This window comes from Streptosporangium sp. NPDC048047, assembly GCF_040653115.1.
Lineage (GTDB): Bacteria > Actinomycetota > Actinomycetes > Streptosporangiales > Streptosporangiaceae > Streptosporangium.
Genome location: NZ_JBEZNH010000014.1, coordinates 119,907 through 177,577, shown reverse-complemented (window position 1 = coordinate 177,577; position 57,671 = coordinate 119,907). Strand labels below are relative to the sequence as shown.

Below are 57,671 nucleotides of genomic sequence, written 5' to 3'. Positions count from 1 at the left end.
GGCCTACCGGGCGCTGCCGACGCTGCCCGGCGTCCGCCCCCTGAGCGGGGTGAAGGATCCGCAGGGCAGGGCCGGCAGGGGTTTCCTCATCGAGCGCGACCACAGGGGCTCCGCGTCGGAGGTCAGGACGGTCGTCGACACCGGCGCCATGACGCTGCTCAGCGAGCACCACGAGAGCGGGGAGAGCGGCAAGCCCGCCATCAAGGACCGGACCTCGGTGATCCTCGAGGCCGGGTGGACGGACGACCGGCCCTCGGTCCCCGCCCTCCCCTGATCCCGCCCCCTCGGCCGGGCGGGTCGTGGTCCGGCGGGGGCCGATCACGGCCCGCGGGGGCCTCTCCGGGTCGTGGTCCGGCGGGGGCGATCACGGCCCGCGGGGGCCTCTCCGGGCCGTGGTCCCGCGGGGGCCGATCACGGCCCGCGAGGGCTGATCCGGTGGCCGGGCCCCGCGTGGGCCCGGCCCGGAGAGGCCGGAGACCGTCCGCCCCCGGCCGAGGCCGCTCAGGCCCCCAGGCAGGCCGGGCCGAGGAGCTGCTTCAGGTCGCCCATCAGGGCCGGGGACAGGGCGACGCGCAGGCGGTCGTCGAGTCGCATGACGGTCGTCCGGGGACCGTTGTGGACCTGCAGGTGGACCTCGGTGGTGCCCGGATGGGTGACCAGGACCTCCTTCAGCCGCCCCACCACGGGCGGGGTGCAGCGGGTGAGCGGCATGCTGACGACCAGGGGGCCGCCGCCCTCGACGGACAGATCGGGGGCGGTCACCTCCATCGCGATGATCTTGCCGACGTCCTCGCGCTTGTCCAGGCGGCCCTTGACGAAGACGATCGCGTCCTCGGCGAGGATGGTCGAGCAGAGCTGGTACGTCGAGGGGAAGACCATCACCTCGATGGCGCCCGCCAGGTCCTCCAGCATGGTCAGGACCCAGGTGTCGCCCTTCTTGGTGACCTTGCGCTGCACGCCGCTCAGGATGCCGCCGACCGTGACGATCTGCCCGTCCGGGCGGTTCTCGTCCTGGAGTGCGGCGACCGAGCAGTCCGCGCCGGAGGCGAGGATGTGCTCCACGCCGAACAGCGGGTGGTCGGAGACGTACAGGCCGAGCATCTCCCGCTCGAACGCCAGCAGGGTGGTCTTGTCCCACTCCCCCGGCGGGATCTGCACGTCGAAGGTCTGGTCCTCGGCGCCCTCGACCGCGCCGAACAGGGAGTCCTGGCCGATCGCCTCGTTCTTCTTGATGTCGATGATCGCGTCGACGGCCTGCTCGTGGACCAGGACCAGGCCCTTGCGGACGTGCCCGAAGGAGTCGAACGCGCCGGCCTTGATCAGCGACTCGATGACGCGCTTGTTGCAGACGATCGCCGGGACCTTGCGCAGGAAGTCCTTGAAGTCGGTGTAGCGGCCCTTCTCCTTGCGCGCGGCCAGGATCCCGTCGACGACGTTGCCGCCGACGTTGCGGATGGCCGACAGGCCGAAGCGGACGTCGGAGCCGCGCGGGGTGAAGTCGAAGTCGGAGTCGTTGACGTCCGGCGGGAGCACCTTGATGCCCATCCGGCGGCACTCGTTGAGGTAGAGGGCCGACTTGTCCTTGTCGTCCTTGACGGAGGTCAGCAGGGCCGCCATGTACTCGGCGGGGTAGTTGGCCTTGAGGTAGCCGGTCCAGTACGCGACGAGGCCGTAGCCGGCGGTGTGGGCCTTGTTGAAAGCGTAGTCGGAGAAGGGCAGCAGGATGTCCCACAGGGACTTGATGGCCGCGGCGGAGAAGCCGTTGTCCTTCATGCCGCGCTCGAAGAACTCGTACTGCTTGTCCAGCTCCGACTTCTTCTTCTTGCCCATCGCGCGGCGGAGCAGGTCGGCGCCTCCGAGGGAGTAGCCGGCGACCTTCTGCGCGATGGCCATGACCTGCTCCTGATAGACGATCAGGCCGTGGGTCGTGTCGAGGATCTCCCTGAGCGGCTCCTCCAGCTCCGGGTGGATCGGGATGATCTCCTGCTGGCCGTTCTTGCGCAGCGCGTAGTTGGTGTGCGAGTTGGCGCCCATCGGGCCGGGCCGGTAGAGCGCGAGGGCGGCGGAGATGTCCTCGAAGTTGTCGGGCCGCATCAGGCGCAGCAGCGAGCGCATGCCGCCGCCGTCGAGCTGGAACACGCCGAGGGTGTCGCCGCGGGCCAGCAGCTCGTAGGTCCTGCGGTCGTCCAGCGGCAGCTTGAGCAGGTCGATCATGGTGCCGGTGTTGGCCTCGATGGCCTTGAGGCAGTCGTCGATGATCGTGAGGTTGCGCAGGCCCAGGAAGTCCATCTTCAGCAGGCCGAGCGTCTCGCAGGTCGGGTAGTCGAACTGCGTGATGATCGCGCCGTCGGAGTCACGGCGCATGATCGGGATGTGGTCGGTCAGCACCTCGGACGACATGATGACGCCCGCGGCGTGCACGCCGGTCTGCCGGATCAGGCCCTCCAGGCCGCGGCCGAGGTCGACCGCCGCCTTGACGTCGACGTCCTCCTCGTACAGCTTGCGCAGCTCTCCGGCCTCGTTGTACCGGGGATGATCGGAGTCGAAGATGCCCGACAGCGGGATGTCCTTGCCCATCACCGCGGGCGGGAACGCCTTGGAGACCCGGTCGCCCAGCGCGTACGGGTATCCCAGGACGCGGGCCGCGTCCTTGATGGCGGCCTTCGCCTTGATGGTGCCGAAGGTGGCGATCATCGCGACCTTGTCGGAACCCCACTTCTCGGTCACGTAGCGGATCACGTCGCCGCGCCGGCGCTCGTCGAAGTCGATGTCGACGTCGGGCATGGAGACGCGCTCGGGGTTGAGGAACCGCTCGAAGATCAGGCCGTGCGGGATCGGGTCGAGGTCGGTGATGCCGAGGGCGTAGGCCACCAGCGAGCCCGCCGCCGAGCCACGGCCGGGGCCGACCCGGATGCCGTTGTTCTTGGCCCACATGATGAAGTCGGCGACCACGAGGAAGTAGGACGGGAAGCCCATCTGGACGATGACGCCGAGCTCCTTCTCGGCCCAGGCGCGGTGCTCCTCGTCGACCCCCTCGGGGAAGCGGCGCTCCATGCCCTCCCGGACCTGCTGCCGGAAGAACTCCTCCTCGGTCATGCCGTCGGGCACCGGGAAGGTCGGCATCAGGTTCTTGAAACCGAACATGCCGGACGGGTCGACCTTCTCGGCGACCAGCAGGGTGTTGCGGCAGCCCTCGGCCCACAGGTCGGAGGAGTCGACGGCGCGCATCTCGTCGGCGGTCTTGATGTAGTAGCCGCTGCCGTCGAAGCGGAACCGGTCGGGGTCCGACAGCTGCTTGCCCGTCTGGATGCACAGCAGGGCGTCGTGGGAGGAGGCGTCGGACTCGTAGGTGTAGTGGGAGTCGTTGGTGACCAGCGGCGGGATGCCCAGCTCCCTGGAGACGCGGGTCAGACCGTCGCGGACCCGGCGCTCGATGTCGAGCCCGTGGTCCATGATCTCCAGGTAGTAGTTGTCCTTGCCGAACAGCTCCTGGTACCTCGCCGCGGCGGCGAGGGCCTCGTCGTACTGGCCCAGGCGCAGGCGGGTCTGCACCTCGCCTGACGGGCAGCCGGTGGTGGCCATCAGGCCCTCGGAGTGCTCGGCGAGGATCTCGGCGTCCATCCGGGCCCACTTGCGGACGAAGCCCTCGGTGTAGGCCCGGGAGGAGAGCTTCATGAGGTTCTTCAGGCCGCGGTCGTTGCGCGCCCAGATCGTCATGTGGGTGTAGTAGCCGCCCGCCGAGACGTCGTCCCTCTTCTGGTGCGGCTCGCCCCACAGCACCGGCTTCTTCTGGTGCCGGGAGGCCGGGGCGACGTACGCCTCGATGCCGATGATCGGCTTGATCCCCGCCCCGGTGGCCTGCTTGTAGAAGTCGTAGGCGCCGTGCATGTTGCCGTGGTCGGTGATCGCGATGGCGGGCATGCCCAGGTCACCGACCTGCTTGAACATCTGCTTCAGACGGGCCGCTCCATCGAGCATGGAGTACTCCGTGTGAACGTGAAGATGAACAAACGAATCTGGCATGCGGCCTCGCCCTCCCCTGGTCTCCTGTCGGCGTGGGAAGCCTACGCGTTCGGGCCCTCACCGGGTGCCGCACCACCCCGTGACGGCGGCGGGACTCGGCTACTTTGAGCGATGATTCATGTGAGAAGAGTGAACGGGGGGGTCACGTGAGGACCGAAGAGGGCTACAGCCACGCGCTCGGCAACCGCCAGGTGCAGATGATCGCGATCGGCGGCGCCATCGGCGTCGGGCTGTTCCTGGGCTCCGGGGGGCGCCTTCAGGCGAGCGGGCCGGCGCTGGTGCTGTCGTACGCGGTCGCCGGGCTGGCGGCCTTCTTCGTGATGCGCGCGCTGGGCGAGCTGGTGCTCCACCGGCCCACCTCCGGCTCCTTCGTGGACTACGCCGCCGAGTTCGTCGGCCCGTGGGCGGCCTTCGCCAGCGGCTGGATGTACTGGGTCAACTGGGCCTTCACCGGCGTCGCCGAGCTGACCGCGATCTCCGTCTACGTGCACATGTGGGCGCCGGACTTCCCCCGATGGCTCACCGCGCTCGTCGCGCTGGGGTTCGTGCTGACCGTCAACCTGCTGTCGGTGCGGCTCTTCGGCGAGCTGGAGTTCTGGTTCGCGCTGCTGAAGGTGCTGGCCATCTGCGCGTTCCTGGTGGTCGGGCTGGCGGTCGTGCTGCTGGGGACGGAGGTGGGCGGGACGCCCGCGGGGGCCGGCAACCTCACCTCCCACGGCGGTTTCTTCTCCATGGGGTTCCCGCCGGTGCTGATGAGCCTGCAGTCGGTCGTCTTCGCCTACTCGGCGATCGAACTGGTCGGCATCGCCGCCGGCGAGACGAGGGACCCCGGCAAGGTCATGCCCAAGGCCATCAACAGCGTGATCTGGCGCATCGGGGTCTTCTACGTCGGCTCGGTGCTGCTGCTGTGCATGGCGCTGCCGTGGACGTCCTACGGCCCCGGCCGGTCGCCGTTCGTGACGGTCTTCGCCGCCCTCGGCGTGCCCTGGGCCGCCGACGCGATGAACCTGGTCGTGATCACCGCGGCGATGTCGTCGTGCAACTCGGGCCTGTACTCCACCGGCCGGATCCTGCGGGCCATGGCGGTCAAGGGCGAGGCGCCCGCCGTCGCGGGACGCCTCAGCTCGCGTCACGTGCCCTTCGGCGGCATCCTCATCACCGCGGGGGTGTTGCTGGCCGGGGTGGTGCTGTACTACTTCGTCCCCGAGCGCGCCTTCAACATCGCCACCGCCGTCGCGTCCCTCGGCGTGATCACCACCTGGGCCACCCTGCTCTACTGCCAGCTGCGGCTGCGCCGCGCCGCCCTGCGGGGCCTCGTCGAACGGCCGTCCTTCCGGATGCCCGGCTCGCCGTACACCAACTGGTTCACGCTGGCCCTCCTCGCTCTGGTGGTGGTGCTCATGGCGTTCGCCGACCCCGACCAGCGCGTCGCCTTCTTCTGCGTCCCGGTGCTGGCCGCGGGGATCGCCCTGGGCTGGCGCGTCGTCGGCTCACGCCGCCGCGCCGGGGCCCCGCTGGCCGACCGCATGCCCGGCTGAACCCCGCGTACGGCGGGCCCGCCGCGCCCCCGGCAGGCGGCGCGGCGCGGCGGTCAGGCCCCGTCCCGGGCACGGCGCTCCTCGGCCACGTGCAGCCCCGCCTCGATGACGGCCTTCATGATGGGTGCGAGCCGCTCCTCACCCAGCGTGGGGGCGCGGCGGGCCATCCCGGCCACCAGGCGGCGCTCGCGGTCGGGGTCGCGGCCCGCGAAGCCGCCGACCGGCTTGAGCCGCTGGATGACCCCGGCGAGCCCGACCCGGCGCTCCAGCAGGACGGCGAGGGCGGCGTCGACGCGGTCGATGGCGCCGCGGGCGGCGAGGATCGAGCCTGGCGCCTCCGGGCGGGTCAGCGCCCCGACGACCCGGGCGGCCTCCAGCGCGCCACGGACGGCCTCCTCCGGGGCACCGGGCGACAGCAGCAGGCCGTCGGCGCCGGCGGCGACCGCCGCCGCGGCCAGGCCGGCGTCCTCGCCGAGGCCCGCGACGACGGGCCGGCCGGACCGCTCCCGGGCGGCGCGCAGCAACGCCAGGTCGGGGGCCGGCTCCGCGACGCGCGCCCGGCCCCCGCTCTCACACAGCACGATCCGGTCGTTGCCCTCGGCCGCGCACTGCCCGGCCACGGCCAGCCACTCCTCCAGCGTCGCGGCGGGACCGCGATGGACCACCACGGGCAGTCCGAGCCGGGCGGCCGCGCGGACCAGCGGCAGGTCGCGCGTCCAGGCCGCGCCGACCACCACCGCGTCGGCGCCGGCGGCGATCGCCGGCAGGTCGTCCGCGGCGGACGGCTCGACGAGGAGCGGCCCCTCCCAGGAGGCGCGGACCCGGGTCAGCGCCTCGGCCGCCGGTTCCCGGCGGACCCGCAGGTCGAGCAGCCGCGCCTCGGCGCCAGGCCCGCCGATCACCACGGCGGGCCCCTCGCCCACGGTGAGCGTCCCCAGGCGCACGGCCCGGCGTTCCAAGTCTGCGGTCAGCATCACGGCTCCCTGACTGGGCCGGCACGCCCCGCGAGCCGGCGGATCGGAGAAACAAAAAAGGCAGAGATCTCAAGGTCTCTGCCTGTGGCCGGCTCCGGAAGGTCGCTACGTCACGTCGTCACGACCGGCTCCCCGGAGCCGGCCCGATAAACGCGAAGTGGCATGTCATGGCATCGACGATAGGCCATCTTCCGGCGACACGCCAGTTGGTGAGCGGATTCGTCTCATATGCCGAACACATCGCGCGCGAGAGAGTCGATCACCCCACCTGGCCTGTGAGAGTATTCGGTGGCTTAGAAAGGGGTAGGTGCGGTTGATGGCCGAAGCACAACCTGAGGGACGCCGCGTTGCCTCCCGCTACCACCTGCTCGAGCCCATCGGCCGGGGTGGCATGGGCATCGTCTGGCGGGCCCACGACGAGCTGCTCGACCGCGAGGTCGCGGTCAAGGAGGTCCGCTACGCCGACACGCTCGGCGAGGACAACCAGGAGGACTTCAACCGGCGGACCAAGCGCGAGGCCCGCGCCGCCGGGCGGCTGACGCACCCCAACGTGGTGGTCGTCCACGACGTCGTCGAGGAGGACGGCCGTCCCTGGATCGTCATGCAGCTGGTGGAGTCCCGCGCCCTCGGCAAGGTGCTGCGGCAGGACGGGCCCCTGCCGCCCGAGCGGGTCGCGGAGATAGGGCTCCAGGTTCTCGACGCGCTGCGCGCCGCGCACGCCCAGGGCGTGCTGCACCGCGACGTCAAGCCCGAGAACGTGCTGATGGCCGACGACGGCCGCGTCGTCCTCACCGACTTCGGCATCGCGACGCTGGAGTCGGAGACCGCGCTGACCATGACCGGCATCGCGGGCACGCCCGCGTTCATCGCGCCGGAGCGGATCAAGGGCGGCACCGCCCAGCGCGAGTCCGACCTGTGGTCCCTCGGGGCGACGCTGTACGCGGCCGTGGAGGGCCGTGCCCCGCACGACCGCGGCGGGGCGCTGCCGACCATGCACGCCGTGCTGAACGACGAGCCCGACCCCCCGGCGCGCGCGGGGCGGCTGGCCCCGGTGCTGGAGGGGCTGCTCCGCAAGGACCCGGCGCGTCGCCTGTCGTACGACGAGGCGGAGCGGATGCTGCGCGAGGTCGCCGAGGGCGGCCGGCGGAGCGCGCCCGCCGCCGAGCCGCGGGAGCCCGCGAGGACGGCCGTCATGCCGGTCGCCGAGGCGGCGGACGCCCCGAAGCCCCGCGAGGCGCGGGAGGCGCGGGAGTCCCCCGACGACGCGGCGGCCGCGGCGACCGACCCGCAGATCAGCCTGGAGGCCGGCGGCCCGCCGTCCACCGGGGCCAGGCTCGGCACGACCGCGCCGGCGGCGGAGGAGGACGTCCCGTCCGTCCCCGCGCCGGCTCCGCCCGCGTCCCCGGCCCCGGCCGGGCGCGCACCGTCGGCCAGGCCGGCCAAGTCGGCCAAGGCCGGGCGCGAGCCCGTCCCCCCGGTGGGACGCGCCGGGGCGGACCCCGCGCCCGCCGCCCGGCCGGAGCGGGAGCCGGAGCCGCGCGAGGCCGTTCCGGCGCCCAGGCCGGAGCCCGTCGTCCCCCCGGCGAGCCGGGAGCCCGCCGTACGGTCCCGGCCGTCCGCGCCGCCCGTCCCGTCCACCGCCTCGTCGTCCGCCCCGTCCGCGGCGGCCCCGTCCGCGGCGTCCGCGCCGCCCACCGTGCCGCCGTCCGCGGCGGGCGACGTGCTGCCCACCTCGCCCGGGAACGGCGGCGGGGGGTCCAGGTCCGTGCTGCGGTGGGCCCTGCTGATCGTGCCGGCGATCCTGCTGGTGGGGGCGCTCGCGGCATGGCTCGGAGCGCAGAGCGCCCGGAAGGACGACGGTTCGTCGGCCTCGCGGGCCGGCCGGTCGGCCGAGCCCACCGGCGACTCGAAGACCTCCGGGACGTCCCAGCAGCCCACCTCCGGCCCCACGTCCTCCGGGTCCCCCGGCACCGGCGAGAGCCCGAGCACCGCCCCCTCCCCGTCCCCCTCGGCGTCGGAGAGCGGCGAAGACGAGAAGGACGACAAGAAGGACGAGCCCGCGCTGCCCGCCGGGTGGCGCATGCACAAGGACCGCAACGGCTTCTCCATCGGGCTGCCCAAGGGGTGGAACGAGGACAAGCGGGTCGGCAAGCAGGTGTGGTTCCGCAGCCCCGACCGGGCGAGCTTCGTCTTCGTCGAGTACGTCGACAAGGCCGGGCCCGACCCCAAGAAGGACTGGGAGAACCAGGAGTCCTACAGTCGCGGCAGGTTCCCCGGCTACAAGCGGATCCGCATCGAGAACGTCGACTACATGGAGAAGGCCGCCGACTGGGAGTTCACCTGGAACACGAGCTCGGGCAAGGCCCGGGTGATCAACCGGGGGTTCGTCACCGAGGGCGGCCGGGGGTACGCGATCTACTGGCACACCCTCGCCTCGAAGTGGGACGAGAACCTGCACTACTTCAAGGGGTTCACCGAGACCTTCTCCTCGAAAAAGTGAGGTCCGCCCCGAACGGCTACGATGCCTGGGTTTGGGAGGGGCGGCGACAATGACCGAACGGAAGGTGGCGGGCCGGTACCACCTGATCGAACCCATCGGCGAGGGCGGCATGGGCGTCGTGTGGCGCGCCCACGACGAGCTCCTCGACCGGATCGTGGCGATCAAGGAGGTCCGTTACCGCGACGTCGACGATGCCGCGCGGGCGGACCTGAACCGGCGGACCATCCGCGAGGCCAGGAGCGCCGGGCGACTCGACCACCCGTCTGTGATCATCATTCACGACGTGGTGGAGGAAGACGGCCGTCCCTGGATCATCATGCAGCTGGTCCGGTCGCGGTCGCTGGGCCAGGCCGTCCGCGCCGGGGGGCCGCTCCCGCCCGGACGGGTGGCGTCCGTGGGGACGCAGGTGCTGGGCGCGCTGCTGGCGGCGCACGCCGCCGGGGTGCTGCACCGCGACGTCAAGCCCGAGAACGTGCTGCTGGCCGACGACGGCCGCGTCGTCCTCACCGACTTCGGCATCGCCTCGATGGCGCAGGAGACGGGGATCACCCGGACCGGCGGGGTCGTCGGCACCCCGGCGTTCCTGCCGCCCGAGCGGCTCCACGGGCTGCCCGCCACCCCCGCGTCGGACCTGTGGTCGCTCGGGGCGACGCTGTACGCGGCCGTGGAGGGCCGTCCGCCGTTCGAGCGCGCCACGGCCGCGGCGACGATGATGGCCGTCCTGCACGGCGAGCCCGCGCCCATGGCGCACACCGGGCCGCTCGCCACCGTGATCCTGGGGCTGATGGCCAGGGAGCCCGCGGAGCGGATGCCGGCCGAGCACGCCATGGCGCTGCTCACCCGGGCGTCCTCCGCGCCGTCCGGCGCGAACGAGACGGGCACGACGGGCACGACGGGCATCGCAGGCGCGGCGGGCGTCCTCCCGCCGGGCACACTCCCCGCGGCGGGCACCGGGGATCCCGCCGGGCTCACCGGGCCGCCGACGCGGCACTCCGGCCGCGGCTCCCGGACGGCCCGCTCCGGAGAACGCTCCGGGGAACGCTCCCGGCCCGCCGAGACCGCGCCGCCGGGGTCGCCGCAGGGGTCCCACGCGCGGTACGGGCCGGGCGAGGGGACATGGCACGGCCTCCCGGGACAGCCGGAGCGGCACGCGTTCCCCGAGAGCCCGGCCGCCGTACCCGGGCACGTGTTCCCGGACGACCCGCGGCGGGCCCTCCACGAGGGCCCCGGGCACGGGGGGCGGCCCGGCCGCCCCGACGAGCCGCCGTACCGGGACGAGGCACCGTACCGGGACCGGTCGCCGTACGGGGACGAGCCGCCGCACAGGGAGGAGCCGCCGTACGGGGGCCTTCCGCCGTACGGCGACAGCCGGGACCCGAACGGGCCGCCGCGGTCCGGGACGCCGTACCGGGAGGTCCAGGCGCATCGGGAGGCCCCGCCGTACCAGGGCGGTCCGGCGTACCAGGGCGGTCCGGTGCCCGGCGGGCGCCCGTCGCACGGCGGCGACCCGGAGCTCCCCGCCTACCGGAGCGCTCCGACCCGGGCGGGGCACGGGGGACACCCGGACGCTCCGCCGCAGATGGGCCATCGGGCGCACCAGGACGCTCCCCCGCGGGCGGAACACCGGGCCTACCCGGATGCGCCCACGCAGGCCGGGCACCGGGCGCGTCCGGACGCCTCGCCGTACCCGGACGCCTCGCCGTACCCGGGCGAACGGCCGGGCCGCAGGCGGGCCGCCGGGGACGACGCGCCCGGGGAACGGCGGTTCCCGGTGGCGCAGACCGCGCTGGCGGCGGGGGCCGCCGCGCTCGCCGTGCTGCTCGGCATCGGCGGCTGGCTGGTGTTCCAGGACTGGAAGCCCTCGACCGGGACGGCCAGGGAGACGGCCGCCCCGTCCGGTGAGACGACCGCCTCCCCCCGGCCCTCCGGGACGTCCCGCCCGACCGCCACCCCGTCGGCGGGCACGGACCGGACGCCGCCCAGGGGCTGGCGGACCCACCTCGACCGGCTGGGTTTCAGGGTCGACGTGCCGCGCGGCTGGACCGCCCGGCGGTTCCCCGACCGGGACCGCGTGGAGTTCCGGGCCCCGGGGTCGAAGACGTTCCTGTGGATCGAGTCGACCGAGGACCCGGAGAAGGACCCGGTCCGGCACTGGCTGAAGGTGGAGCGGAGCGGGCGGGCCAGGAACCTGTGGCCCGGCTACCGCCGCGTCGGCATCAGCGCGCGGACGTACCTCACCCGGAGCGCCGCCGACTGGGAGTTCACCTACCTCAGGAACGGGGTCCGCACGCACGTCCTCGACCGGGGGTTCCGCACGGCCGCCGGCCGCCCGTACGCGATCTACATGGAGAGTCCCGAGTCCGACTGGGACCGGACCCTGTTCGACAGTGTCGCCAGGAGCTTCCGGCCCTGACCGGCGCCCCGGCCGGCCACCGGACGGGGCGCCGTCCGAACCCTATTCGTTACGATCCAGCGGATACGGCGCTGGAATTCCGCGAATGTGATGGTAAATCCTGGGTATTCGGCACCCCATGACCGATTCTCAGGTGATCATCAGCTCCCGATACCGGCTGTTGGAGCAGATCGGCCGGGGAGGCATGGGCACGGTCTGGCGGGCGCGGGACGAGGTGCTCGGCCGGGACGTCGCGGTCAAGGAGGTCGTCCCCTCCCCCGACCTCTCCAGTCTGGAGCGTGAGATCTTCACCCTGCGGACGCTGAGAGAGGCCCGCGCCGCCGGGAGAATCGGTCATCCGGGCGTCGCGACGGTCTACGACGTCATCGAGGAGAACGGCCGTCCCTGGATCGTCATGCAGCTCGTGGACTCCAGGACACTGGGGGCCGTGGTGCGCGAGGACGGCCCGCTCCCGCCCAGGCGGGTGGCGGAGATCGCGCTCGACGTGCTCGGGGCGCTGGTCGCCGCCCACCGGGTGGGCGTGCTGCACCGCGACGTCAAACCCGACAACGTCCTGATCGCCAGGAACGGGCGGGCCGTGCTGACGGACTTCGGCATCGCGATGCTGGAGGGCGACTCGTCGGTCACCCGGACCGGGGCGCTCATCGGCACCCCGGCGTTCATCGCGCCCGAGCGGGCGAGCGGGGGACCGGCCGAGTTCGCCTCCGACATGTGGTCGCTCGGCGTGACGATGTACATGGCCGTCGAGGGCCGCTCCCCCTTCGAGCGCGCGCATCCGCTGGCGACGCTCAGCGCCGTCATGCACCAGGACCCGCCGCCGATGCTGTCCGCCGGACCGCTCGCGCCGGCCGTCTTCGCCCTGCTCCACAAGGACCCGGCGCAGCGCATGACCGCCGAGGAGCTCCAGATCCACCTGCAGGCGATCCTGAGCGGAGCCGAACCGCAGTCCACCGCGCCCGTCGCGCTCCCCGCGGGCACGGTCCCGCAGCCCCGGAGCGAGTCCGGCGTCCTGCCCGTCGCGGCGGCCGCGGCCGTCCCGGGAGCGGAGGCCACTCCGTCGCCGGAGTCCCTCGGCGAACCCCCGGGCCACGCCGCGGGCGGCCCGCCGCGGCGGAGGCTGTCAGGCGGCGTCCTGGTGGCCGCGGCACTCGCCGCGACCCTGGCCTCCGGCGCCTTCGCCTGGGTGAACGTCGCCGGCCCCGGGTCGGACACCGTACGGCAGACCATCCCGGCGAGCGTCCCCGTCAAGAAGAAGGCCCCGGAGAAGGCGAAGCCGTCCGAGAGCCCCGCCGCGAAGGAGCCCGCCAGGACCGACGGCGGCGTCCGCGACGGCGGCGGGACCGGGCGCTCCGCCACGCCGCCTTCGGCGTGGCCCCGGCAGGGCGGCGACGCCCGGCGGGACGGCAAGGACGGCAAGGACCGCGCCGAGGACACCCCCGCCCCCGAGCCGGACGGCAAGCCGTCGAAGGATCCCGGGAAGGGGGCGGATAAGGCGGGGGAGAAGCCGGAGAAGAACTCCGGCGAGAAGCCGAAGGACCAGGGAAAAGCACCGGAGGACTCCGGCGAGGGCACCAGCCCGGAGTCCGACGGGGGAACGGCGGAGGAGGACACGCGAAACCAGGGGGAGAACCAGGGCGGGGAATCGGTCGATCCGTACAGCGAGCCGAACGCGTCGGGGGGAAAGGCGCCGCGAACGGCAAAGGACACGGGAAACATCACGGTCCTGGCGGACGGTAGCGTCTGACCCCGCCCGGGAGGACCCCGCCCGGGAGAGGTCACGGACCCGGCGGGCGGCGCCCTCCGGCCCGTGGGCCCGCGGGCGGGCCCGGAGCCGTCAGAAGTCCGCGCCGACGAGTTCCAGCGCGCGCGCCAGGTCCTCGGGGTAGTCGGTGGTGAACGTCATCCACTCCCCCGTCACCGGGTGCTCGAAGGCCAGCGAGACCGCGTGCAGCCACTGCCGGGTCACGCCCAGCCGCGCGGCCAGCTTGGGGTCGGCGCCGTACAGCATGTCGCCGACGCACGGGTGACGCAGCGCCGACATGTGGACCCGGATCTGGTGGGTCCGGCCCGTCTCCAGCTTGATGTCCAGCAGCGACGCGGCGCGGAACGCCTCGATCGTGTCGTAGTGGGTGACCGAGTCCTTGCCGCCCGCCACCACCGCGAAACGGCCGTCGCCGACCGGGTGGCGGTCGATGGGCGCGTCCACCGTGCCGCGCAGCGGGTCGGGATGGCCCTGGACCAGCGCGTGGTAGCGCTTGTCGACGGTGCGTTCCTTGAAGGCCCGCTTCAGGCGGGAGTAGGCGGTCTCGCTCTTGGCCACGACCATGGCGCCGGTGGTGTTGGCGTCGAGACGGTGCACGATGCCCTGCCGCTCGGCGGCGCCGCTGGTCGCCACCCGGTGCCCGGTGCCGAGCAGGCCGCCGATCACGGTGGGCCCGGTCCAGCCGACGGTGGGGTGGGCGGCCACGCCGACCGGCTTGTTGACGACGATGACGTCGTCGTCCTCGTAGACGATCGTCATGCCGGGGACCGGCTCGGCGACCGGCATCGGCGCGGTGGGCGGGGGCGGCAGCGTGACGTCCAGCCACGCGCCCGCGTGGACCCGGTCGGACTTGGCCGCGGGCGAGCCGTCCACCAGCACGTCGCCGGAGGCGACCAGCTCGGCCGCGCGGGTGCGGGACAGCCCGAACAGCCGGGACAGCGCCGCGTCGAGGCGCTCGCCCTCCAGGCCGTCGGGAACGGGGAGACTCCGCTGGTCGGCCATCACTTCTCTGCTCTTCCGGTGTCGCGGGTGCCATCGATCTGGTAGCCCCTCCAGGCGAGGAAGACGGCCAGGATCCCGCCGCAGACGATCGCCGAGTCGGCGACGTTGAAGACCGGGAAGTGGCCGGGGAAGGTCTCGACGAAGTCGACCACGTGCCCCTGGAACGGTGAGGGCCGGCCGAAGCCCGAGGGCCAGCGCAGGAGGCGGTCGGTCAGGTTGCCGAGCGCCCCGCCGAGCATCAGCGCGAGCGTGACCGCCCACGGCAGGCTGCGCAGGTGCCGCGCGGTGCGCAGGATGGCGACCACCACGGCGGCGGCGACGAACGTGAAGACGATCGTCATGCCGGTGCCGATGCTGAACGCGGCCCCCGAGTTGAAGATCACCCGGAACTGGAGGAGATCGGGGATGATGACGAAGGGGTCGCGGCCCTCCAGGGTCTTCAGCACGAGCGTCTTGGTGAGCAGGTCGAGACCGTAGACGATCGGGACGATCGTGGTGAGCACGGCGATCCTCCGCCTGCCCGGCGGGGCGGCCGTCACCGCCCCCTCCGCCGGGCCGCCCGTCAGCGGCGCTCCTCCCGCTGCTTGCAGGCCACGCACAGCGTCGCCCTCGGGAACGCCAGCAGACGTTCCTTGCCGATCTGCTTGTGGCACGATTCGCACACTCCATAGGTACCCGCGTCGATCCGGGCGATCGCTCGCTCATTCTGCGCGACCAGGTCGCGTGAATTCAGGGTAAGGGCGATCTCACGTTCTCGTTCATACGTCCGTGCCCCGGCGTCCGCCTGGTCGTCCCCCGCCCCGTCGGTCACGTCACGGGCGGCGATCTCGCTCTCCGCCTTGACGATCTCCTTGGTGAGCTCTTCGATCTCCCCGGCCAGTCGTTCGCGGACCTCAGCCAGTTCCTCGGCCGACCAGGTGGCGGGACCGTCCTGCGACGGCCCCGTGGCGCTCTCGTCTGCGCGCACAGTCGCGGCCATGCCGGCCTCCTCGTTCTGTCGGACCGTACCGATGCGGTAAACGGTGCGGGCAGCATAGGTCCGCGATAACAGAACGGCAAACGACCCGCCCATATGTTTACCGATCCCGTACGATCCGGCCCCGCGCCTCCCCTCCCGCCGTCCCGCGCGTGGACGGCACCGCCGCGCCCCTTCCCCCGTTCCGTGCGCGGACGATATCCGGGAAGATTCCGGCGGGCGGGTGCGTTATCGTGGGAGTTCGCAAAGGCGTTGACGGGGACGAGTACGTCCGGGGCCCCTCGCGCGAGCGACCCGGGGACGGTGTGAGCCCGGGGCGAGGACCCGGGCGGAAATCACCCCCGAGCCGCCGGAGGAACGGCCCGCGACGGGCTCAGTAGAACCGGCAGCGAACCGAAGGAAGAGGGCCTCCCACCGCCGTTCCCGGCGGCAGGGGGTCAAGGAGGGTGGTACCGCGGGACCGCGAGGTCTCGTCCCTCCACGCCACTGCCAGCACCAGCGTGGAGGTCCCGCCCGTCATGTCAGCCCGCTTCCGCCCTCTTCCCGCGCAGGTCGACCTGCCCGCGCTCGAACACGAGATGCTCGGCCGCTGGCGCGACGGCAAGATCTTCGAGCGCTCCGTCGAGCAGAACGCCGGCGGCCCCACGTGGGTCTTCTACGAGGGCCCGCCCACCGCGAACGGCATGCCCGGCGTCCACCACGTCGAGGCCCGCGTCTTCAAGGACGTCTTCCCCCGCTACAAGTCGATGCAGGGCTACAGCGTGCCGCGCAAGGCCGGCTGGGACTGCCACGGCCTGCCCGTCGAGGTGGCCGTGGAGAAGGAGCTCGGCCTCTCCGGTAAGAAGGACATCGAGTCGTACGGCGTGGCCGAGTTCAACGCCCGGTGCCGCGAGTCGGTGCTGCGGCACGTGGACGCCTTCGAAGAGATGACCGAGCGGATGGGCTACTGGATCGACCTGGCCCAGGCGTACCGCACGATGGACCCCGACTACGTCGAGTCGGTCTGGTGGTCGCTGAAGGTCGTCTTCGACAAGGGCCTGCTGTTCCGCGACTTCCGCATCACCCCCTACTGCCCGCGCTGCGGCACCGGCCTGTCCGACCACGAGCTGGGCCAGCCGGGCGGCTACGAGACCGTCTCCAGCCCGTCGGTCTACGTCCGCATGCCCGCCACCTCCGGCCCGCTGGCCGAGCTCGGCGCCTCGCTGCTGATCTGGACCACCACGCCGTGGACGCTGGTGTCCAACACCGCGGTGGCCGTGCACCCCGACGTCACCTACGTCGCGGCGCGCCCCGCCGGGTCCGACGAGGTGCTGGTGGTGGCCGAGCCGCTGCTGGCCGCCGCCCTGGGCGAGGGGGCCGAGGTGCTGGCCTCCTTCCGGGGCGCCGATCTGGAGCACACCTCCTACTCCCGCCCGTTCGAGCTGGTCGACATCCCCGGCGCCCACTACGTGGTGCTCGGCGACTACGTCACGACCGAGGACGGCACCGGCCTGGTGCACCAGGCCCCGGCGTTCGGCGCCGACGACATGACGATCTGCAAGCGGTACGGCCTGCCGGTGGTCAACCCGATCGGCCCGGACGGCCGTTTCCTCGACACCGTGCCCCTGGTCGGCGGCCGGTTCTTCAAGGACGCCGACGACGAGCTGACCGCCGACCTGGACGCGCGGGGCCTTCTGTACCGCGGCGGCCACTTCGAGCACAGCTACCCGCACTGCTGGCGCTGCCACACCGCGCTCCTGTACTACGCGCTGCCCGCCTGGTACATCCGGACCACCGCGATCAAGGACCAGCTCCTCGCCGAGAACGAGAAGACCAACTGGTACCCCGAGACGATCAAGTGGGGCCGCTTCGGCGAGTGGCTGCGCAACAACGTCGACTGGTCGCTGTCGCGGTCGCGCTACTGGGGCACGCCGCTGCCGCTGTGGGTCTGCTCCGCCGACGACTCGCACGTCACATGCGTGGGCTCCCTGGAGGAGCTGGGCCGGCTGGCGGGCCGCGACGTGTCCGCGCTCGATCCGCACCGCCCCTACGTCGACGACGTCACCCTGCCCTGCCCCGACTGCGGGGCCGAGGCGCGCAGGGTGCCGGACGTGATCGACGCCTGGTACGACTCCGGGTCGATGCCGTTCGCCCAGTGGGGCGCCCCGCTGCGCAACGCCGAGATGCTGGATTCGGCGTACCCGGCGCAGTTCATCTGCGAGGCCACCGACCAGACCCGCGGCTGGTTCTACTCCTTGATGGCGGTCGGCACGCTGGTCTTCGGCCGGTCCTCCTACGAGAACGTGCTCTGCCTCGGCCTGATCCTCGCCGAGGACGGCCGCAAGATGAGCAAGCACCTGGGCAACGTGCTGCAGCCGATCCCGCTGATGGACCGGCACGGCGCCGACGCCCTGCGCTGGTACATGGCCTGCGGCGGCTCCCCGTGGGCCGCCCGCCGGATCGGCCACGCGGCTCTGGAGGAGATCGTCCGCAAGGTCCTGCTGACCTACTGGAACACCGCGGCGTTCTTCACCCTGTACGCCGACGCCGAGTCCTGGACGCCGTCGGCGCTCGCCGAGGCCCCCTCCCCCGCCGACCGGCCGCTGATCGACCGCTGGGCGCTGGCCGAGCTGCACCGCACGGTCGCCGAGGTGACGGCGTCGCTGGACGGCTTCGACACCGCCAGGGCCGGCCGGCGGCTGGCGGAGTTCCTCGACGACCTGTCCAACTGGTACGTGCGGCGCTCCCGCCGCCGGTTCTGGTCCGGCGACGTCTCGGCGTTCGCCACGCTCTACGAGTGCCTGGAGACCGTGACCCGGCTGATGGCGCCGGTGGCGCCGTTCATCACCGACCACGTCTGGGACGTCCTGCGCGACGACGACGCCCCCGTCTCGGTCCACCTGGCCTCCTGGCCCGCCGCGGACCCGGCGCTGCTGGACGCGGAGCTGTCGGAGCGGATGGCGCTGGTGCGCCGCCTGGTGGAGCTGGGCCGCTCGGCCCGCGCCTCCAGCGGGGTCAGGACCCGTCAGCCGCTCGGCCGGGCGCTGGTGGGCGCCCGCGGCTGGGCCGCCCTCCCGCCGGAGCTGCGCGAGCTGATCGCCGACGAGCTCAACGTGCAGGCGCTGGAGGACCTGTCGGATGTGGAGGCCGACCTGGTCTCCTTCACCGTCAAGCCCAACTTCCGGGCGCTGGGCAAGCGGTTCGGCTCGCAGACCAAGCTGGTGGCCGCGGCCGTCGCCTCCGCCGACGCGACCGGGCTCGCCCATGCGCTCCGCGCGGGTTCCACCGTCACGGTCGAGGCCGCCGAACTGGGCCCGGTGGAGCTGACCGCCGAGGAGGTCATCGTCACCGAGCAGCCGAAGGCCGGCTGGGCGGTCGAGACGGGCGCCATCGGCACCGGGACCGGCGAGACGGTCGCCCTCGACCTGGCGATCACCGACGAGTTGCGCCGCGCCGGTCTGGTCCGCGAGGTCGTCCGCCTGCTCCAGGACGCCCGCAAGTCGACGGGCCTGTCCATCTCCGACCGGATCGACGTGTGGTGGTCGGCCGCCGACGCCGACCTGGCCGGGGCCCTGCGGGCGCAGGGCTCGGTCGTGGCCGACGAGGTTCTGGCCGTCTCCTTCACCGAGGGGGTCGCCGACAGGCTCGACGTGCACCGCGACGACGACCTCGGGCTGGCGTTCCAGCTCCGCCGTACGGCCTGAGCCCTCCCGGTGGTCCTCCCCTGGAGGGGAGGACCACCGGGGCGCGGAGAGAAGGCGGAAAGGGCCGCCGGGAGGTCTCCCGGCGGCCCTTTCCGTGTCGTTCGGGCTCAGCCGCGGCCGGCGCGGCAGACCGTGCAGCCGCTCAGCCCAGCCTCCTCGGCCTCGACCACGGTCATCGTCTCGACGCCGTCGTCGTCTCCGCCACGGACCAGGGGGCAGGACGGGTCGTGGAAGCGGCGGGTGCCGACGATCACCTTGACGGTCCCGGCGGGCGGCTCGTCCCGGATGGCGGGGAACCCCCGGGGGGCGGTGTCGTCGTCGGAGGTGTCCCCGTCGTCGGCGGCACCGGCGCTTCCGGCGGCGGGCTCGCTCCCGGGGTCGGCGTCGCCGGAGGCTTCAGCGGTGTCACGGGAGTCGTCGGAGGCGGAGGATTCCGCCGAGGTGGAGTCGGCCGTCGGCCGCGACCCGGCGCGCCCGGGAACGGCCTCGGCCGGCTCCACCGGCTCGGAGTCGCCGGATCCGGGCTCGACGGCCTCGGACTCGGCGGGTTCGGGCTCGACGTCCCCGGATCCGGTGTCCGCGGACTCGGCCGGTTCGGGCTCGGCGCCCTCAGGCTCAGCGGGGCCGGGCCCGCCGGCCTCCGGCGTCGCGGACACGGGCTCGCCGGCCTCCGGCTTCACGGCCTCGGGCTCAGCGGAGTCGGGCTCGGCCGGTTCGGGCTTCACGAGCTCGAACTCCGCGGGCTCCGCGGGCTCCGTGGGCTCCGTGGGCTTGGCGGGCTTGGCAGGCTTCGGCTTCGCGGCCTCGGCGGGCGCGGAGCCGGCCGGAGCGGGCTCGGAGGCCGGCCGCCCGGTCACCGGGCCGGCCGTGGTGCGGCTGAACCAGCTCGTGGCGTTGGGATCGTCGGAGGGGGTCTCCGGCGCGGGCCGTGAGGGCCGGGCGGGGGACGGCGGCACGGCCGTCCCCGAGGCGCCGGAAGGCGGACCGGCCTGCGCGGCCGGTGCGGCGGACGCCTGGGCGGCGGGCCGTTTCGCCGGAGCCGGGGACGCCGGCTCGGCGGGTGAGGCCACGGCGGCGGAGGCCGCCGGGGGCTTCGAGGCCACCGGAGACGCCGGGGCCGTCGGCTGGTCGGGAAGGCACGTGGTGCAGGGCGTGAAGCCCTCCTCCCGCGCCTCCTCCTGGGTGAGCTCCTCGTGGTCCCGGCCTGCGAGCTGCCGGCATCCCACGACGTGGTAGCGCCTGCGTCCCGGGATCACCAGGACGATCGCCCCGGCGCCCGGCAGGCCCCGCCTCGCGGAGGGAGCGGCGGGGGCGGTGGCGGCGACCCGGCCCGGCCGAGGCCGAGCCGGGGCGGTCGCCGTCTGCCGCGCCATCGGGTGGGAGACCGGCGTGGCCGGTCGGCCCGGTGGCATGTGCGGCACGGGCGCGGGGCCGGTGGGCGCCGGCTCCCTCGGCTGGAGCGGCGGGGCCGCTCCGGCGCGCCCGCCGCCGGGGAACAGTTCGTGGCGGCGTAACAACGCCCCGATCACCAGGAAGACCGCGGACAGCACGCTGATCGCGATCGACCACATGACCAGGAAAGGTTTGGCCAGCACGAATCCCACGATGAGCAGGACGATGGCCGTGAGGACCAGACCGGCGCTGATGAGGATCACAGGGGAACTCCCGGATACGGGTCAGGACGAATGACCCGACACCCTAGCGCCGGTCGTTGTGAGGACCGTCAACGCCCTGGAAGGCACCCGAGTGCTGCGCCTGCTCGCCGCCGAACGGACCGGGGGCGCCCTGCATCGGCTGCGGGCCTCCCTGAGCCACGGCGTGGGACATCGCCGGGGGACCGCCCACGATCGGGAACGCGCCACTGCCCTCGCCCGCGACGTTCAGCTCGGCGAGCTGGTTCTCCAGGTAGAGCTTCAGGCGGCTGCGGTACTCCCGTTCGAAGCTGCGCAGCTCCTCGACCTTGCGCTCCAGCTCGTCGCGGTTCTGCACCAGCGAGCCCATGGCCTGCCGGTGCCGCTCCTGCGCGTCGCGCTCCAGCGTCTCGGCGCGTGCGCGGGCGTCGCCGATGACCTGCTCGGCCTGGCGGCGGGCCTTGCCGAGGATGTCGTCGGCCTCGCGGCGGGCCCGGGTCACCGTCTCGTCCGCCTCCCGGCGGGCGTCGGCGATGGCCTGGTCGGCCGTCTGCTGGGCCAGCGCGAGCACCCGCGCCGCGGTGTCCATGTTGTCCTCGGCCTGCGGCATGCCCATGGAGACGGGGACGGGCTGCTGGTGCTGGACGGGCTCCGGAGCGCGCATCGGCTCCGGCTGCTGCATCATCATCTCGGGCTTGGGCTCTGCGACGGGGGCCGGCGCCATGGCCATGTTGACGTTGCCGGGCACCTTGCCCCGCAGGCACTCCGCCAGCTTCGCGCGAAGCTCCTCGTTCTCCTGGATGAGGCGGTCCAGCTCGGACTCGACCTCGTCGAGGAAGGCGTCAACCTCTTCCTCGTCGTACCCCGGCCTCAGCCGGGTCGTACTGAACTGCTTGTTCCGCACATCAGCGGGCGTCAGCGGCATTTCGGTCTCCTTGGCGCGCTTGGAGTCTGTCCGGAGGGACGGTACCCGATCAACGAAGCGCGGACACGAGTCGGATCAAGACCAAGACCACAATGAACAGCACTGTGAAGCTTAGGTCAAAGGCCACCGTACCCAACCGGAGTGGTGGAATGAAACGGCGGAGGAACTTGAGAGGCGGGTCGGTGACCGTGTATACGGCCTCCGCCAGGACGAGTACGGCCCCGGTGGGCCGCCACTGGTGCGCGAACGCCTGCACCGTCTCAAAGATCATTCTGCCGATCAGCAGAACCAGATAGAGAGAGAGGACGATGACCAAGATCTCGCTAACGATCCCCAAGGTCCACCCTCGTCTCTGATCCGTTCCGCCGCCTCCGGTCTTGTGTGGACCTGTCCGGCCGGTCACTGTTCATGGTGGAACTCTAGCTCTGGTTGAAGAACCCGCGTTCCGCGATTCGGGCCTTGTCCTCGGCGGTCACCTCGACATTGGCAGGGGACAACAGGAACACCTTGTTGGTAACACGTTCAATGCTGCCATGTAGGCCAAAGACCAGACCTGCCGCGAAATCCACAAGCCTCTTGGCGTCGCTGTCAACCATCTCGGTCAGATTCATGATGACCGGGGTGCCGTCGCGGAAATGCTCCCCGATTGTCCGGGCCTCGTTGTAGGTGCGCGGATGAAGCGTGGTGATGCGCGCCAGATCGGTCGTACGGCGCTCGATGACAGCCGTCGCGGGCCTCGGGGCGGGCACCCCGGAATCGGCGTCGTCCTCGCGGTCGTGGACCGCTCCGGGACGCTCCTCCGCCGTCCGCCGCGAGTCGTCGAACTCCTCGTAGTCCTCGTCGGAATAGCTGTCGTATCTGTCGTAGCGGTCGTCCTCCACAAGACCGAGGTAGACCGCCATCTTGCGCATCGCGCCGGACATCGCTGCTTCTTCCTCCGTCTTACTTCGCTTCGCCTGGGGCGGTAGCCGCACCCCCTTGGAGCTCACCACCGATCGACCTCTATCCGGGTACGCGGACGCCAAGGTCCACTTGAAGGGACATTACCTGACCAAGGGCTTCCGGCGACCGAGCAACGCCGTACCGACACGCAGGTGTGTCGCGCCGTTGGCGATGGCCTCCGCCATGTCGCCGCTCATCCCCGCCGATATGACGTCCGCGCCCGGATGGGCCTCCCGTACGGCCTCCGAGATCTCCCTCAGCCGGGCGAAGGCCCCGGACGGGTCCCCGCCCAGCGGCGCGACCGCCATCACCCCGCCCAGCCTCAGCCCGCCGGCTCCGGCGACCGCGTCGGCGAGCGCCGGCACCTCCTCCGGCCGGGCGCCGCCGCGTGCGGGATCGCCGTCCAGCGCGACCTGCACCAGGCAGGTGACCTCCCGGCCCGCCCGGACCGCCTCCCGGCCCAGCGCGGAGACCAGCCGGAGCCGGTCCACCGAGTGGACGACGTCGGCGTAGGAGACCACCGAGCGGGCCTTGTTGGTCTGCAGCTGGCCGATGAAGTGCCAGGTCAGCTTCAGGTCGGCGCACTCGTGCGCCTTGGCCGAAGCCTCCTGGTCGCGGTTCTCCCCCACGTCGGTCACCCCCAGCCCGGCCAGCAGCCGCACGTCGGAGGCAGGGTAGGTCTTGCTCACCGCGACGAGCGTCAGCTCCCCGCGGTCGCGGCCGGCGGCCCGGCATGCCTCGGCGATGTCCGCCTCGACCCTGGCCAGACCGGCCGCGATCTCTTCACGTCGTGTTGTATCCGTCACTTCTCCGCCGCTCGAACACCGACAAACCGGCGGAACCCATTCTTCCCTGTCACGGCCGGGCATTCCCCGGGCCCCCGGCCGTGAGCAAAGTCACTTCAGGAAGTCGGGGACGTCGAGCTCCTCCTCCTGCTCCTCGAAGACCACCGGACGCCGCCGGGCGGTGTCGGGGACCCGCGCGGAGATGGGCGTGGGAGCAGGCGGCTCGGGCGCCGGACGCGGGATCGACACCGGCGAGGCCGGCGGCTCCTCGGCGCGCGGCGGCTCGGGCTGCTCACCCGGCGCGTGGGCGGGCGCGGCGGGCTGGACCGGGTGGGCCTGCTGGGCCGCCGGGGGCTGCGCGGGCTGGGGCTCGGCCCGGAACTCCGGCTGCGGCGGGGTCGCCGGGCGGGCCGGCGCGGGCGGGTACTCGGCTCTGGGCTCGGCCCGGAACTCCGGCCGCGGCTCGGGACGGGGCTCGGCCTTCACCGTGGGCGCCGCCGGGACCGACGGCCGGGACGGCGGGGTCGCGGCCGGGCGGGCGGGCTGCTGCTGCGGCCGGGCCGCCTGCGGAACGGCCTTGTTCGCCTCCGCGTCGGCCTCGTCGAAGCCGGCCGCGATCACTGTGACGCGGACCTCGTCGCCGAGGGCGTCGTCGATGACCGTGCCGAAGATGATGTTGGCGTCCGGCGCGGCCGCGTTGGAGACGAGCTGGGCGGCCTCGTTGATCTCGAACAGGCCGAGGTCGGAGCCGCCCGCGATCGACAGCAGCACGCCGTGCGCGCCGTCGATGCTGGCCTCCAGCAGCGGGCTGGAGACGGCCATCTCGGCCGCCGCGACCGACCGGTCGTCGCCGCGCGCGTGGCCGATGCCCATGAGCGCCGAGCCCGCGCCGGACATCACCGACTTCACGTCGGCGAAGTCCAGGTTGATCAGGCCGGGCGTGGTGATCAGGTCGGTGATGCCCTGGACACCGGAGAGCAGCACCTGGTCGGCCGCCTTGAAGGCGTCCAGCACGCTCACCTGCCGGTCGGAGATCGACAGCAGCCGGTCGTTCGGGATCACGATGAGCGTGTCGACCTCCTCGCGGAGGGTCTCGATGCCCGCCTCGGCCTGCATCGCCCGGCGCCGGCCCTCGAAGCTGAACGGCCGGGTGACCACACCGATGGTCAGGGCGCCCAGGGACCGCGCGATGTTGGCCACCACCGGGGCTCCGCCGGTGCCGGTGCCGCCGCCCTCGCCCGCGGTGACGAAGACCATGTCGGCGCCCTTGAGGACCTCTTCGATCTCCTCACGGTGGTCCTCGGCCGCCTTGCGCCCGACCTCGGGGTTGGCGCCCGCGCCGAGGCCGCGGGTGAGTTCACGCCCCACGTCGAGCTTGACGTCGGCGTCACTCATCAGCAGCGCCTGAGCGTCGGTATTGATGGCGATGAACTCGACGCCCTTGAGTCCCTCCTCGATCATCCGGTTGACGGCGTTGACTCCGCCTCCGCCGATTCCTACAACCTTGATGACCGCGAGGTAGTTCTGCGGTGCTGCCACGACGAGGGGCCTTTCCGCTCGTTGACTTGCAATTTCCCGCGGCACGGGGTCCCGTGCCGTCGCTTTCAAAACCCTCACCCTCAAGTTGAGATTTAGATTTATGTCAACCTGAGGAGTGATACGGACAGTAGGAGTTACGCTCCGGGCGGGTCAACTAACCGGGCCGCAAGCGCGCCCGGCGTGTCGCGCGCTGTCCTTTTCCCGGCGCCCGCGGCGGGGGCGTCACTTCACCGTCACGACCTCGGGGGAGCTCACGTCGTAGGTGGCCGCCCGGCTCCTCAGGAGCGTGGCGAGGATCCGCGCCTTGTCCTCCGAACGGTCCCGCCCGCCCCAGACCACCGTGCGGCCGTCCTTCAGCCGCAGCGAGACGGTCTCGGGCGAGGGCGCGGCCACCTCGGCCACCCGCCGGGCCAGGCTCTCCGGCAGCGCCCCGACCACGGCCAGCGCCGCGGCGGTCGCCGGGTCGCCCGCCCGGGGACGGTCCACCCGCAGCGCGGGAAGACCCGGAGGCGCGACGTCCCTGACCTCGATCACCACGCCGTGGCGGTCCACCAGCGCGGCCCGGTCCCCCTCCGGCACCACGGCCGCCGGGCGGCGCTCCACGACCCTGACCGCCAGCGTGCCCGGCCAGTCGCGGCTGACGGAGACCGACTCGACCCGGCGGATCGCGCCCACCCCGGCCCTGACCGCGGCCACGTCCACGGTGGCGAGCGGCCGGCCGGCGGCCACCCCGGTGGCCCGCCGGATCTCCTCCGCGGGCAGGACCGCGTTGCCCGTCACCCGGATCTCCCGCACGCCGAGGACCGGCGAGAAGAACACCAGCCACACGACGCTGCCCACCACGCCCGCGGTCAGCAGGCCGAGGAAGGCCGTGCGCCAGACTCCGTTCAAGAGTCGCTCACCGCTTCCTTCCTCGCTCCGCGGGCCGCTCGTCCCTCACGAACCACTCCGCTCCCGCGTCGGGCTCGCTCCCGGCTCAAAGGTCGCTCACCACTCCTCCCCCGCTCCCCCTCGAAGGCCGTTCACCGTGCGGACAGCTCCGCCACGATCCGCGGGCCCAGCTCGGTCACGTCGCCCGCCCCCATGGTGAGCACGATGTCGCCGGCCCTGGCCCGCTCCGCCACCAGGGCCGGGACGCTCTCCCGCTGCGGCGCGTAGCTCACCCGCTCCCCCGGGAGCGGCACCTTGCCCGCGACCAGCGCCCCGGAGACGCCCGGCTCGGGGTCCTCGCGCGCGCCGTAGACGTCCAGGACGACCACCTCGTCGGCCAGGGCGAGGGCCGCTCCGAAGTCGTCGGCGAAGAACCGCGTCCGGGAGTACAGGTGCGGCTGGAAGACCGCGATGACCCTGCCGGAGCCGGAGAAGGACGCCACCACGTCCCGGGCCGCGCGCAGGTCGGCCGCCAGCTCGGTCGGGTGATGGGCGTAGCTGTCGAAGACCGCGACCCCGCCGGCCTCGCCCTTGGCCTCGAACCGGCGCTTGGCGCCGGTGAAGGCGGCCAGGCCGTCGCGGATGTCGTCGAAGGAGACGCCCAGCTCGGCCGCGACGGCGATGACCGAGGCGGCGTTGAGGGCGTTGTGCCGGCCGGGTACGGCCAGCCTGACCAGGCCCAGGCCGCCGACCGTGAAGGTGACGCCCAGGCCGTCCGGGGTGATGTCGCCCACCCGAAGGTCGGCGTCGCCGGCCTCGCCGTACGTGACGACCTTCAGGCCGCGGGCGCGGGCCGGCGCCACGAGGGCCGCGGAGCCGGGGTCGTCGGCGCAGAGCACCATGGTCCGGCCGACCCGCTCGACGAAGCGGGCGAAGCTGTCGTAGACCGCGCGGGGGTCGCCGTAGTTGTCCAGGTGGTCGGGCTCCACGTTGGTCACCACGGCGATCTCCGGGGCCAGCATCAGGAAGGAGCCGTCGCTCTCGTCGGCCTCGGCGACGAAGACGTCCCCGGCGCCCTCGTCGGCGCCCAGCCCGGTGGTCACCAGCTGCCCGCCGACGCAGTAGGACGGGTCGGCGCCGCACTTCTGCAGCGCCACCGTCAGCATCGACGTGGTGGTGGTCTTGCCGTGGGTGCCCGCCAGGGCGACGCCCGTCCGGCCCGCCATGACCGAGGCCAGCGCGGCGGCCCGCGGGATCACCCGCAGCCCCTGGCGCAGCGCCTCGCCCAGCTCCGGGTTGGAGTCGCGGATCGCGGTGGAGACCACGACCGTGTCGACGTTCTGGACGTGCGAGGCGGCGTGACCGATGTGGATCCTCGCCCCCAGCCCCCGCAGCTCGTTGACCAGCTCGGAACCGCGGGAGTCACTGCCGGAGACCCGCACGCCGCGCTTGAGCAGGATGCGGGCGATGCCGGACATGCCGGAACCGCCGATCCCGATGAAGTGGACCCGCCCCAGGTCTTCGGCCGCGACCGGATCCACCAACTTGACCAGGCTCATCGGCCGTTCACCATTCCCCGCTCATCCGTTGATTCCCGCCTTTCACGCCACGCCCCGCGCGATCCGCAGCACCCGGTGGGCCAGCGCCGCGTCGGCGTCCTTGCGGCCCATCCGGGAGGCGGCCTCCGACATGGCGACCACCCGCTCCGGGTCGGACAGCACGGGCAGCACGTTGCGGACGATCCACTCCGCGCTCAGCTCGGCGTCGTCGACCAGCATGCCGCCCCCGGCCCGTGCGATCGGCTCGGCGTTGAGCCGCTGCTCGCCGTTGCCGTGCGGGAGCGGGACGTACGCCGCGGGCAGGCCCACCGCGGTCAGCTCGGCGCAGGTGATGGCGCCGCCGCGGCACAGTGCGAAGTCGGCGGCGGCGTAGGCGAGGTCCATCCGGTCGACGTACTGCAGCACGACGTACTGGGGGTCGCCGGGCGGCGGCTCCTCCTCCAGCGTGTTCTTCGGGCCGATGATGTGCAGCACCTGGATCCCGGCCCGGCGCAGCGCCGGGGCCGCGGCCAGGGCCGCCTGGTTGATCGAGCGCGCCCCCTGGGAGCCGCCGGTGACCAGCAGCGTCGGCAGGTCGGCCTCCAGGCCGAACCAGGAGCGCGCCTTGTCGCCCATGGACAGCCGGTCCAGCGAGGTGATCTCGCGGCGGAGCGGGATCCCGATGTGCTCGGCGCCGGACAGCGGCGTGTCCTGCTGGCCGATGAACACGTGGTCGGTCAGCCGCGCGCCCAGCCGGTTGGCCAGGCCGGGCCGCGGGTTGGCCTCGTGCACCACGATCGGCACGCCGCGGCGGCGCGCCCCGAGGTAGGCGGGGGTCGCGACGTAGCCGCCGAACCCGACGAGGACGTCGGCCCGGACCCGCTCCATGATGCCCGCCGCGGCGCTGATCGCCCCCGCCAGGCGGCCGGGAACGGTCAGCAGCTGCGGGGTGAGCGACCGGGGCAGCGGTACGGCGGGCACGAGCTCCAGCTCGTACCCCCGGGCCGGGACCAGCCGCGTCTCCAGGCCGCGTTCGGTGCCGAGGCAGGTGATCCCGATGCCGGGATCGAGTTGGCGCAGCGCGTCGGCCAGGGCCAGCGCCGGTTCGATGTGACCGGCCGTCCCGCCGCCGGCGAGGACCACCCTCATGTCGGTCCTTTCCCCTGTCGTCTTCCGTCTGCCGGCCGCCGTCCGCGGGCCGGGCCACCCAGGCCAAGCCAGCTTAGGCCCCGCGCCACCGGTCCCGGGCCACGCGCGGCCAGGGCCTGCCGCGCGCCGGGCTCCTGTTTGGCGAAGCTCAGCAGCATCCCGAGCGCGGCCAGCGTGGGCAACAGCGCCGACCCGCCGTAGGAGACCAGCGGCAGCGGGATGCCGGTGATGGGCACCACGCCGATCACCGCGCCGATGTTGACGATCGCCTGCCCGGCGATCCAGGCGACGGCGGCGGCCGCGGCGAGCCGGACGAAGGTGTCCCTCACCCGGACGGCGACCCGCAGCCCGGCGTAGCCGAGCAGCCCGAACAGGGCCACCACCACCAGGGTGCCCATCAGGCCGAGCTCCTCGCCGATGATCGAGAAGATGAAGTCGCTCTCGGCGTGCGGGATCCAGTTCCACTTCTGCCGGCTGGAGCCCAGCCCCAGCCCGAACCAGCCGCCGCTGCCCATCGCGATCTGCCCCTGGACGGCCTGGTAGCCCTCGTTCTGGGCGTACTTCCACGGGTCCAGCCACGCCTGGACCCGGTCCAGGCGGTACCCCTCGGTACTGATCATGACGACGGCCGCCAGCACCGCGACGGCCATGATGCCGCCGAACAGCCGCAGCGGCGCCCCGACCACCCACAGCAGGGACAGGAAGATCAGCATCAGCACGATCGTGGTGCCGAGGTCGCTGCCCAGCATGACCAGCAGGGACAGGATGACCGCGCCGGGCATGAGCGGGATGAACAGGTGACGCCACTCGATCGTCCCGGCGCGCGCCCGGCGCGCCAGCAGGTCGGCCCCCCACAGCATCAGCCCCAGCTTGGCCGGCTCGGAGGGCTGGATGGTCAGCGGGCCGATGTAGATCCAGCGCTGCGCCCCGAGCTCCGTATCGCCGATGAACAGCACCAGCACCAGGCCGAGGATGGACAGCACCATCAGCGGGTATCCGGCCAGCCGGAAGAACCGCGCGGGCAGGCGGGAGCAGGCCCACATCAGCGGCAGGCCGAGCGCGACCGAGACCGACTGCTTGAGGAACCAGTAGAAGGGGCTCATGTCCTTCTGCAGCGCCTCGATGCTGGAGGCCGACAGCACCATCATCAGACCGAGGGCCAGCAGCAGCGCGCAGCACCCGAGGATCAGGTAGTAGGAGGTCAGCGGCCGGTCGAGCAGCTCGCGGAAGGCGGTCAGCCGCTCGCGCGCCCCGCCCTCGCGCCGGGCGTCCGCCGGACCCCCGGCCTCCGTCGCGCGGCCCCCGCCGTCCCGTTCCCGCGTGGCCCCCGCCGGGGCCGCCGGAGCCGCGGGGAACGCCGCGGCACGCCCGCCCGCGGAACCCGCCGTCGCGGTCGCGGCACGTCCGGCGGCCCCGGTGGGCCGCCCGTCGCGCGCGCTCACGCCCGCTCCCCTTCGCCCGTCTCCGCGAGCCGGTGCACGGCCCGCGCGAACGCCTCCCCTCGCGCTGGATAGCCGGCGAACATGTCGAGGGAGGCTCCTGCGGGGGCGAGCAGCACGGTGTCCCCGGGGGAGGCGAGCCGGGCGGCTTCGGTGACGACGCGATCCATGACCCCAGTGTCTTGCCCCGCCACCTCCACCACCGGGACATTCTCGGCGTGTCGCGCCAGAGCCTGACGGATCCGCTCGCGGTCGGCGCCCAGCAGCACCGCGCCGCGCAGCCTCGGTGCGGCCCGCCGTACCAGGTCGTCGACGTCGGCTCCCTTGAGCTGCCCGCCGGCGACCCAGACGATCGAGGGGTAGGCGGCGAGCGAGGCGGCCGCGGCGTGCGGGTTGGTGGCCTTGGAGTCGTCGACGTAGTCGACGCCGCCCACGCACGCGACGTGCGCGATGCGGTGCGGGTCTGGGACGAAGTCGGCCAGGCCGCGCCGTACGGCCTCCGGGGGCACCCCGTAGGAGCGGGCCATGGTGGCGGCGGCGAGCGCGTTGGCGACGTTGTGCGGCGCGAACGGCCGGATGTCGGCGAAGCCCGCCAGCTCGGCGGCCTCGCGCACCGGGTCGTCGGTGAACGCCCGGTCCACCAGCAGGTCCTCGACCACGCCGACCTGCCCGGGACGCGGCACGTCGAGCGTGAAGCCGACGACGCGGGCGGCCCCGCCCGCGTACGGCTCGGCCAGGCGAGCCGCCTGCTCGTCGCCGGCGTTGAAGACCACCGTGCCGGCCCGCTCGAAGATCCGCCCCTTGTCCCGGGCGTACGCCTCCAGGGAGCCGTGCCAGTCGAGGTGGTCGGGCGCCACGTTGAGCACGGCGGCGGTGTGCGGGGCCAGGCCGGGCGAGCGGTGCAGCTGGAAGCTGGACAGCTCCACGGCCAGCACGTCCCAGGGCCCGCCGACGGCCTCCACGACGGGGGTGCCGACGTTTCCGGCGGCGAGCGCGCGGTGCCCGGCGGCGGACAGCATGGCGGCGAGCATCCGCACCACGGTGGTCTTGCCGTTGGTGCCGGTCAGCGCGAGCCACGGCGCCGCGCCGGCCGGGCGCAGCCGCCAGCCGAGCTCGACCTCGCTGATCACCTCGATCCCGGCCTCCGCGGCGGCGGCCATCACGGGGTGACGCGGCGGCCAGCCGGTGGTGACGACCAGGGAGGCGCCGGCGGGCAACCCGGCGGACTCGCCGAACCGGACCTCGACCCCCAGCCCGGCCAGTTCCGCGGCGGCGGCCCGGGCTCCCTCGGTGTCGCGGCCCTCCAGGACGACGACCTTCGCGCCCCGCCCGGCCAGCACGCGGGCGGCGGCGGTGCCGGAGACGCCGAGCCCGGCGACCACGACCGTGCCCCCGGCGCCCCCGGCGCCCGTGAGGTCTGAGGTCGTCACGGCTTGGGCATCCATTCGACGTAGAACAACCCGAGGCCGGCGGCGGCGCACAGGGCGGCGATCAGCCAGAAGCGGACCACGATGGTCGTCTCGGCCCAGCCCGACAGCTCGAAGTGGTGCTGGAGCGGCGCCATCCGGAAGACCCGTTTGCCGGTCATCTTGAAGAACCCGACCTGGATGATCACCGACATCGTGATGACCACGCACATGCCGGCCAGGATGATCAGCAGGCCCTGGGTGCGGGTGGTGATGGCCAGGCCCGCGATCACGCCGCCCAGGGCCAGCGAGCCGGTGTCACCCATGAAGATCTTGGCGGGCGGGGCGTTCCACCACAGGAAGCCGACCAGCGCGCCGAGCACGGCGGCGGCGACCACGGCGAGGTCGAGCGGGTCGCGGACCCAGTAGCAGTTGGGGCTGAGCTGGACCGTGCAGCTGTTGCGCAGCTGCCAGTTGCCGATCAGCACGTAGGAGGCGAGCACCACGCCGGTCGCACCGCTGGCCAGGCCGTCGAGGCCGTCGGTGAGGTTCACCGCGTTGGAGAAGCCCACGATCATGATGAGCACCCAGATCGTGAACCCGATGATGCCGATGGAGGGGCCGAAGTCCCGCAGGAACGACAGCCGGGTCTCGGCGGGGGTGATGAGGTAGGCGTTGGGGAAGCGGGTCACCAGGACCGCGAAGACCGCGCCGACGACGAGCTGGCCCAGCGCCTTGGCGCCGCTGCGCAGGCCCAGGCTGCGCTGCTTGTAGATCTTGATGAAGTCGTCGAGGAAGCCGACCATGCCCAGGCCGGTCATCAGGAACAGCACCAGCAGCGCCGAGACGGTGGGCTGGGTCCAGGCGACCAGGTGGGCGCAGGCGAACCCGATCAGCGCCGCGATCACGATCACGGTGCCGCCCATGGTGGGGGTGCCGCGCTTGTCGTGGTGACCGGAGGGGCCCTCCTCCCGGATGCTCTGGCCGTAGCCGCGCCGGGAGAACAGGCGGATCGCCAGCGGCGTGCCGAACATGGACAGCAGCAGGCTGACCGCCGCCGCGATGAGGATCTCCCTCATCGGCGTTCACCCCCGAGCAGGGCCTCGGCCACCCGTTCCAGGCCGGCCACCCGCGAGCCCTTGATCAGCACCACGTCGCCGGGCGCGAGGATCGCGGAGACCTCGGCGACGGCCGTCTCGACGTCGGGGACGTGCGTTATCCGGGGGACGTGGCCGCCCGCGGCACGGGCCTCCTCGGCCGCGGCCCTGGCCCCGGCCAGGACCGGCTCGGCGTCGGCTCCGACGACGAACAGCGCTTCGAGGCCCGCGGCGGCGGCCGTACGGCCCACGCCCTCGTTCAGCTCGGCGCCGTGCTCGCCCAGCTCGCTCGGGGAGGCGATGACCGCGAGGCGGCGCCGGCCCCCGGCGATGGAGCCGAGGGCGCCGAACGCGGCGCGCATGGACTCGGGGTTGGCGTTGTAGGCGTCGTTGATCACGGTGACGCCGTCGGCCCGGTCGGTGACCTCCATCCGCCAGCGGCTGCGGGGCTCGGCCTCCGACAGCTCCTCGGCGATGGTGGCGACCGGCAGCCCCAGCTCGTAGGCGGCGGCCGCCGCGGCGAGCGCGTTGTCCACGGCGTGCTCGCCGTACAGGCGCAGGGAGACCGGCGCGGCCCCGGAGGGGGTGCGAAGCGTGAAGGAGGCGCGGCCGCGCCCGTCGAGGACGACGCCCTCGGCCCGCACCGTGGCGTTCCCGCCGCGGCCGTACCAGGTGACCCGGGCGCGGGTCCGGCCGGCCATCGCGGCCACCAGCGGGTCGTCGGCGTTCAGTACGGCGACGCCGTCGGCGGGCAGCGCCTCGACCAGCTCGCCCTTGGCCCTGGCGATGGCGTCCCGGCCGCCGAAGACCCCGATGTGCGCGCTGCCGACGTTGAGGACCACGCCGATCTTCGGCGGGGCGATCTCCGCGAGGTGGGCGATGTGCCCGACCCCGCGGGCGCTGAGCTCCAGCACCAGGTAGCGGGTGCCCTCGTCGGCCCGCAGCACGGTCAGGGGGTGGCCGATCTCGTTGTTGTACGAGCCGACCGGCGCGACCGTGGGGCCGATCCGCGCGGTGAGGCGGGCCAGCAGGTCCTTGGTGGTGGTCTTGCCCGCCGACCCCGTCACGCCGATGATCGTGGCGGCCGGCAGCGCGGCGCAGACCGCCGTGGCCAGGTCGGCCAGGGCCCCGACGACGTCGCCGACGACGACCGCGGGGGCCTCGACCGGCCGGGAGGCCAGCACGGCGACGGCGCCCGCCTCCACGGCGGCCGCGGCGAAGTCGTGCCCGTCGGACCGCTCGCCCTTGACGGCGACGAACAGCGACCCCGGCTCGACGGCCCGGGAGTCCACGACGACCGGGCCGCGCACGACCGCGCGGGGGTCGGCCATGCCCGCGAGGGCGCCCGAGGTGATCTCGGCGATCCTGCCCAGCGGCAACGGGATCATGATGAGGCTTCCTTACTCTCCATACACGCCTGACGCCCGGTACGGCTCCGCCGCCTGCCGATCGCGTCGGCCACCACTTGCCTGTCATCGAACGGGAGGACCCGGTCGCCGACGTACTGGCCCTGCTCGTGCCCCTTGCCGGCCACGACGACCACGTCGCCGGGGCCCGCGCGGCCGATCGCCAGATCGACGGCCGCGGCCCGGTCCGGCTCAATGATCACATGAGCCCGCTCCTCCTCGGGCACGCCGAGGACCCCGTCCATCATCTCGGCCAGGATCCGCAGGGGGTCCTCCGAGCGGGGGTTGTCGCTGGTGAGGATGGCGACGTCGGCCAGCCGGGCGGCGGCGGCGCCCATCAGGGGGCGCTTGCCGCGGTCGCGGTCGCCGCCGCAGCCCAGCACGACGGTCAGCCGGCCCCCGGTGACCTCGCGCAGCGAGCGCAGCACCGACTCCACCGCCCCGGGCTTGTGGGAGTAGTCCACGATGGCCTCGAAGCCGTCGGCGCCCGGCACCCGCTCCATCCTGCCGGGCACCCCGGCCAGCGTGCCGATCCCGGCCACCGCGGCGCGCAGCGGCACCCCCGCCTCCACCAGGGCGACGATCGCGCCGAGGGCGTTGGCGACGTTGAACGGGCCGGGCAGCGCCACCGTGGCGTCCTCCTCGACGCCTCCGGGGCCCACCACGCGGAAGGAGCTGCCGTCGCCGCCCAGGCGCACGTCGGCGGCGCGCCAGTCGGCCTCCGGGGCCCCCTGGGCGGAGAAGGTGGTCATCGGGATCTTCGCCGTGCCGAGGAGCTCGCGGCCGTGGGCGTCGTCGATGTTGACGACCCCGGCGCGGCTCATCTCGGGGGTGAACAGCCTGGCCTTCGCGGCGAAGTAGTCGTCGAGGTCGCGGTGGAAGTCGAGGTGGTCCTGCGACAGGTTGGTGAACAGCGCGACGTCGTAGAAGAGCCCGTCGACGCGGCCGAGGGCCAGCGCGTGGCTGGAGACCTCCATCGCGGCGGCGGTGACGCCCCGCTCGCGCATGAGGGCGAACAGGCCGTGCAGGTCGCTGGCCTCCGGGGTGGTCAGCGTGGACTCCAGGCGCAGGTCGCCCACGCGGATCTCCACGCCGCCGACCAGGCCGGTGGTGTGCCCGGCGGCCCGCAGCCCGGCCTCCAGCAGGAAGGTGCTGGTGGACTTGCCGCTGGTGCCGGTGACGCCGATGAGCGTGACGGCGGCGGCGGGCGCGCCGTACACCCAGGAGGAGACCTGGCCGAGCACGGCCCGCGGGTCTGGCACGACGAGGACCGGCAGGCCGGTCGCGACCGCCGCCTCCCGGCCCGCCTGGTCGGTCAGGATCGCGGCGGCGCCGGCGGCGAGCGCCTGGGCGCAGAAGTCCGCGCCGTGGACCGTGGCGCCCGGCAGCGCGACGTAGAGGTCTCCGCGCCGCACCCGGCGGGAGTCGATGGTGACCCCGGACACCGCGGCGAGCGGAGCCCGCGACGTGCCGGAGGGCGCGCCGAGCAGGCTCGCCAGCCCCGACAACGGCCGGGGCGAACTGTTTGAGGGTCGCATGGACGACGGGGGACGCACGGCGAGAGCGTACCTTCCCTCGTCAGCGGCCGGTGCGGATCGGCACCGAGGCCGGCGGCCTGGTCGCGGTGGGCGGGATCTTCTGGCTCTTCAACGCGAACGTCATCACTTTCTTGAATACCGGGGCTGCGACCTCTCCACCGTAGTGGGCTTTCTGAGGATCTTGGACGACCGCCAGGACCACCAGGCGGGGCGCGTCCGCCGGGGCGAAGCCGACGAACGTCGAGGTGTACCCGCAGTATCCCCGGCACTCGGCGTCGTAGCGCATCGCGGTGCCGGTCTTGCCCGCCACCCGGTAGCCGTCGATGGCGGCCAGGTTGCCGGTGCCCTCGGCGCCGACGGCGGCCTCCAGCATCCCGGCGACGTCCGCGGCGGTGCGCTCGCCGATCACCCGCGTCCGCGCGCCGGGCGCGGCCGGGGTGAGGACGCCCCGCTCGTCGGTGGTGCCGGCCACGATCCTCGGGGCGACGCGCACGCCGCCGTTGGCGATGGTCTGGTAGACGCTGGCCGTCTGCAGCGCGGTGACCGAGACGCCCTGGCCGTAGGCGATCGTGCAGCGCTGGCTGCCCGACCAGTTCCGCCAGTCGGGCAGCAGGCCGGCCTCCTCGCGGTACAGGCCGCTGCCCGGCTTGGCGCCGAACCCGAAGCGCCGCATCATCTCGTACAGCCGCTGGTCGCCGATCCTCTGCGCGGCCATGATCGTCCCGACGTTGCTGGAGGTCGCGACCACGCCGGAGAAGGTCAGCCGCTCCACGGGGTGCGGGTGGGAGTCGCGCAGCACCTGGTCGGCGCACCGGATGTTGTCCGGGACCCGCATGGCGGTCTCCGGCCGCAGCGCGCCCGACTCCAGGGCGGCCGCCGCGGTGATGACCTTGTTGGTGCTGCCCGGCTCGAACACGTCGGTCACGGCGCGGTTGACCCAGTCCTCGGGGGAGGTCCGCCGCCAGTCGTTCAGGTCGAGTTCGGGGGCGTTGGCCATGGCGTACACGCGGCCGTCGCGGACGTCCATCACGATGACGGTGCCGGTGCGCGCGCCGGTGGCCTTCACCTCGTCGGCGATCGCCTTCTGGGCGGCCCACTGGATGTCGCGGTCGATGGTGAGCCGGACGTCCCTGCCCTCGACGGGCGCCTTGACCGTGCTGCGGGTCATCGGGATGCGCTGCCCGGCGCGGCCGGTCTCGATGATCTGCTCGCCGTCGCGGCCGGCGAGCAGGGTGTCGTAGGTGCTCTCCAGCCCGCTCAGGCCGTTCCCGTCGTCGCCGACGAAGCCGATGAGGGTCCCGGCGAGGTCGCCGCCGGGGTAGTCGCGGACGTACCGGCTCCTGGTGCCGAGTCCCTCCAGCTTGAGCTTCGGGGCCCGCTGCATGATCCGCTCGGCCACGGACGGCTCCACGGCGGCGGCCAGCTTCTGGTAGCGGCTGCCGGGTACGGCGAGCTTGGCCGCGATGTCCTGCTTGGGCTGGTTCAGCTCCGCGGCGAGGAAGGTGGCCATCTGGTCGCGCAGGGCCGGCTTGACCTGTGAGGGGTCGACGTAGACCTCGCGGGCCTCCCGGGTCAGCGCGAGCTCGTGCCCGGCCGAGTCGGTGATGGAGCCGCGGCGGGCGGTCAGCTTCTCGCCCTGGACCCGCTGCTTGGCCGCCTCGGCGGCGTAGACCTTGGAGTCGAGGCCCTGGAGCTGGATGAGCCGCCCGGCGAAGATGGACAGCACGAAGGTCATCGCGATCAGGCCGACGCTGATCCGCCGGCCGGGGTTGCCCAGGCGCAGCACCGCGGGCGGCCGGGCGGGCGGCCTGGGGGGCCTGCCGCCGCCTCCCTTCTCGCCGCCGCCCTTTCCGCCGCCTCCGTTCCCGCCGGCCGGGGGGGCGGTCCGGGGCGGGCGCGCCTGGTCGCCGGGCGGACGGACGCGCGGCCGGCCCGCCGGGCCCGCCGGCTCCTCGGGGCGCGGGGAGCGGCCCGGCCTGCGGGGCGCGTCGGGACCCGGCGGTCGGCCGGGCCGGCCCGTCGCACCCGCGGGGGCGGGCCTGCCGGTCGCGGGACGGCCGGACGCCGGGTGCCTGGCGGAGGACTTCGCGGAGGCGGAAGGCTTGTTCGCGGAGGCGGAAGGCTTGGAAGAGGCGGAGGGGCCGGAGGAGACGGGACCGGGCTTGGCGGCCGGAGACTTCGCGGAGCCGGAGCCGGAGCCGGAACCTGAGCCGGAGCCGGAACCTGAGCCGGGCCGTCCGCCGCGGGCGGGGCCGTCCCCGGCGTCGCGGGCGTTCCGGGCCTGCGACCCGGCGCGGGGCCTGCCCGGCGGTACGGCGGAGCCGCCGGTCCGGCCGGCGGAGGCGGATCCGCCCGCGCCGCCGGAACGGGCGCCACGACCTCCGGTCTCCTCTGGGCGGGCGGGCCGCCCGGACCCGGAGTCCGGACGCGCGGAACGGCCCGGAGCGGCCTGTGGACGTGAGGGACGGCCGGAGCCGTCCTGCTCGGGGCGGCCCCGGCCGGACGTCCCCCGGGGGGCGTCCGGACCGCCGGAGCCGCCGGGGCGGCCCGGCCCCTTCGGGACCCGGCGGCCGGATCCTCCGGCGGGGCCGCCGGAGCCGCCGCGGCCCGGGCCGGAGCCCCGCCCGCCGGTCTCCCTCACCTGCCCGTGCCCTCCACCCGCTCGGGCGCTACGGGCGCCTGGCCCCGGCTGGCGACCCGGCTGTCGATCGTGTTCATGTCGTCCCAGTCGGGGTCCTGGCCCTGCAGCTCGGCCCGCTTGGCGAGTTCCTCGGGCGTGTCGAGCCGGGCGTTGTCGTTCCTGCGCTCCTCCTTCTGCAGGCGGAGCTTGCTGATGCCGTCGCGCAGCTCGTTGAGCCGGTAGGAGTCCTGGGCGAGGACGACGTTCAGCAGCAGCAGGCTGACCAGCCCGCCGCAAAGGAGACCCACGACGAGCAGCACGAAGGGAGCGCGCGGCGGGCGCGCCTGCCGGGACGGCCGCGCCGTACGGGCGGCGGAGGGCCGGGCGGGCCGGCCCGGAGCGGCCTTGGCGGGCGCGGGCTTGGCGGGCGCGGTGGTCCGGCCCGGCACGGTCCTGGCGGGCTTGGCGGGTTCGACGGTCCGGCTCGGGACGGGCGCGGCGGGCTTGGCGGGCGCGGCGGCCCCGCGTCCCCGCGGCACGGCGCGGGAGACGCGCCCCGGCCGCGCGGTGCGGACGTCTGTGTCACTCCTCGTCAACTGCCTCACGGATCCTCTCTGCAGCCCGGCACCGGGCGGAGGCCGCCCGCGGGTTGCGGGCCACCTCCTCTTCGCTCGGGAGTTCGGCACCCCTCGTCAGCAGCGCGAACCGCGGCTGGTGGGCCGGCAGCGGGACCGGCAGCCCGGGGGGGCTGGTGTCCCTGGTCCGGGCCGCCAGGACCTGCTTGGTCAGCCGGTCCTCGAGGGAGTGGTAGGCGAGCACCACCACGCGCCCGCCGAGCGTCAGAGCGTCGAGCGCCGCGGGGAGCGCACGTTCCAGCGCCGTCAACTCCGCGTTCACCTCGATCCTCAATGCCTGGAAGGTCCTCTTGGCGGGGTTGCCCCCGGTCCGTCGCGTGGCGGCGGGGATCGCCGTACGGACGATCTCCGCGAGCCGCTTGGTAGACGTTATGGCCTCGTTGCCCCTTTCTTTGATGATTAGGCGCGCGACACGCGGGGCGAATCGCTCCTCGCCGTAATCCCGCAGGATCCGGATGAGCTCGGCGGCCGGGTACGTGTTCACGACCACCTCGGCCGTCAGCTCCTGGTCGGGATCCATCCGCATGTCCAGGGGCGCGTCATAGGAGTAGGCGAAGCCCCGCCCGGCCTCGTCGAGCTGGGGTGAGGAGACACCCAGGTCGAACAGGACGGCGTCGACCCGGGGCCGGCCCAGCCGGGCCAGCACCTCGGGCAGTTCGTCGGAGACCGCGCGGACCAGGGTGATCCGGTCGGCGTACGGCGCCAGCCGGGCGGTGGAGCGCTCGATGGCGGCGGGGTCGCGGTCGATGCCGATCAGGTGCAGCGAGGGGTGGGCGGCCAGCAGCGCCTCGGCGTGGCCGCCGAGGCCGAGGTTGGCGTCGACGGCCACCGGGGCGGGACCCGTCAGGGCGGGGGCCAGCAGTTCGAGCACGCGGTCGAGCATCACGGGCACGTGGCCGCCCGGAGACGCGCCGGAGCCCGGAAGATCAGACATGTCGTTTTCAGCGCGCATGAAGCGCAAACCCCCTCTTGCCGCCTCGCTCGCAGATGTGCGGCGACGCTCACCGGTGTTCCTGATGGCCCCCACCACGGGCCGCCCGGCCAGGTCCCCATCCGCACCCGCGTGCCGGCCCGTCACCTGACACCGGGGAAGGTGCATCAGCTGACGGGGGCTTGGTTGCGGGTGGAGACCTCGCCGAACGACATGCTCACCGATGAGTCGACCGTGGAGTCACAAGATCCCTGGCAGCACCTCCTCCGACAGGTCGGAAAAGGCCTGTTCCTGCTTGGCCAGATAGGCGTCCCAGGCACCCGACTCCCAGATCTCCAGGCGGGTGTTGGCGCCGATGACCGCGCAGTCACGGCTCAGGCCGGCGTACTCGCGCAGGGGCTGCGGGACGGTGATCCGGCCCTGCTTGTCGGCGACCTCGTCGGATGCGCTGGCGAAGAAGACACGGCTGTAGTCACGGACCGCCTTGGCGGTCACCGGCGCGGTGCGCAGAGCCTCGGTGATGCGCCTGAACTCCTCTACGGGAAAGACGTAGAGGCAGCGCTCCTGGCCTTTGGTGATCACCAGACCCTCCGCCAGCTCCTCGCGGTACTTCGCCGGCAGGAACAGCCGTCCCTTGTCATCGAGACGCGGATGGTGAGTGCCGAGGAACACCGGCCCCACCTCCCGTGCCTTGCGGAGGGCGAGCCACTTTCGTCCCTGCTCTCCACTGCGCACCACCATACTCCACTTCTCTCCACCGTCAACTGATTCCGCGGCTCCCGGCGATCGACTTCGGTGAAGAAATCCCAGGTCAGAAGGGGTGGAGCGAAGTGGAGGGGGTGGAAGGCCCCGGTACGTCACGGGCGTGTCGGGAAGACGGCCCATGGCCGAACGATCATGAAATCGGCGGACCGGCGGCGATGTGACGCGGGCCCGGCGCGGCGGGCAGCCCGAAATGAGGTCTCATGCCCACATCGGGTCGCCCGGGAACTTCCGGCACCGTAATGTCGGTACCCACAATGAAAAGGGGCGCTAAAGCCCCGAAATATGACCCCCGGCGCAAAACCGCCGCACCCTCATGGAGGCCTGGTGGCAGTAACCCATGACGTCCCTCCCCGGCTCGACGAGCTGGTGGTCACGGCCCAGCGGATCCACCAGGCGATCGAGTCGGTGATCGAGGGCAAGGCCGACGTCGTCCGCCTCACCCTCACCGTTCTCCTCGCCGAGGGCCATCTGCTCATCGAGGACGTGCCCGGAGTCGGCAAGACCATGCTCGCCAAGGCGCTGGCGCGGTCCATCGACTGCCCGGTGCGCCGGATCCAGTTCACCCCCGACCTGCTGCCCAGCGACATCACCGGGGTCAGCGCCTACAACCAGCAGACCAGGGAGTTCGAGTTCAAGCCCGGACCGGTGTTCGCCAACATCGTGGTGGGCGACGAGATCAACCGGGCCTCTCCGAAGACCCAGTCGGCGCTGCTGGAGTGCATGGAGGAGCGCCAGGTCACCGTGGACGGCTCGACCTACGTGCTGGACGGCCCCTTCATGGTGATCGCCACCCAGAACCCCATCGAGATGGAGGGCACCTATCCCCTCCCCGAGGCGCAGCGCGACCGCTTCACCGCCCGGATCGCGATGGGCTACCCTGGGGCGGGCGCCGAGCTGGAGATGCTCGACGTGCACGGCGCCGCCTCCCCGCTGGACAAGCTGGAGCCGGTGGCGACCACCGCCGAGGTGCGGGCGCTGATCGACGCGGTGCGCGCCGTCTACGTCTCCCAGCCGATCAAGAAGTACGCCGTCGACCTGGTGACCGCCACCCGCACCTCCCCCGACCTGCGGCTGGGCGCCTCTCCCCGGTCGACCCTGCAGCTGGTCCGGGCCGCGCGGGCGCACGCCGCGCTCTCCGGCCGCGACTACGTCATCCCCGACGACCTGCAGGAGCTGAGCGGCCCCGTGCTCGCCCACCGGCTGCTGCCCAGCGTCGAGGCCCAGGGCCAGCGCCGGATGCCCGAGCAGGTGGTGGCCGAGCTGGTCCGGCGGGTGCCCGTCCCCGAGGCCCCGGCCAAGTGACCTCGGGACTCAGGGCTCTGACGTCGCGCGGCCGGTCGTTCATCGCCTCCGGCCTCGCGGCGATGCTGTGCGCCGTCGTCCTCGGGGAACAGGACCTGCTCAGGATCGGCGTGCTGATCGCCGCCCTGCCGCTGCTGGCGGCCGTGGTGGTGGCCCGCACCCGCTACCGGCTGAGCTGCGCGCGGCGGCTGGATCCGCCCAGGGCCGAGACCGGCAGCGACGCCACCGTGACGCTCCGCCTGGAGAACATCACCCGGCTGCCGACCGGCCTGCTGCTGATCGAGGACACCGTCCCCTACGCGCTCGGGGCGCGCCCCCGGTTCATCCTGGACCGGGTGGAGTCCCGCGGCGTCCGGGAGATCGACTACCGGGTGCGCTCCGACCTTCGCGGCCGCTTCCCCATCGGCCCGCTGACGGTCCGGATCAGTGACCCGTTCGGCCTGGTGGAGCTGAGCAGGTCGTTCACCGTCAGCGACACCCTCGTGGTGACCCCGCGGGTGGTGACGTTGCCGCACGTCCGTCTCTCCGGGGAGTGGAGCGGCGGCGGCGAGAGCCGTACCAGGAGCGTCGCCGCGGCCGGCGACGACGACGTCGCGCCCCGCGAGTACCGGCAGGGCGACGACCTGCGGCGTGTGCACTGGCGCTCGACCGCCCGGTACGGCGAGCTGATGGTGCGGCGCGAGGAGCAGCAGTGGCAGAGCCGCGGCGCGCTCCTGCTGGACACCCGCAGGTACGCGCACCGCGGCGAGGGCCCCCGCTCGTCGTTCGAGGTCGCGGTCTCGGCCGCGGCGTCCATCGGGGTCCACCTGGCCCGTGAGGGGCTGGGGCTGCGGCTGGTCACCGACCAGGGCGCCCAGCACCTGGAGGACGTCGGGACGAGCTGGTCGCTGCTGGACGCCCTGGCCGTGGTGCGCACCGGTTCCTCCCGCTCGCTGGAGTACGGCGTGGGCGCGCTGCGGCAGGGCGGCGGCGACGGCCTGGTGGTGGCCGTGCTCGGCGGGATCGACGTGGAGCAGGCCGAGGCACTGGCCCGGCTCAGGCACGGGAACATGACCGGGGTGGCCGTGCTGCTGGACGTGGCCGGGTGGGAGCGTCCGGAACTGGGCTCGAACGAGGAGTACCGGGCGGCGCAGGCCGTCCTCGCCGGGGCGGGCTGGCGCGTCGTGCGCCTGCCGTCCGGCGTCTCGATCGCCGACGTGTGGCCGGAGGCCGGGCAGCGCGGGCGGTTCGCGACCAGTGGAGGTGCCGTATGAGGCTTCAGGGACGGTTCGCACCCGGCGGGGCCGCCGCCGGGGCCTCCGGGGCGGTCCGCGACCGGTGGACGCCCCGCATGAGGTGGTCCGCACGGGGTGGAGGCGCGGCATGAGGCTCACCGTCGCGGCGGGCGCGGCCACCGGAGCGGTCGCGGTCGCGCTCTACCCCCTGTTCTCCGGCGGCGCCTGGTTCTGGTCGAGCCTCGGGGTGATCCTGGTGGTGACCGGGACCGGCCTGCTGGCCGGCCGCCACGCCCTGCCGGACTGGCTGGTGGCCCCGCTCCAGCTGCTGGCCGTCCTGATCTTCCTGACCGCGGTCTTCGCCCGGGACGAGGCGTGGGCCGTCCTGGTGCCCACCGTGTCGTCCGTGCGCGTGCTGGGCCGGCTGCTGGCCACCGGCTTCACCGACATCCAGCGCTACGCCGCCCCGGTGCCGGCGAGCCCCGGCATCGTCCTGCTGACCTGCGGCGGCGTCGGCCTGATCGCGATCGTCGTCGACCTGCTGGCGGTCCGGATGCGCCGGGCCGCGCTGGCCGGGCTGCCGCTGCTGACGCTGTTCACCGTCCCGGCGGCGGTGATCTCCGACCCGATCAACTGGCTGGCGTTCATCATCGCGGCCACCGGCTACCTCGGGCTGCTGGCCGCCGACGGGCGGGAGCGGATCAGCCACTGGGGCAGGGCGGTGCTGGTCCGCCGGGCCCCCTCCTTCGTCGCGCCGAGACCGTCCGACGCCGAGACGGGAACGCTGCGCATGTCGGGCAAGCGCATCGGCTTCGCCGCGGTCGCGCTGGCCGTCCTGGTGCCCGCGCTGCTGCCCACCCTGGAGCCCGACCCGCTGTTCGGCTTCGGCGTGGGCAACGGCAGGGGGCGGGGCGGCAACTCGATCAGCGTCTCCAACCCGATGGTCAGCATGCGGGGGCTGCTGTCGCTGCCGGAGAACTCCACCGTGCTGAGCTACACCAGCAGCGACGGCCTGTCCCGCTACCTGCGGACCTACGCCCTGGACGTCTTCGACGGCGAGCAGTGGACGATGTCGGAGCCGCACGGCCGCCCCGAGGACCGCACCTCGGAGGGGCCGCTGCCCGCGCCGCCGGGGCTGGCCCCGGCCACGCCGGTCACCCGTACCACCACCTCGATCACGGTGAGCGAGGACGTCAGGGGCATGAGCTTCCTGCCGCTGCCGTACCCCGCGAGCCGGGTCGACGCCGAGGGCGACTGGCGGCCCGACCGGGACACGCTCATGGTGTTCTCCACCAGCGACACCGCCGCGGGGCTGACCTACCGGGTCACCAGCGCCGAACCCATCCCCACCGCCGAGGCGCTCAAGGCCGCCGGGACCCCGCCGGACTCCGTCGGCGAGCGCTACCTGCGGCTGCCCCCGGACCTGCCGCGGGAGGTCCGGGCGCTGGCCAGGCGGGTGACGGAGGACGACGCGAGCCCGTACGAGAAGGCGATCCAGCTCCAGGAGTTCTTCACCAAGAAGGGCGGGTTCACCTACAGCCTCGCCACCCGGGGGCACACCGGCTCCGCGCTGGCGGACTTCCTGCTGCGCAGCCGGACCGGCTACTGCGAGCAGTTCGCCGCCTCGATGGCGGTGCTGGCCCGGATCCTGGGCATCCCCGCCCGGGTCGCCGTCGGCTACACCGGGGGCACCAACGTCTCCGGCGCCTGGCAGGTGCGCGCCCACGACTCGCACGCCTGGCCCGAACTGTACTTCGCGGGGACCGGCTGGCTGCGGTTCGAGCCCACCCCGGCCGGGTCGGCGGGCCAGGGCACCGCGTCGGTGCCCGTCTACACCCGCCCCCAGGTCACCACGGACGGCGCAGGCCGGCCGGACTCCGCCCCGGAGACGGATTCGGGCGGCGCGGACACGCCGCGCGACCCCTCGGCCCGCTCTCGCGACGACCGGACGCTGCAGCGCGACCTCACCGGGGTGCCGGTCGCGGTGGACGAGGGCACGCCGGTCGCCGCCTGGGCCGGCCTCGGCCTGCTGGCCGTGCTGCTGGTGGCGCTGGTGCCGGCGGCGCTCCGCTGGGAGCTGCGCGCCCGGCGCCGCAGGTCCTTCTCCCGGGGCCCGAGCCGGCCGTCCGGGGAGCCCGGCGGCCCGTCCGCGACGGCGCCCGCCGGGACGGCGGAGGCCCGGACCGGCCGCGGCGCCGCGGAGGGGGCGGTGCCGGCCGCCTGGGCCGAGCTGGACGACGTCCTGTGCGACTACGGCATGCGCCGGCTGCCGAGCGAGAGCCCCCGCGCCCTGGCCGGGCGGCTGGCCGGGCAGCACGGGTTCGACGCCGATGAGGCGGCCGCGCTGAGCAGGATCACCACCCTGGTCGAGCGGATGATGTTCGCCCGCACCCCCGGTGAGACCGGCCCCCTGCGGGAGGACCTGCGGCTGGTACGGCGGGCGCTGGCGGCTCGGGCGACGCGGGGCCGGCGGATCCGCGCGGTGCTGATGCCGCCGTCCACGCTCCTGCGGATACGCCGGGCGGGCGGGCGCCTGCTGGAGGCCGCCGAGCGGCTGGAGAGCGCGCGGCTGCGGCTGACGGCCAGGCTGGACGGCCTGACCGGCGGCCGGCTGACCGGCCGCGCCTGACCACGGGACCGGAACGGGCCGCCTCCGTCGAAGGAGGCGGCCCGTGGCGCGCCGGTGGGCGGGGGGCCGCCCAGGCGCGGGTTCCGTGCCGCGGACCCCGGTCACGCCGGAGGCCCACGGGACGGAACCTGACGATCAGAACCCGGCGATCGAACCTAGCGATCGTCGTGCCGGCGGCGCCAGCGTTCCTCCATCCTCTCCATGAAGGTCTGCCGGGGCCCCGGATGACGGACCGCCCCGCCCTTCTGCCGGCCCGGCTTGGCCCCTGGGGCGTCACCGAAGCCGTTCATCCGCTTCCAACTCGACAGACCCCAAAGACACGCGGCGAGCATGACCACGAAACCGCCGACACCGATGGGGATCTCATTGATCACGACGCCGACCATCAGAAGGGCGATGCCGAGGACGAAGCCGATGGAGGCTTTCACCAGGCGGCGCCGGTAATGGCTGCGCGGGTCACTGATCCTGACGGTGTTGGCCCACTTCGGGTCCTCGGCGTAGAGGGCCTGCTCGATCTGTTCGAGCAAGCGCTGCTCGTGCTCAGAGAGCGGCACGGCGCCTCCCAAGGACGGCCCCAGGACGGGGAAGACGGTGACGGACGACACGGGGTGTCCGAACCTCGCGGTCGGTTATCCCCAGAATACGAGGCTGTAGACGTAGACGAAAGAAAACGTCCAACGTAGTCCAAACCGGAGGTGACGTCATAGATCTATTTCATCAAACGGAGGGCGGACAAGAGAAGCCGGGAGCACCACATCCCGTCCGAACCTGCGGGCCGCCCGGTCCATGGCCCGCTCCGCCTCCCGCCAGCCCTTCTCCCGCTCGTCCAGCCCGAGCTGCCGGGGCGTCCCGGCCTCGGGGCGGAGGTTCTCCACCCGCACCCCGACCAGCCGCAGCGGCGTCCGGACCAGGCCGGAGGCGGCGTACAGCTCGCAGGCGACGGTGTAGAGGTCGTGGGCGACGTCGGTGGGCTCCCGCAGGGTCCGCGACCGGGTGATGGTGCTGAAGTCGGCCCGGCGGAGCTTGACGCCGACCGTGCGGCCCACGTGGCCGCCCTCGCGCAGCCGGGCCGCGACCCGCTCCGACAGGCGCAGCAGCTCGCGGCGGATCTCCACCGGGTCGCCCACGTCCGTGGCGAACGTCTCCTCGGCGCCGATGCTCTTGTCGGGCACGTCGGCCCGCACCGGGCGCGGGTCACGCCCCCAGGCCAGCTCGGCCAGGTGCGTCCCGGCCGCCTGGCCCAGCTCGCGCCGCAGGGTGTCGACCGGGGTGTGGGCGAGGTCGCCGACCGTCTTGATGCCGAGCCGTACCAGGGAGCGCTCGGTGCGCTCGCCGACGCCCCACAGGGCCGCGACGGGCAGGGGGTGGAGGAAGTCGACGACCTCGCCGGCGGGCACCACCAGCAGGCCGTCGGGCTTGCAGTGCTGGGAGGCGAGCTTCGCCACGAACTTGCTGCCGGCCACCCCGACGGAGCAGGTGATCCCGTGCTCCCGGACGACCTGCTCGCGGATCGCCGCGGCGATCACGGCGGGGCGGCCGAGCCGCTTGCGGGCCCCGCCGACGTCGAGGAACGCCTCGTCGGAGGCGATGGGCTCCACGTCGGGGGTGATCGAGCGGAAGATCTCCATGACGCCGCGGGAGACCTCGGTGTACTTGTGCCGGCTGGGCGGGATGACCACCGCCCGGGGGCAGAGCCGGCGGGCCCGGGTCATGGGCATCGCCGAGTGCACCCCGAACCGTCTGGCCTCGTAGGTCGCGCTGAGCACCACGCCCCGCGCGCCGGGGTCGCCGATGATGACGGGGACGCCGCGCAGCTCGGGGCGCTCGCGCAGCTCGACGCTCGCGTAGAAGGCGTCCATGTCGACGTGCAGGATCGGGCAGCCGGTGTCGTCGGTGCCCAGCGCCGATCCGGGACGCGGCACCTGCTGTTTCCTCGACACCCCGCCATCCTATGGGAACAGGCGTTCGGCACAACCCTCATCGGTGGCCGAGGACGTGCAACTGGGTCGCGATGTCCCGGAGCACCGGGTGCGCGGCGGCCGCCTGCTCCAGCGCGACCAGCGCGCGGGCCGCGCCCGGCTCGCCGTCGAGCAGCCGGCTGGGCACCAGGTCGGCGAAGATCCGCACGCCGTGGGCGTCGCCGGGGGCGAAGCCGGCCCCGGCGAGGAGCCGTGACAGGGCCTCGCGGGTGAAGCGCCGGGGCGTGGGGTCGCGGTCGCCCCAGCGGCCCTCGGGGTCGGCCAGGACCTCACGGGCCTCGTCGAACCGGCCGGCGGCCGAGCGGTGCAGCGCGGCGGCGACCGGGTTGGCGGCCAGCACGCTGATCACGCCGCCCGCGCGCAGCAGGCCGCCCATGGCGGCCAGCGCCCCCGCCGGGTCCTCGACGTACTCCAGCACGCTGTGGCACAGCACCAGGTCGGCGGAGCCTGCCGGGAGCAGGTCGCCGAGGTCGGCGGCGTCGCCCTGCAGGGCGCGCACGCCCACGCCCGCCTCAGCGGCGCGCCGCTCCAGGGCCGCCAGCGAGTCGGGGCTGGGGTCGACGACCGTGACGGCGTGCCCCAGTTCGGCCAGCGGTACGGCGAAGCCCCCCGTGCCGCCCCCGGCGTCGACGATGTCGAGCCGGTCCCGGCCGGTCGCGGACGACCGTTCGGCGAGCACCGCCCGCAGGACGTCCCAGACCACGGCGGTGCGGACCGCCGGGGTGCCTGACTGCCGTGAAGTGCCTACGGCGCGCAACTTCGGATCGCCTCCCTATGGCCTGTGACGAGCCCAGCCTACGGCCCGGACCCGGGTGCGGCCCCGGCGGCCTCCGGGGAACCGGGGACCGCGGGGGTCCGCGAGGGGGCCGGCGGGCTCGCGCCCTACAGCGCCAGGGAGGGCTTGAGCTGCTTGAACCGCGCCATCAGGCCGTTGACGAACTGCGGCGACTCGTCGGTGGACAGCTCCGAGGCGAGACCGACCCATTCGCTGATGACGACGCCCTCGGGGACGTCGGGCATCCACAGCAGTTCGTAGGTGCCGCCGCGCAGCAGGTTGCGGTCGACCGCGGGCATGCGGTCGAGGGTCCAGCCCTCGGAGTACGTCGTGATCAGCTCGTCGATGCGGTCCCGGTGGCGGCACACGCCCTCGACGATCGCCGCGGTGTACTCGTTGACCGGCGGGTCGGCCCGCTCCAGACGCTCGGCGAGGATCTTGAGGGGGTCCTCGCCGCGCGCCTCCGCCTCGAACAGGATGTCCAGCGCGCGCCTGCGCGCCTTACCGCGTGCCGACATCAGGCGCGGCCGAGGTAATCGCCGGTGCGGGTGTCGACCTTGACCTTCTCGCCGGTCGTGATGAACAGCGGCACCTTGATCTCGGCGCCGGTCTCCAGCGTGGCGGGCTTGGTGCCGCCGGTGGAGCGGTCGCCCTGCAGGCCCGGCTCGGTCTCGGAGATGGTCAGCTCGACGGCGGCCGGGAGCTCGACGTACAGGACGTTGCCCTCGTTGATCGCCACGGTGGCGAGCATGTTCTCCAGCAGGTAGTTCGCGGCGTCTCCGACCGCGACCCGGGAGACGTGGAGCATGTCGTAGGTCTCGGTGTCCATGAACACGAACTCGTCGGCGTCCATGTAGGAGAACTGCATCTCCCGCTTGTCGACGTTGGCCACCTCGACCTTGACGCCCGCGTTGAAGGTCTTGTCCACGACCTTGCCCGACAGGATGTTCTTCAGCTTGGTGCGGACGAACGCACCACCCTTGCCGGGCTTGACGTGCTGGAACTCCACGACGGTCCAGAGCTCGCCACCGTCGAGCTTGAGCACCAGGCCGTTCTTGAGGTCGTTCGTCGTCGCCACTAGTTTCTCCTGCGTACGGCCGCTCTTAAAGGACAAGCAGCTCTTTGGTCGTCCGTGTGAGAAGTTCCGGTCCGTCATCACGCGTCACGAGCGTGTCCTCGATGCGGACGCCGCCCCTGCCCGGTATGTAGACCCCGGGCTCAACGGTGACCGGCACTCGATCCTCTAGTCTAGCGTGCTCGCGCCCTGGCTCGGCCTTCACTGCGGCCGGGGCCGGGGACAGGAACGGCACCTCGTGGATCTCCAGCCCGACGCCGTGCCCGAGGCCGTGACCGAAGTGCCCGCCGTGGCCGGCCGCCGCGATGAGGTCGCGGGCGGCGGCGTCCACCTCGTGGACGGAGACGCCCGGCCGTACGGCCTCGCGGCCCGCGCGCTGGGCGGCGCGGACCAGGTCGTACAGCTCGCGCTGCCAGGCGGCGGGCTCGCCGATCGCCACCGTCCGGGTCATGTCGGCGTGGTAGCCGCCGTGGCGCGCCCCGAAGTCCATCGTGACGAGGTCGCCGCGGGCGAGGGGCCGGTCCGAGGGCGAGTGGTGCGGGATGGAGCCGTTGGGCCCGCTCGCCACGATCGTGGCGAAGGCGGGCGCGTCGGCGCCCAGGTCCGCCATGTGGCGCTCCAGCGCCCGCGCGACCTCCCGCTCGGTCAGGCCGGGCCGCAGCGTGGGCAGCAGCTCGGCGAACGCCCCGTCGGTCAGCTCGCACGCGGTGCGCAGCAGGCCGATCTCCTCCTCGTCCTTGACCCGGCGCACCGACTCCACCAGGCCGGACAGCCGCAGCAGCTCCCCGCCCAGCGCGAAGTAGGCGTCCGCCGTCATCCGGTGGCCCTCGACCGCGAGGCGGCCGGGCGGCGAGTCCGCCAGGGCGGCCGCGGCCAGGACCCCGGCGACGTCGCGGTTCTCGATCACCTCGACGTCGGGGCAGACCCGCCGCGCGGTCTCGGCGTAGCGGGAGTCGGTGGCGAGCGCGGCGCGGGCGTCGGCCCGGACCAGCAGGGCCGCGTTGGAGCTGTCCAGGCCGGTCAGGTAGCGGACGTTGACGCCGCCGGTGACCAGGATCGCGTCCGCCTCGCGGGCGGGGAGCAGGGCCGCCAGCCGCTCGCGGCGCCGGGCATGAGTGACGGTCATTACGGCATGGTATTGCCCGTTCCGCGGCTCTCTCCGCGCCGCCCGGCCGGCACGGGGCGTCGTACGGAGGTCACCCACGTGCGGGCCCGGGCCGTACGGGACGCCGGGTGCGGGACGGCCGGCACGCGCGCCGGGCACCGGCCGCGGAACGCGCGGAGGGCGGGGCACAGGGGGTGGGACGCGGGAAGGGCGGGCCCCGGCGGACCGGGACCCGCCCTCCGGCGGTGTGTCAGGCCGGCAGGGGCTCGGCCCGGCCGGGAGCGGGGGCGGGGGCGGGGGCGGGGGCGGGGGCCTCGTCCAGGGACTGCGGCGGGGCGTTGAGGACCGCCTCGTCGAGCCTGCCCTCGGAGCGGGCCACGATGACCGGCACGACCATCTGACCGGCCACGTTGGTGGCGGTGCGGATCATGTCGAGGATCGGGTCGATGGCCAGCAGCAGGCCGACGCCCTCAAGCGGCAGGCCGAGCGTGCTGAGGGTGAGGGTGAGCATGACGATCGCGCCGGTCAGGCCGGCGGTGGCGGCGGAGCCGACCACGGAGACGAACGCGATCAGCAGGTAGTCGCCCACCCCGAGCTGGACGCCGAACACCTGCGCCACGAAGATCGCGGCGAGGGCCGGGTAGATCGCGGCGCAGCCGTCCATCTTGGTGGTCGCCCCGAACGGCACGGCGAAGGAGGCGTAGTCGCGGTCCACGCCGAGGCGCTCGGTGGTGACGCGCTGGGTGAGCGGCATGGTGCCGACCGAGGAGCGGGAGACGAAGGCCAGCTCGATGGCGGGCCAGGCGTTGCGGTAGAAGGTCAGCGGACTGACCCTGCCGGCGAGGGCCAGCAGCAGCGGGTAGCTGACGAGGAGGACCAGGGCGCAACCGATGTAGACGCCGGCGCTGAACTTGGCGAGGGGGGCCAGCAGGTCCCAGCCGTAGGTGGCCACGGACTTGCCGATGAGGCCGGCGGTGCCGATCGGGGCCAGCCGGATGATCCACCACAGGGCCTTCTGGACCAGTTCGAGGACCGACTGGCTGATGTCGAGGAACGGCTTGGCCTTCTCCCCCACCGCGATGGCGGCGGCGCCGAGGGCGGCCCCCAGGAAGACGATCTGCAGGACGTTGACCTCGGTGAAGGAGGTCACGATGTTGGTCGGGATGATGCCGGTCAGGAAGTCGACCCAGGTTCCGGCGCCCTCCAGGTCGGGGGCCTTGGCGCCCGCGGTGGAGATGGTGACGCCCTGGCCGGGGTCGAGCAGCAGCCCGAGGCCGATGCCGAACGCGACGGCGATCAGTGAGCTGCCCAAGAACCACAGCAGCGTCTTGCCGGCCAGCCGGGCGGCCCCGTTGACGTTGCGCAGGTTGGCGATGCTGACGATGACGGCGGTGAAGACCAGCGGCGGGACGGCCAGCTTGAGGAGCTGGACGAAGATCTTGCCGACCTCGGTCAGGGTGGCGGTGAGCCAGGCGACGTCGCCGGCGCGGGCGACGAAGCCGAGGAGGAGGCCGACGGCCAGACCCAGCAGCAGTTGCAGGGAGAAGGAGAACTTCTTCATGGTGAGACTTTCCGGAAGAAGGCACGCCGGAGCGGACACGGTCATGCCGGTGAGGAAAAAGGGGGTGATCGAGGGTGGACCGGGTTCAGCGACAGAGACGGCTGCTGGTACGGCACAGATCGACGTGCAGCCGCTCGACGAGCCACACGATCACCGGGAAGAACCTCACGAGGGGGTAGAACCGGCACATTCGCCGCACAATTCCCCCTTTCCCTGTGATCCACCTCACATTTCATGGAAGACAAGAGGGTTTGTCAATACTCCGGGTCCCTCAGGGAACGACTCCGGGTCCCCAAGGAACGACGAGGGGCCCGGCCGGAGCCGGGCCCCTCGAAGAGCGTCCACGCCGAAGGCCCTCCCCCGCGTCCTCACCCGGGCGCGGAGCCTCAGGGGATCACCGGGGCGGCGTGCGGAGGAGCGCTCTCGCAACGAGCTCGTCGCCGTGCGCCCTGCGGTAGCCCGCGGGATAGGCCAGGAGCAACCTGCGATAGCCCCGCTCCAGCCGCGTCACGCGAGGGCCGTGCGGTCGAGGACCAGGGCCGCCGCCTCGTTCCTGCGCCTGGCCTCGCTCCTGACGATCGCCGTCCCCTCGTCGGTGATCCGGAAGTAGCGGCGGGCCCGGCCGTTGACCGTCTCCTCACCATCGACGGCGAGCACTCCCCGGGCGGCGAGCCTCCGGCGCGCGGGGCGTCAGGCGGTGAGGTCCCTGACCTTCTCGATCAGCCGGACCCGCTCGGCGTGCGTGCGGCCCAGCGGGGCCACGTTGATCGTGGTGACGCCCGAGTCCCGCATCACCGCCAGGCGCTCGCGGACGTGGCCCTCCGGGCCGATCAGCGACATCTGCTCCAGCAGCTCGTGCGGGACGAGCGCGGCGGCCTCGTCCTTCCTGCCGTCGAGGTAGAGGTTCTGGATCTGCTCGGCCTCCCTCTCGTAGCCGTAGCGGCGGGCGAGGTCGTTGTAGAAGTTCTTGCCCTTGGCGCCCATGCCGCCGATGTAGAGGGCGGCCATCGGCCGGCCCAGCTCCAGCCACTCCGACACGTCCTCGCCGATGGCCAGCGGCGCCTGGGCGATGACGTCGAGCTCGCCCAGGGCCGGGTCGCGCCTGGCCTTCCCCGCGGCCAGCGACGCCCCCCAGACGTCGGCGGCCTTCTCCGGCATGTAGAAGATCGGTTCCCAGCCCTCCGCCAGCTCCGCGGCCAGCTCGACGTTCTTGGGCCCGATGGCGGCGATCACGATGGGGATGCGGTCCCGGACCGGACGGTTGATGATCTTCAACGGCTTGCCCAGGCCGGTGCCCTGGCCGGCGGGGAGCGGGACGTTGTAGTACCTGCCCTCGTAGGTCAGGCGCTCGCGCTTCCAGACCCGGCGGCAGATCTCCACGACCTCGCGGGTACGGCCCAGCGGCGCGGTGTACGGCACGCCGTGGAAGCCCTCGATCACCTGCGGCCCCGAGGCGCCCAGGCCCAGGGTGAAGCGGCCGTCGGAGACGTAGTCCATGCCGGCGGCGGTCATCGCCAGCAGGGTCGGGGTGCGGGAGTAGATCGGCAGGATGCCGGAGGCGATCTGCAGCCGCTCCGTCCTGGCCGCGATGTAGCCCATCTGGCTCACCGCGTCGAAGCTGTACGCCTCGGCCACGAAGACGATGTCGAGTCCCGCCTTCTCGTAGTCGGCCAGTTCGGCCACCGTCTCCTTGAAGCCCCCCGAGTAGTTCAGGGCCATGCCGATGCGCATCGTGAGATCGTCCTTCCGCCCGCGTCCGGGCCCGCCCGCGGGCCTTTTTCCGGATCGCCCGGCCTCCCGGGCGACCCGGGAGAACCGAATGATGTTCCGTTGTCTTCGCGGGACAGGCTATCGACTCACCGGCCCGCCACCAAGCGCCCCCCTTTCCCGCCGCGAAACGGGTAGCGTACGCGTTTCGAGGGCAGTGGAGGATCATGATCAGGCGGGCAGGGAGCGGTGCGGTGCTCGAGCGAGTGATCATCGTGTTGGCGGGGGCGCTCGCCCTGGTCCTCGGCGGCCACGGGCTCCTGCCGGATCTCGGCGGGTTCACGCCGGTGCTGGAGAGCGGGCTGCCCTGGCTCGGCGTCGCCGTGCCGTTCCTGCTGCTGGGCGCGCTGCCGGCCCGCTCGTGGAAGGCCGTCGCCGCCGCGCTGGTCCCGGCGACCGTGTGGGGGGTCATGTTCGGCCCCGCCCTGCTGCGCAGGCCGCCCGGCGGGCCGAGCGACCTGTCGGTCGCCACGCTCAACGTGGGAGTGACCAACGACGCCTCCGGGCGGGCCGTACAGCGTCTGGCCGAGGGCAGGGACCTCGTCGCGCTTCAGGAGCTCACCCCGGGCGGCCCGGCGGCGAAGGCCCTCGGCGAGACCTTCCCGTACCACTACCAGGTCACGACGGTGGGCCTGTGGAGCCGGTTCCCGATCGTCGAGGCCCGCAAGGCGGACATCGGCCTGGACTGGGCGCGGGCCCTGCGGGCCGTGGTGAACACCCCCAAGGGCAGGGTGACCGTCTACGTCATGCACCTGGCCTCGGCCCGTCCCGGCGAGACGGACCTGCGCGACAAGAACCTCTCCTACGTCCGGCGGATCGTCGACGCCGACGACAGCCGGCGGCTGCTCCTGCTCGGTGACCTCAACACCGCCACCACCGACCGCAACCGCTCCGGACTGGTGCCCCCGCTGCTGGACGCCCAGCAGGAGGCGGGGTCGGGGCTCGGCTTCACCTGGCCGGCGTCCTTCCCCGTCACCCGGCCCGACCACATCCTCTACCGCGGCCTGACCGCCACCGGCGCGGCCGTCGAGGAGGCCGCGGGCAGCGACCACCGCGCGGCCGTGGCCACCCTGCGCTTCTAGCGCCCGGCGCGGGTCACCGCCACGGCGTCCGGTACGGCCCGCGCCTACGGCATCCGGTACGGGTCACCGCCGCGCCGCCCACGGCGTCCGGTACGGCCCGCGTCTGCGGCGTCCGGCGCGCCGGTCACCGCTCCCGCAGCGCCGACAGGTCGGCCGGGGTGTCGATGTCGGCCGGATCGCCGACGTCGTCACAGGCCACCGGGACGACCAGTTCGGGGTGCGCCCGCAGGAACGGCCGGGCGCCGACGTCGCCGGTCGCCATCGCGGCGACCCGGCCGAAGTGCTCCCTCGCGATCAGCACCGGGTTCCGCCGCGCCCCGCCGTAGACGGCGACGGCCACCGACGCCCCCTGCCGCGCCGCCCGGATCAGCCGCCGCACCGCCTCCGGCCCGACGAACGGCTGGTCCACCAGGGCGATCACCACCCGCTCGGCGTCGTCCGGCAACGCGGCCAGGCCGGCGCGCAGCGAGGAGCCCATGCCGGTGCGCCACCCGGGGTTGCGCACCGTCACCGCCCCGCGCACCTGCGCGGCCGCGGCCCCGAGCACGACGACCACCGGGTGGCAGCCGCCCTCGCGCAGCGTCCGCACCCCGCGGTCGACCAGCCGCTCCCCCCGGAACTCGACCAGGGCCTTGGGCGTGCCGAGGCGCGAGCCCGCCCCGGCCGCCAGCAGCAGCCCGGCGGTGACCGGCTCGGCGGACCCGCCCGGCTCCCGGATCTCCGGCTCCGGGTTTCGCGGCTCCGGGTTTCGCGGCTCCGGGTTTCGCGGCTCCGGGTTTCGCGGGTTCCGGGGCCCCGGGGTCACAGCCGGGCCCCGTCCCCGTGGATGCGCCCGGAGCCGCCGGTGAGCGGCCGCCCCGAGCCGCCCCAGCGCAGCTGGACCAGTTCGGCGGCGATGGACACCGCGGTCTCCTCGGGGGTCCGCGCGCCCAGGTCGAGCCCGATCGGCGAGCGCAGCCGCGCCAGCTCGGCCTCCACCAGCCCGGCCTCCCGCAGCCGCTCCAGCCGGTCCTCGTGGGTACGGCGCGAGCCCATCGCGCCGACGTAGCCGGCCGGGGTGCGCAGGGCGACCTCCAGCAGCGGCACGTCGAAGCGGGGGTCGTGGGTGAGCACGCAGATCGCGGTGCGCTCGTCCACGGAGATCGAGGTCAGGTAGTCGTGCGGCCATCTGACGACGACCTCGTCGGCGTCGGGGAAGCGCTTGGCGGTGGCGAAGACCGGCCGGGCGTCGCAGACGACCACGTGGTACCCGAGGAACTTGCCGATCCTGGCCACCGCGGCGGCGAAGTCGATCGCGCCGAAGACCAGCATCCGGGGCGGCGGGGCGAAGGAGTGCACGAAGACCGCCAGGTCGTCGAGCCGCCGCTCGCCGTGCGGGCCGTACCGGCGGATCCCGGTGATCCCCTGGGCGAGCATGCCGCGGGCGTCGTCGTCGACGGCGTCGTCCAGGCGGTCCCCGCCGAGGGAGCCGGAGGCGCGGTCCGGCCAGACGACCCGCCGGGCGCCGGTCCGGCCGGGCCCGGACAGCACGGTCGCCACCGCCACCGGTTCGCGGGCGGAGACGGAGGTGGCCACCTCCCCCAGCTCGGGGAACGCCTCCCGCGAGACCGGCTCGACGAACACGTCGAGGATTCCCCCGCAGGTCAGACCGGCCGAGAAGGCGTCGTCGTCGCTCACGCCGTACCGCTGCAGGACCGGGGCGCCGGAGGCGGCCACCTCGCGGGCCAGCTCGTAGACGGCGCCCTCGACGCAGCCGCCCGAGACGCTGCCCTCGGCCTCCTCGCCGAGCACGGCCATGGCGGCGCCCGGCGGGCGGGGCGCGCTGCGGAAGGTGCTCACCACGGTGGCCAGGCCGAACGTCTCCCCGGCCGACCACCACCGCACGATCTGCGACAACACGTCACGCATGAGCCCCTCCCAGGAGCGCGGCCAGTTCCTCGAACGCCGCCAGGCTGTGCCCGGCGACGAAGTCGTCGATGTACGGCAGGGCCGCGCGCATCCCGGCGGTGAGCGGCCGGTAGCCCTCCCGCCCCCGGTGCGGGTTGACCCAGATCACCCGGTGCGCCACCCGCGACAGGCGGGCCATCTGCGCGCCCAGCAGCGAGACGTCGCCGCGTTCCCACCCGTCGGAGGCGATGACCACGATCGCGCCGCGGGCGTCGTTCAGCGCGAGGAGCCGGCGCAGCTCCTCACCGAGGCGGGTGCCGCCGCTCCAGTCGGGGATGGCGCGGGAGGCGGCGTCCATCGCCGCGGCCGGGTCGCGGCGGCGCAGCTCGGCGGTGACGCGGGTGAGGCGGGTGCCGGCGCTGAACACCTCGGTGGCCCGGGGCTCGGCGGCGAGGAGGGCATGGCCGAGGCGCAGCAGCGTGTCGGCGTAGGGCGTCATGGAGCCGCTGACGTCGACCACCAGGACGACCCGGCGGGGCCTGGTGCGGCGGGCGCGGCGGCGCAGCCGGGCGGTCTCCCCGCCGCGGCGCAGGGTCTCGCGGATCGTCGCGGCGGGGTCGAGCCGTCCCCGACGCGACGGCCGGGACCGCCGCGACCTGCGCCGTTCGCGCCCGCCCCGGAGCAGGGCCAGCAGCCGGTGCACCTCGGCCAGCTCGGCGGCGGTCAGCCCGGCCACGTCCCGGTTGCGCAGCACCTCCAGCTCGCTCGCCCGGGCCGGACGCGCCGTGGACTCCCGCTCGCCGCCGTCGCCGGACTCGCCGCCGAGGGTGGCGACGTGCCGGGTGACGGTCACCGTCGCGGATCGGGCGGGGCCCGCCCGCAGACCCCCGAAGTAGGCCGCGAACACCCGGTCGTAGCGGGGGAGGTCCTCGGCGGAGGCGCACAGGGTGAGCCGGCCCGCCCAGTAGACGTCCCCGGGCCGGGCGGCGTCCAGGCAGGACAGCGCGCGCAGCAACCCCTGGGTCCTGGCGTGGTCGGCGGGGACCCCGGCGGCCCGGAGCGTCCTGGCGAACCCGGTCATGACGGCGACCAGGTCGCGGGCGTCCTGGCCGGGTGGGGCCAGGTCAGGTGAGGCCAGATCAGGTGAGGCCGGATCAGGTGAGGCCGGATCAGGTGAGGCCGGATCAGGTGAGGCCGGATCAGGTGAG

At 73.5% G+C, this 57,671-nt stretch carries 46 protein-coding genes (1 of these 46 only partly in view); 10 read left to right on the top strand and 36 right to left on the bottom strand.

Annotated elements, in window-relative coordinates; all coding sequences use genetic code 11:
• On the top strand, nt 1-274 hold the 3' end of the coding sequence (locus tag AB0D67_RS15555; protein WP_362934764.1) for a hypothetical protein. The gene continues 701 nt to the left of window position 1, outside the view; only the last 274 of its 975 coding nucleotides appear in the window; its start codon lies off the left edge, out of view; it ends in the stop codon at nt 272-274.
• A gap of 227 nt (nt 275-501) precedes the next feature.
• Here AB0D67_RS15555 and dnaE read toward each other — a convergent pair whose 3' ends face one another.
• Entirely contained in the window at nt 502-4,023 is a 3,522-nt protein-coding gene (gene dnaE, locus AB0D67_RS15550) for a DNA polymerase III subunit alpha (RefSeq protein ID WP_362934761.1), read from the bottom strand.
• Nucleotides 4,024-4,169: 146 nt separating this feature from the next.
• On the opposite strand from dnaE, the gene AB0D67_RS15545 reads away from it, so the two are divergent.
• Complete coding sequence (locus AB0D67_RS15545; RefSeq protein WP_362934758.1) at nt 4,170-5,561, top strand: amino acid permease; 1,392 nt, start codon at nt 4,170-4,172, stop codon at nt 5,559-5,561.
• Nucleotides 5,562-5,614: 53 nt separating this feature from the next.
• Here AB0D67_RS15545 and AB0D67_RS15540 read toward each other — a convergent pair whose 3' ends face one another.
• Nucleotides 5,615-6,535, bottom strand: coding sequence for a chorismate mutase (locus AB0D67_RS15540; protein WP_362934755.1), 921 nt, complete (start codon nt 6,533-6,535; stop codon nt 5,615-5,617).
• Nucleotides 6,536-6,851: 316 nt separating this feature from the next.
• Here AB0D67_RS15540 and AB0D67_RS15535 point away from each other — a divergent pair, with 316 nt between their 5' ends.
• From AB0D67_RS15535 to AB0D67_RS15525, 3 genes are all read left to right on the top strand, one after another.
• Nucleotides 6,852-9,035, top strand: coding sequence for a protein kinase (locus AB0D67_RS15535; RefSeq protein WP_362934752.1), 2,184 nt, complete (start codon nt 6,852-6,854; stop codon nt 9,033-9,035).
• Nucleotides 9,036-9,084: 49 nt separating this feature from the next.
• Entirely contained in the window at nt 9,085-11,448 is a 2,364-nt protein-coding gene (locus AB0D67_RS15530) for a protein kinase (protein ID WP_362934749.1), read from the top strand.
• A gap of 118 nt (nt 11,449-11,566) precedes the next feature.
• Complete coding sequence (locus AB0D67_RS15525) at nt 11,567-13,192, top strand: serine/threonine-protein kinase (protein ID WP_362934746.1); 1,626 nt, start codon at nt 11,567-11,569, stop codon at nt 13,190-13,192.
• Between the two features lie 90 nt (nt 13,193-13,282).
• On the opposite strand, the gene AB0D67_RS15520 is transcribed toward AB0D67_RS15525, so the two are convergent.
• The 3 genes from AB0D67_RS15520 to AB0D67_RS15510 are packed head-to-tail and all read right to left on the bottom strand — an operon-like array spanning nt 13,283 to nt 15,191.
• Complete coding sequence (locus tag AB0D67_RS15520; protein WP_362934743.1) at nt 13,283-14,212, bottom strand: RluA family pseudouridine synthase; 930 nt, start codon at nt 14,210-14,212, stop codon at nt 13,283-13,285.
• Nucleotides 14,212-14,751: a signal peptidase II gene (gene lspA, locus AB0D67_RS15515; RefSeq protein ID WP_362934740.1), complete on the bottom strand. Its 540-nt coding sequence runs from the start codon at nt 14,749-14,751 to the stop codon at nt 14,212-14,214. Before lspA ends, AB0D67_RS15520 begins: the two co-directional genes overlap by 1 nt.
• Nucleotides 14,752-14,774: 23 nt before the next feature.
• The gene (locus tag AB0D67_RS15510) at nt 14,775-15,191 is read right to left on the bottom strand and encodes a TraR/DksA C4-type zinc finger protein (RefSeq protein ID WP_362934737.1); all 417 of its coding nucleotides are present in this window, start codon (nt 15,189-15,191) and stop codon (nt 14,775-14,777) included.
• A 515-nt stretch (nt 15,192-15,706) separates the two neighbouring features.
• Here AB0D67_RS15510 and ileS point away from each other — a divergent pair.
• Nucleotides 15,707-18,871 carry an isoleucine--tRNA ligase gene (gene ileS / locus AB0D67_RS15505; RefSeq protein ID WP_362934734.1) on the top strand — a complete coding sequence of 1,055 codons (3,165 nt, stop codon included), beginning with the start codon at nt 15,707-15,709 and terminating at the stop codon, nt 18,869-18,871.
• A gap of 107 nt (nt 18,872-18,978) precedes the next feature.
• On the opposite strand, the gene AB0D67_RS15500 is transcribed toward ileS, so the two are convergent.
• The 18 genes from AB0D67_RS15500 to mraZ form a co-directional block, all read right to left on the bottom strand.
• On the bottom strand, nt 18,979-20,526 hold the full coding sequence (locus AB0D67_RS15500; protein WP_362934731.1) for a hypothetical protein: 1,548 nt from the start codon (nt 20,524-20,526) through the stop codon (nt 18,979-18,981).
• Nucleotides 20,527-20,569: 43 nt separating this feature from the next.
• Complete coding sequence (locus AB0D67_RS15495; RefSeq protein WP_362934728.1) at nt 20,570-21,427, bottom strand: DivIVA domain-containing protein; 858 nt, start codon at nt 21,425-21,427, stop codon at nt 20,570-20,572.
• A gap of 49 nt (nt 21,428-21,476) precedes the next feature.
• The gene (locus AB0D67_RS15490) at nt 21,477-21,764 is read right to left on the bottom strand and encodes a YggT family protein (RefSeq protein WP_355646174.1); all 288 of its coding nucleotides are present in this window, start codon (nt 21,762-21,764) and stop codon (nt 21,477-21,479) included.
• Between the two features lie 82 nt (nt 21,765-21,846).
• The gene (sepF, locus tag AB0D67_RS15485) at nt 21,847-22,350 is read right to left on the bottom strand and encodes a cell division protein SepF (protein WP_362934725.1); all 504 of its coding nucleotides are present in this window, start codon (nt 22,348-22,350) and stop codon (nt 21,847-21,849) included.
• A 120-nt stretch (nt 22,351-22,470) separates the two neighbouring features.
• Nucleotides 22,471-23,175 carry a YggS family pyridoxal phosphate-dependent enzyme gene (locus tag AB0D67_RS15480; protein ID WP_362934722.1) on the bottom strand — a complete coding sequence of 235 codons (705 nt, stop codon included), beginning with the start codon at nt 23,173-23,175 and terminating at the stop codon, nt 22,471-22,473.
• A gap of 90 nt (nt 23,176-23,265) precedes the next feature.
• A complete protein-coding gene (ftsZ, locus tag AB0D67_RS15475; protein ID WP_362934719.1) occupies nt 23,266-24,693 on the bottom strand; it encodes a cell division protein FtsZ in 1,428 nt (475 codons plus the stop codon).
• 222 nt (nt 24,694-24,915) lie between these two features.
• Nucleotides 24,916-25,584, bottom strand: a complete 669-nt coding sequence (locus tag AB0D67_RS15470; protein WP_362934716.1) for an FtsQ-type POTRA domain-containing protein — start codon at nt 25,582-25,584, stop codon at nt 24,916-24,918.
• A gap of 131 nt (nt 25,585-25,715) precedes the next feature.
• The gene (gene murC / locus AB0D67_RS15465; RefSeq protein ID WP_362934713.1) at nt 25,716-27,122 is read right to left on the bottom strand and encodes a UDP-N-acetylmuramate--L-alanine ligase; all 1,407 of its coding nucleotides are present in this window, start codon (nt 27,120-27,122) and stop codon (nt 25,716-25,718) included.
• A gap of 42 nt (nt 27,123-27,164) precedes the next feature.
• Nucleotides 27,165-28,250 carry an undecaprenyldiphospho-muramoylpentapeptide beta-N-acetylglucosaminyltransferase gene (gene murG, locus AB0D67_RS15460; protein ID WP_362934710.1) on the bottom strand — a complete coding sequence of 362 codons (1,086 nt, stop codon included), beginning with the start codon at nt 28,248-28,250 and terminating at the stop codon, nt 27,165-27,167.
• Complete coding sequence (gene ftsW / locus AB0D67_RS15455) at nt 28,247-29,488, bottom strand: putative lipid II flippase FtsW (protein WP_362934794.1); 1,242 nt, start codon at nt 29,486-29,488, stop codon at nt 28,247-28,249. The genes murG and ftsW overlap by 4 nt, the downstream gene beginning before the upstream one ends.
• Nucleotides 29,489-29,688: 200 nt before the next feature.
• On the bottom strand, nt 29,689-31,119 hold the full coding sequence (murD, locus tag AB0D67_RS15450) for a UDP-N-acetylmuramoyl-L-alanine--D-glutamate ligase (protein WP_362934707.1): 1,431 nt from the start codon (nt 31,117-31,119) through the stop codon (nt 29,689-29,691).
• A complete protein-coding gene (gene mraY / locus AB0D67_RS15445) occupies nt 31,116-32,174 on the bottom strand; it encodes a phospho-N-acetylmuramoyl-pentapeptide-transferase (RefSeq protein WP_362934704.1) in 1,059 nt (352 codons plus the stop codon). Before mraY ends, murD begins: the two co-directional genes overlap by 4 nt.
• A complete protein-coding gene (murF, locus tag AB0D67_RS15440) occupies nt 32,171-33,580 on the bottom strand; it encodes a UDP-N-acetylmuramoyl-tripeptide--D-alanyl-D-alanine ligase (RefSeq protein ID WP_362934701.1) in 1,410 nt (469 codons plus the stop codon). The genes mraY and murF overlap by 4 nt, the downstream gene beginning before the upstream one ends.
• Nucleotides 33,577-35,136 carry a UDP-N-acetylmuramoyl-L-alanyl-D-glutamate--2,6-diaminopimelate ligase gene (locus AB0D67_RS15435; RefSeq protein ID WP_362934698.1) on the bottom strand — a complete coding sequence of 520 codons (1,560 nt, stop codon included), beginning with the start codon at nt 35,134-35,136 and terminating at the stop codon, nt 33,577-33,579. Before AB0D67_RS15435 ends, murF begins: the two co-directional genes overlap by 4 nt.
• Nucleotides 35,137-35,176: 40 nt before the next feature.
• On the bottom strand, nt 35,177-36,922 hold the full coding sequence (locus tag AB0D67_RS15430) for a penicillin-binding protein 2 (RefSeq protein ID WP_362934695.1): 1,746 nt from the start codon (nt 36,920-36,922) through the stop codon (nt 35,177-35,179).
• Nucleotides 36,923-37,773: 851 nt separating this feature from the next.
• A complete protein-coding gene (locus tag AB0D67_RS15425; protein WP_362934692.1) occupies nt 37,774-38,352 on the bottom strand; it encodes a hypothetical protein in 579 nt (192 codons plus the stop codon).
• Complete coding sequence (gene rsmH / locus AB0D67_RS15420) at nt 38,339-39,343, bottom strand: 16S rRNA (cytosine(1402)-N(4))-methyltransferase RsmH (protein ID WP_362934689.1); 1,005 nt, start codon at nt 39,341-39,343, stop codon at nt 38,339-38,341. Before rsmH ends, AB0D67_RS15425 begins: the two co-directional genes overlap by 14 nt.
• A 219-nt stretch (nt 39,344-39,562) precedes the next feature.
• Nucleotides 39,563-39,994, bottom strand: a complete 432-nt coding sequence (gene mraZ, locus AB0D67_RS15415) for a division/cell wall cluster transcriptional repressor MraZ (protein ID WP_362934791.1) — start codon at nt 39,992-39,994, stop codon at nt 39,563-39,565.
• Nucleotides 39,995-40,411: 417 nt separating this feature from the next.
• Here mraZ and AB0D67_RS15410 point away from each other — a divergent pair, with 417 nt between their 5' ends.
• The 3 genes from AB0D67_RS15410 to AB0D67_RS15400 all read left to right on the top strand — a co-directional run bounded on the left by AB0D67_RS15410 (nt 40,412) and on the right by AB0D67_RS15400 (nt 45,232).
• Nucleotides 40,412-41,389, top strand: coding sequence for a MoxR family ATPase (locus AB0D67_RS15410; protein WP_362934686.1), 978 nt, complete (start codon nt 40,412-40,414; stop codon nt 41,387-41,389).
• Nucleotides 41,386-42,642, top strand: a complete 1,257-nt coding sequence (locus AB0D67_RS15405; protein WP_362934683.1) for a DUF58 domain-containing protein — start codon at nt 41,386-41,388, stop codon at nt 42,640-42,642. Before AB0D67_RS15410 ends, AB0D67_RS15405 begins: the two co-directional genes overlap by 4 nt.
• A 109-nt stretch (nt 42,643-42,751) precedes the next feature.
• Entirely contained in the window at nt 42,752-45,232 is a 2,481-nt protein-coding gene (locus AB0D67_RS15400) for a DUF3488 and transglutaminase-like domain-containing protein (RefSeq protein ID WP_362934680.1), read from the top strand.
• Between the two features lie 155 nt (nt 45,233-45,387).
• Here the strand turns inward: AB0D67_RS15400 and AB0D67_RS15395 are convergent, their stop codons facing one another.
• The 10 genes from AB0D67_RS15395 to AB0D67_RS15350 all read right to left on the bottom strand — a co-directional run bounded on the left by AB0D67_RS15395 (nt 45,388) and on the right by AB0D67_RS15350 (nt 53,458).
• Nucleotides 45,388-45,786, bottom strand: a complete 399-nt coding sequence (locus tag AB0D67_RS15395) for a DUF3040 domain-containing protein (RefSeq protein WP_362934677.1) — start codon at nt 45,784-45,786, stop codon at nt 45,388-45,390.
• Nucleotides 45,787-45,933: 147 nt separating this feature from the next.
• On the bottom strand, nt 45,934-47,172 hold the full coding sequence (gene dinB / locus AB0D67_RS15390) for a DNA polymerase IV (protein WP_362934674.1): 1,239 nt from the start codon (nt 47,170-47,172) through the stop codon (nt 45,934-45,936).
• 37 nt (nt 47,173-47,209) lie between these two features.
• A complete protein-coding gene (locus tag AB0D67_RS15385; RefSeq protein WP_362934671.1) occupies nt 47,210-47,968 on the bottom strand; it encodes a methyltransferase domain-containing protein in 759 nt (252 codons plus the stop codon).
• 125 nt (nt 47,969-48,093) lie between these two features.
• Nucleotides 48,094-48,504, bottom strand: a complete 411-nt coding sequence (nusB, locus tag AB0D67_RS15380) for a transcription antitermination factor NusB (RefSeq protein WP_362934668.1) — start codon at nt 48,502-48,504, stop codon at nt 48,094-48,096.
• The gene (gene efp, locus AB0D67_RS15375; protein ID WP_362934665.1) at nt 48,504-49,064 is read right to left on the bottom strand and encodes an elongation factor P; all 561 of its coding nucleotides are present in this window, start codon (nt 49,062-49,064) and stop codon (nt 48,504-48,506) included. The genes nusB and efp overlap by 1 nt, the downstream gene beginning before the upstream one ends.
• 25 nt (nt 49,065-49,089) lie before the next feature.
• On the bottom strand, nt 49,090-50,187 hold the full coding sequence (locus AB0D67_RS15370) for a Xaa-Pro peptidase family protein (protein ID WP_362934662.1): 1,098 nt from the start codon (nt 50,185-50,187) through the stop codon (nt 49,090-49,092).
• A gap of 229 nt (nt 50,188-50,416) precedes the next feature.
• Complete coding sequence (locus AB0D67_RS15365) at nt 50,417-51,727, bottom strand: dicarboxylate/amino acid:cation symporter (protein WP_362934659.1); 1,311 nt, start codon at nt 51,725-51,727, stop codon at nt 50,417-50,419.
• Nucleotides 51,728-51,812: 85 nt separating this feature from the next.
• Entirely contained in the window at nt 51,813-51,917 is a 105-nt protein-coding gene (locus tag AB0D67_RS15360; protein WP_362934656.1) for a putative leader peptide, read from the bottom strand.
• A gap of 317 nt (nt 51,918-52,234) precedes the next feature.
• Nucleotides 52,235-52,384, bottom strand: coding sequence for a hypothetical protein (locus AB0D67_RS15355; protein WP_362934653.1), 150 nt, complete (start codon nt 52,382-52,384; stop codon nt 52,235-52,237).
• A 33-nt stretch (nt 52,385-52,417) separates the two neighbouring features.
• Entirely contained in the window at nt 52,418-53,458 is a 1,041-nt protein-coding gene (locus AB0D67_RS15350) for an LLM class F420-dependent oxidoreductase (protein WP_362934650.1), read from the bottom strand.
• 230 nt (nt 53,459-53,688) lie between these two features.
• On the opposite strand from AB0D67_RS15350, the gene AB0D67_RS15345 reads away from it, so the two are divergent.
• Complete coding sequence (locus AB0D67_RS15345) at nt 53,689-54,576, top strand: endonuclease/exonuclease/phosphatase family protein (protein ID WP_362934647.1); 888 nt, start codon at nt 53,689-53,691, stop codon at nt 54,574-54,576.
• 124 nt (nt 54,577-54,700) lie between these two features.
• Here the strand turns inward: AB0D67_RS15345 and AB0D67_RS15340 are convergent, their stop codons facing one another.
• The 3 genes from AB0D67_RS15340 to AB0D67_RS15330 form a co-directional block, all read right to left on the bottom strand.
• Nucleotides 54,701-55,294 carry a nucleotidyltransferase family protein gene (locus AB0D67_RS15340; protein WP_362934788.1) on the bottom strand — a complete coding sequence of 198 codons (594 nt, stop codon included), beginning with the start codon at nt 55,292-55,294 and terminating at the stop codon, nt 54,701-54,703.
• 83 nt (nt 55,295-55,377) lie between these two features.
• A complete protein-coding gene (locus tag AB0D67_RS15335; RefSeq protein WP_362934644.1) occupies nt 55,378-56,484 on the bottom strand; it encodes an XdhC/CoxI family protein in 1,107 nt (368 codons plus the stop codon).
• Nucleotides 56,477-57,544: a VWA domain-containing protein gene (locus AB0D67_RS15330; RefSeq protein ID WP_362934785.1), complete on the bottom strand. Its 1,068-nt coding sequence runs from the start codon at nt 57,542-57,544 to the stop codon at nt 56,477-56,479. Before AB0D67_RS15330 ends, AB0D67_RS15335 begins: the two co-directional genes overlap by 8 nt.
• Nucleotides 57,545-57,671: the final 127 nt, after the last annotated feature.

Coding starts and splice junctions, on each gene's coding strand:
- AB0D67_RS15335 (WP_362934644.1), bottom strand. CDS start 56,484: ATGCGTGACGTGTTGTCGCAGATCGTGCGGTGGTGGTCGGCCGGGGAG.
- rsmH (WP_362934689.1), bottom strand. CDS start 39,343: ATGCGCGCTGAAAACGACATGTCTGATCTTCCGGGCTCCGGCGCGTCT.
- AB0D67_RS15400 (WP_362934680.1), top strand. CDS start 42,752: ATGAGGCTCACCGTCGCGGCGGGCGCGGCCACCGGAGCGGTCGCGGTC.
- AB0D67_RS15520 (WP_362934743.1), bottom strand. CDS start 14,212: ATGGCCGACCAGCGGAGTCTCCCCGTTCCCGACGGCCTGGAGGGCGAG.
- AB0D67_RS15350 (WP_362934650.1), bottom strand. CDS start 53,458: ATGCGCATCGGCATGGCCCTGAACTACTCGGGGGGCTTCAAGGAGACG.
- murC (WP_362934713.1), bottom strand. CDS start 27,122: ATGAGCCTGGTCAAGTTGGTGGATCCGGTCGCGGCCGAAGACCTGGGG.
- AB0D67_RS15540 (WP_362934755.1), bottom strand. CDS start 6,535: ATGCTGACCGCAGACTTGGAACGCCGGGCCGTGCGCCTGGGGACGCTC.
- AB0D67_RS15330 (WP_362934785.1), bottom strand. CDS start 57,544: ATGACCGGGTTCGCCAGGACGCTCCGGGCCGCCGGGGTCCCCGCCGAC.
- AB0D67_RS15530 (WP_362934749.1), top strand. CDS start 9,085: ATGACCGAACGGAAGGTGGCGGGCCGGTACCACCTGATCGAACCCATC.
- AB0D67_RS15510 (WP_362934737.1), bottom strand. CDS start 15,191: ATGGCCGCGACTGTGCGCGCAGACGAGAGCGCCACGGGGCCGTCGCAG.
- nusB (WP_362934668.1), bottom strand. CDS start 48,504: ATGTCGGCACGCGGTAAGGCGCGCAGGCGCGCGCTGGACATCCTGTTC.
- AB0D67_RS15535 (WP_362934752.1), top strand. CDS start 6,852: ATGGCCGAAGCACAACCTGAGGGACGCCGCGTTGCCTCCCGCTACCAC.
- sepF (WP_362934725.1), bottom strand. CDS start 22,350: ATGTCCGGCGCGATGCGCAAGATGGCGGTCTACCTCGGTCTTGTGGAG.
- AB0D67_RS15370 (WP_362934662.1), bottom strand. CDS start 50,187: ATGACCGTCACTCATGCCCGGCGCCGCGAGCGGCTGGCGGCCCTGCTC.
- murG (WP_362934710.1), bottom strand. CDS start 28,250: ATGAGGGTGGTCCTCGCCGGCGGCGGGACGGCCGGTCACATCGAACCG.
- murF (WP_362934701.1), bottom strand. CDS start 33,580: ATGATCCCGTTGCCGCTGGGCAGGATCGCCGAGATCACCTCGGGCGCC.
- AB0D67_RS15495 (WP_362934728.1), bottom strand. CDS start 21,427: ATGCCGCTGACGCCCGCTGATGTGCGGAACAAGCAGTTCAGTACGACC.
- mraY (WP_362934704.1), bottom strand. CDS start 32,174: ATGAGGGAGATCCTCATCGCGGCGGCGGTCAGCCTGCTGCTGTCCATG.
- dnaE (WP_362934761.1), bottom strand. CDS start 4,023: ATGCCAGATTCGTTTGTTCATCTTCACGTTCACACGGAGTACTCCATG.
- AB0D67_RS15435 (WP_362934698.1), bottom strand. CDS start 35,136: ATGCGACCCTCAAACAGTTCGCCCCGGCCGTTGTCGGGGCTGGCGAGC.
- AB0D67_RS15365 (WP_362934659.1), bottom strand. CDS start 51,727: ATGAAGAAGTTCTCCTTCTCCCTGCAACTGCTGCTGGGTCTGGCCGTC.
- AB0D67_RS15360 (WP_362934656.1), bottom strand. CDS start 51,917: ATGTGCCGGTTCTACCCCCTCGTGAGGTTCTTCCCGGTGATCGTGTGG.
- AB0D67_RS15525 (WP_362934746.1), top strand. CDS start 11,567: ATGACCGATTCTCAGGTGATCATCAGCTCCCGATACCGGCTGTTGGAG.
- ileS (WP_362934734.1), top strand. CDS start 15,707: ATGTCAGCCCGCTTCCGCCCTCTTCCCGCGCAGGTCGACCTGCCCGCG.